This is a genomic window from Acidovorax sp. Q11, from assembly GCF_054950075.1.
Window position 1 is genome coordinate 166996 of record NZ_JBUDZG010000004.1, and the last position, 52820, is coordinate 219815.

At 64.2% G+C, this 52820-nt stretch carries 64 protein-coding genes and 1 tRNA gene (2 of these 65 only partly in view); 41 read left to right on the forward strand and 24 right to left on the reverse strand.

What is annotated here, in order from left to right; genetic code table 11:
• From ACYZGB_RS05590 to phaR, 4 genes are all read left to right on the forward strand, one after another.
• Nucleotides 1-40, forward strand: the end of a protein-coding gene (locus tag ACYZGB_RS05590; RefSeq protein WP_462387236.1) for an alpha/beta fold hydrolase. It extends 929 nt beyond the left edge of the window; 40 of the gene's 969 nt are visible here — the last part of the coding sequence; its start codon lies beyond the left edge, outside the window; the stop codon is at nt 38-40.
• On the forward strand, nt 37-2250 hold the full coding sequence (locus ACYZGB_RS05595; protein WP_462387238.1) for a RelA/SpoT family protein: 2214 nt from the start codon (nt 37-39) through the stop codon (nt 2248-2250). Before ACYZGB_RS05590 ends, ACYZGB_RS05595 begins: the two co-directional genes overlap by 4 nt.
• Nucleotides 2251-2373: 123 nt before the next feature.
• Nucleotides 2374-2450, forward strand: a tRNA-Val gene (locus ACYZGB_RS05600).
• Nucleotides 2451-2996: 546 nt separating this feature from the next.
• On the forward strand, nt 2997-3557 hold the full coding sequence (gene phaR, locus ACYZGB_RS05605) for a polyhydroxyalkanoate synthesis repressor PhaR (RefSeq protein WP_063459464.1): 561 nt from the start codon (nt 2997-2999) through the stop codon (nt 3555-3557).
• Between the two features lie 323 nt (nt 3558-3880).
• Here phaR and ACYZGB_RS05610 read toward each other — a convergent pair whose 3' ends face one another.
• The 12 genes from ACYZGB_RS05610 to ACYZGB_RS05665 form a co-directional block, all read right to left on the reverse strand.
• Complete coding sequence (locus ACYZGB_RS05610; RefSeq protein WP_462387239.1) at nt 3881-4129, reverse strand: hypothetical protein; 249 nt, start codon at nt 4127-4129, stop codon at nt 3881-3883.
• Between the two features lie 2 nt (nt 4130-4131).
• Nucleotides 4132-4641 (reverse strand): hypothetical protein, encoded by a 510-nt coding sequence (locus ACYZGB_RS05615; RefSeq protein WP_462387240.1) that lies wholly within the window; start codon nt 4639-4641, stop codon nt 4132-4134.
• A gap of 238 nt (nt 4642-4879) precedes the next feature.
• On the reverse strand, nt 4880-5272 hold the full coding sequence (locus tag ACYZGB_RS05620) for an ASCH domain-containing protein (protein ID WP_462387242.1): 393 nt from the start codon (nt 5270-5272) through the stop codon (nt 4880-4882).
• On the reverse strand, nt 5269-5550 hold the full coding sequence (locus ACYZGB_RS05625; RefSeq protein WP_462387243.1) for a hypothetical protein: 282 nt from the start codon (nt 5548-5550) through the stop codon (nt 5269-5271). The genes ACYZGB_RS05620 and ACYZGB_RS05625 overlap by 4 nt, the downstream gene beginning before the upstream one ends.
• Nucleotides 5547-8018, reverse strand: coding sequence for a ParB/RepB/Spo0J family partition protein (locus ACYZGB_RS05630; protein ID WP_462387244.1), 2472 nt, complete (start codon nt 8016-8018; stop codon nt 5547-5549). Before ACYZGB_RS05630 ends, ACYZGB_RS05625 begins: the two co-directional genes overlap by 4 nt.
• 9 nt (nt 8019-8027) lie before the next feature.
• Nucleotides 8028-8357 carry a hypothetical protein gene (locus ACYZGB_RS05635; protein ID WP_462387245.1) on the reverse strand — a complete coding sequence of 110 codons (330 nt, stop codon included), beginning with the start codon at nt 8355-8357 and terminating at the stop codon, nt 8028-8030.
• On the reverse strand, nt 8354-8671 hold the full coding sequence (locus ACYZGB_RS05640; protein ID WP_462387246.1) for a hypothetical protein: 318 nt from the start codon (nt 8669-8671) through the stop codon (nt 8354-8356). Before ACYZGB_RS05640 ends, ACYZGB_RS05635 begins: the two co-directional genes overlap by 4 nt.
• Nucleotides 8668-9003, reverse strand: coding sequence for a hypothetical protein (locus tag ACYZGB_RS05645; RefSeq protein WP_462387248.1), 336 nt, complete (start codon nt 9001-9003; stop codon nt 8668-8670). Before ACYZGB_RS05645 ends, ACYZGB_RS05640 begins: the two co-directional genes overlap by 4 nt.
• 3 nt (nt 9004-9006) lie before the next feature.
• A complete protein-coding gene (locus ACYZGB_RS05650; RefSeq protein ID WP_462387250.1) occupies nt 9007-9246 on the reverse strand; it encodes a hypothetical protein in 240 nt (79 codons plus the stop codon).
• Nucleotides 9247-9340: 94 nt separating this feature from the next.
• The gene (locus ACYZGB_RS05655) at nt 9341-10015 is read right to left on the reverse strand and encodes a hypothetical protein (protein WP_462387252.1); all 675 of its coding nucleotides are present in this window, start codon (nt 10013-10015) and stop codon (nt 9341-9343) included.
• Nucleotides 10012-11346: a VapE domain-containing protein gene (locus tag ACYZGB_RS05660; RefSeq protein WP_462387254.1), complete on the reverse strand. Its 1335-nt coding sequence runs from the start codon at nt 11344-11346 to the stop codon at nt 10012-10014. The genes ACYZGB_RS05655 and ACYZGB_RS05660 overlap by 4 nt, the downstream gene beginning before the upstream one ends.
• Nucleotides 11343-11747 (reverse strand): hypothetical protein, encoded by a 405-nt coding sequence (locus ACYZGB_RS05665; RefSeq protein WP_462387255.1) that lies wholly within the window; start codon nt 11745-11747, stop codon nt 11343-11345. The genes ACYZGB_RS05660 and ACYZGB_RS05665 overlap by 4 nt, the downstream gene beginning before the upstream one ends.
• Before the next feature lie 131 nt (nt 11748-11878).
• Here ACYZGB_RS05665 and ACYZGB_RS05670 point away from each other — a divergent pair, with 131 nt between their 5' ends.
• Nucleotides 11879-12403 carry a hypothetical protein gene (locus ACYZGB_RS05670; protein WP_462387257.1) on the forward strand — a complete coding sequence of 175 codons (525 nt, stop codon included), beginning with the start codon at nt 11879-11881 and terminating at the stop codon, nt 12401-12403.
• Between the two features lie 12 nt (nt 12404-12415).
• Here the strand turns inward: ACYZGB_RS05670 and ACYZGB_RS05675 are convergent, their stop codons facing one another.
• The 4 genes from ACYZGB_RS05675 to ACYZGB_RS05690 form a co-directional block, all read right to left on the reverse strand.
• Nucleotides 12416-12871 (reverse strand): DUF6941 family protein, encoded by a 456-nt coding sequence (locus ACYZGB_RS05675; protein ID WP_462387258.1) that lies wholly within the window; start codon nt 12869-12871, stop codon nt 12416-12418.
• Entirely contained in the window at nt 12858-13316 is a 459-nt protein-coding gene (locus ACYZGB_RS05680; protein WP_462387260.1) for a helix-turn-helix domain-containing protein, read from the reverse strand. The genes ACYZGB_RS05675 and ACYZGB_RS05680 overlap by 14 nt, the downstream gene beginning before the upstream one ends.
• A gap of 1 nt (nt 13317) precedes the next feature.
• Nucleotides 13318-13728, reverse strand: a complete 411-nt coding sequence (locus ACYZGB_RS05685; protein WP_462387262.1) for a hypothetical protein — start codon at nt 13726-13728, stop codon at nt 13318-13320.
• A gap of 225 nt (nt 13729-13953) precedes the next feature.
• Nucleotides 13954-14394, reverse strand: a complete 441-nt coding sequence (locus ACYZGB_RS05690) for a hypothetical protein (RefSeq protein WP_462387263.1) — start codon at nt 14392-14394, stop codon at nt 13954-13956.
• Between the two features lie 84 nt (nt 14395-14478).
• Between ACYZGB_RS05690 and ACYZGB_RS05695 the strand changes: the two genes are divergently transcribed.
• Together ACYZGB_RS05695 and ACYZGB_RS05700 are read left to right on the forward strand one after the other, a co-directional pair.
• Nucleotides 14479-14760: a YdaS family helix-turn-helix protein gene (locus tag ACYZGB_RS05695; protein WP_462387264.1), complete on the forward strand. Its 282-nt coding sequence runs from the start codon at nt 14479-14481 to the stop codon at nt 14758-14760.
• A gap of 88 nt (nt 14761-14848) precedes the next feature.
• Nucleotides 14849-15010: a hypothetical protein gene (locus tag ACYZGB_RS05700; RefSeq protein ID WP_462387266.1), complete on the forward strand. Its 162-nt coding sequence runs from the start codon at nt 14849-14851 to the stop codon at nt 15008-15010.
• A 31-nt stretch (nt 15011-15041) separates the two neighbouring features.
• Here ACYZGB_RS05700 and ACYZGB_RS05705 read toward each other — a convergent pair whose 3' ends face one another.
• Nucleotides 15042-15359 (reverse strand): hypothetical protein, encoded by a 318-nt coding sequence (locus ACYZGB_RS05705; RefSeq protein WP_462387267.1) that lies wholly within the window; start codon nt 15357-15359, stop codon nt 15042-15044.
• Between the two features lie 282 nt (nt 15360-15641).
• Here ACYZGB_RS05705 and ACYZGB_RS05710 point away from each other — a divergent pair, with 282 nt between their 5' ends.
• The 29 genes from ACYZGB_RS05710 (at nt 15642) to ACYZGB_RS05850 (ending at nt 40509) form a co-directional block, all read left to right on the forward strand.
• Nucleotides 15642-16133 (forward strand): phage regulatory CII family protein, encoded by a 492-nt coding sequence (locus ACYZGB_RS05710; RefSeq protein WP_462387268.1) that lies wholly within the window; start codon nt 15642-15644, stop codon nt 16131-16133.
• Nucleotides 16130-16432, forward strand: a complete 303-nt coding sequence (locus ACYZGB_RS05715; RefSeq protein ID WP_462387269.1) for a hypothetical protein — start codon at nt 16130-16132, stop codon at nt 16430-16432. Before ACYZGB_RS05710 ends, ACYZGB_RS05715 begins: the two co-directional genes overlap by 4 nt.
• Nucleotides 16433-16509: 77 nt before the next feature.
• Nucleotides 16510-19083: a VapE domain-containing protein gene (locus ACYZGB_RS05720; RefSeq protein ID WP_462387270.1), complete on the forward strand. Its 2574-nt coding sequence runs from the start codon at nt 16510-16512 to the stop codon at nt 19081-19083.
• A 428-nt stretch (nt 19084-19511) separates the two neighbouring features.
• Nucleotides 19512-19838, forward strand: coding sequence for a hypothetical protein (locus tag ACYZGB_RS05725; protein WP_462387271.1), 327 nt, complete (start codon nt 19512-19514; stop codon nt 19836-19838).
• A complete protein-coding gene (locus tag ACYZGB_RS05730) occupies nt 19789-20250 on the forward strand; it encodes a hypothetical protein (RefSeq protein ID WP_462387273.1) in 462 nt (153 codons plus the stop codon). Before ACYZGB_RS05725 ends, ACYZGB_RS05730 begins: the two co-directional genes overlap by 50 nt.
• 129 nt (nt 20251-20379) lie before the next feature.
• Complete coding sequence (locus ACYZGB_RS05735; protein ID WP_462387274.1) at nt 20380-20778, forward strand: HNH endonuclease; 399 nt, start codon at nt 20380-20382, stop codon at nt 20776-20778.
• A 142-nt stretch (nt 20779-20920) separates the two neighbouring features.
• Entirely contained in the window at nt 20921-21406 is a 486-nt protein-coding gene (locus ACYZGB_RS05740; protein ID WP_462387276.1) for a phage terminase small subunit P27 family, read from the forward strand.
• Nucleotides 21375-23159 carry a terminase large subunit gene (locus tag ACYZGB_RS05745; RefSeq protein ID WP_462387277.1) on the forward strand — a complete coding sequence of 595 codons (1785 nt, stop codon included), beginning with the start codon at nt 21375-21377 and terminating at the stop codon, nt 23157-23159. The genes ACYZGB_RS05740 and ACYZGB_RS05745 overlap by 32 nt, the downstream gene beginning before the upstream one ends.
• Entirely contained in the window at nt 23156-23329 is a 174-nt protein-coding gene (locus ACYZGB_RS05750; protein WP_462387278.1) for a hypothetical protein, read from the forward strand. The genes ACYZGB_RS05745 and ACYZGB_RS05750 overlap by 4 nt, the downstream gene beginning before the upstream one ends.
• Nucleotides 23330-23332: 3 nt before the next feature.
• Complete coding sequence (locus ACYZGB_RS05755) at nt 23333-24622, forward strand: phage portal protein (protein WP_462387279.1); 1290 nt, start codon at nt 23333-23335, stop codon at nt 24620-24622.
• A complete protein-coding gene (locus ACYZGB_RS05760; protein ID WP_462387281.1) occupies nt 24619-25560 on the forward strand; it encodes a S49 family peptidase in 942 nt (313 codons plus the stop codon). The genes ACYZGB_RS05755 and ACYZGB_RS05760 overlap by 4 nt, the downstream gene beginning before the upstream one ends.
• A gap of 66 nt (nt 25561-25626) precedes the next feature.
• Nucleotides 25627-26940, forward strand: a complete 1314-nt coding sequence (locus ACYZGB_RS05765) for a phage major capsid protein (protein WP_462387282.1) — start codon at nt 25627-25629, stop codon at nt 26938-26940.
• Between the two features lie 83 nt (nt 26941-27023).
• A complete protein-coding gene (locus ACYZGB_RS05770) occupies nt 27024-27419 on the forward strand; it encodes a hypothetical protein (RefSeq protein ID WP_462387283.1) in 396 nt (131 codons plus the stop codon).
• A gap of 3 nt (nt 27420-27422) precedes the next feature.
• Nucleotides 27423-27974 carry a hypothetical protein gene (locus ACYZGB_RS05775; RefSeq protein WP_462387284.1) on the forward strand — a complete coding sequence of 184 codons (552 nt, stop codon included), beginning with the start codon at nt 27423-27425 and terminating at the stop codon, nt 27972-27974.
• 9 nt (nt 27975-27983) lie between these two features.
• Entirely contained in the window at nt 27984-28328 is a 345-nt protein-coding gene (locus ACYZGB_RS05780; RefSeq protein ID WP_462387286.1) for a phage head closure protein, read from the forward strand.
• Nucleotides 28318-28479, forward strand: a complete 162-nt coding sequence (locus ACYZGB_RS05785) for a hypothetical protein (RefSeq protein ID WP_462387287.1) — start codon at nt 28318-28320, stop codon at nt 28477-28479. Before ACYZGB_RS05780 ends, ACYZGB_RS05785 begins: the two co-directional genes overlap by 11 nt.
• Nucleotides 28479-29033: an HK97-gp10 family putative phage morphogenesis protein gene (locus ACYZGB_RS05790; protein WP_462387288.1), complete on the forward strand. Its 555-nt coding sequence runs from the start codon at nt 28479-28481 to the stop codon at nt 29031-29033. The genes ACYZGB_RS05785 and ACYZGB_RS05790 overlap by 1 nt, the downstream gene beginning before the upstream one ends.
• Before the next feature lie 5 nt (nt 29034-29038).
• Complete coding sequence (gene gp17, locus ACYZGB_RS05795; protein WP_462387289.1) at nt 29039-29443, forward strand: tail completion protein gp17; 405 nt, start codon at nt 29039-29041, stop codon at nt 29441-29443.
• Nucleotides 29444-29542: 99 nt separating this feature from the next.
• On the forward strand, nt 29543-30025 hold the full coding sequence (locus tag ACYZGB_RS05800) for a hypothetical protein (RefSeq protein ID WP_462387291.1): 483 nt from the start codon (nt 29543-29545) through the stop codon (nt 30023-30025).
• A gap of 150 nt (nt 30026-30175) precedes the next feature.
• Nucleotides 30176-30607, forward strand: coding sequence for a hypothetical protein (locus ACYZGB_RS05805; protein WP_462387292.1), 432 nt, complete (start codon nt 30176-30178; stop codon nt 30605-30607).
• Between the two features lie 113 nt (nt 30608-30720).
• Complete coding sequence (locus ACYZGB_RS05810; protein ID WP_462387293.1) at nt 30721-31038, forward strand: hypothetical protein; 318 nt, start codon at nt 30721-30723, stop codon at nt 31036-31038.
• A gap of 2 nt (nt 31039-31040) precedes the next feature.
• The gene (locus ACYZGB_RS05815) at nt 31041-35342 is read left to right on the forward strand and encodes a hypothetical protein (RefSeq protein ID WP_462387295.1); all 4302 of its coding nucleotides are present in this window, start codon (nt 31041-31043) and stop codon (nt 35340-35342) included.
• Nucleotides 35339-36286, forward strand: coding sequence for a hypothetical protein (locus tag ACYZGB_RS05820; protein WP_462387297.1), 948 nt, complete (start codon nt 35339-35341; stop codon nt 36284-36286). Before ACYZGB_RS05815 ends, ACYZGB_RS05820 begins: the two co-directional genes overlap by 4 nt.
• Nucleotides 36286-37011: a hypothetical protein gene (locus tag ACYZGB_RS05825; RefSeq protein ID WP_462387298.1), complete on the forward strand. Its 726-nt coding sequence runs from the start codon at nt 36286-36288 to the stop codon at nt 37009-37011. Before ACYZGB_RS05820 ends, ACYZGB_RS05825 begins: the two co-directional genes overlap by 1 nt.
• A complete protein-coding gene (locus ACYZGB_RS05830; RefSeq protein ID WP_462387299.1) occupies nt 37011-38069 on the forward strand; it encodes a hypothetical protein in 1059 nt (352 codons plus the stop codon). The genes ACYZGB_RS05825 and ACYZGB_RS05830 overlap by 1 nt, the downstream gene beginning before the upstream one ends.
• The gene (locus ACYZGB_RS05835) at nt 38059-38556 is read left to right on the forward strand and encodes a hypothetical protein (RefSeq protein WP_462387300.1); all 498 of its coding nucleotides are present in this window, start codon (nt 38059-38061) and stop codon (nt 38554-38556) included. Before ACYZGB_RS05830 ends, ACYZGB_RS05835 begins: the two co-directional genes overlap by 11 nt.
• A gap of 3 nt (nt 38557-38559) precedes the next feature.
• Nucleotides 38560-39009: a hypothetical protein gene (locus tag ACYZGB_RS05840; protein WP_462387301.1), complete on the forward strand. Its 450-nt coding sequence runs from the start codon at nt 38560-38562 to the stop codon at nt 39007-39009.
• Complete coding sequence (locus ACYZGB_RS05845; protein WP_462387302.1) at nt 38996-39349, forward strand: hypothetical protein; 354 nt, start codon at nt 38996-38998, stop codon at nt 39347-39349. Before ACYZGB_RS05840 ends, ACYZGB_RS05845 begins: the two co-directional genes overlap by 14 nt.
• A complete protein-coding gene (locus ACYZGB_RS05850; RefSeq protein ID WP_462387303.1) occupies nt 39346-40509 on the forward strand; it encodes a glycoside hydrolase family 24 protein in 1164 nt (387 codons plus the stop codon). Before ACYZGB_RS05845 ends, ACYZGB_RS05850 begins: the two co-directional genes overlap by 4 nt.
• A 49-nt stretch (nt 40510-40558) precedes the next feature.
• On the opposite strand, the gene ACYZGB_RS05855 is transcribed toward ACYZGB_RS05850, so the two are convergent.
• The 4 genes from ACYZGB_RS05855 to ACYZGB_RS05870 form a co-directional block, all read right to left on the reverse strand.
• Nucleotides 40559-40867: an STAS-like domain-containing protein gene (locus tag ACYZGB_RS05855; protein WP_462387304.1), complete on the reverse strand. Its 309-nt coding sequence runs from the start codon at nt 40865-40867 to the stop codon at nt 40559-40561.
• Nucleotides 40861-41754 carry a histidine kinase gene (locus ACYZGB_RS05860; RefSeq protein WP_462387305.1) on the reverse strand — a complete coding sequence of 298 codons (894 nt, stop codon included), beginning with the start codon at nt 41752-41754 and terminating at the stop codon, nt 40861-40863. Before ACYZGB_RS05860 ends, ACYZGB_RS05855 begins: the two co-directional genes overlap by 7 nt.
• Nucleotides 41755-42228: 474 nt before the next feature.
• The gene (locus ACYZGB_RS05865; protein ID WP_462387306.1) at nt 42229-42543 is read right to left on the reverse strand and encodes a hypothetical protein; all 315 of its coding nucleotides are present in this window, start codon (nt 42541-42543) and stop codon (nt 42229-42231) included.
• A gap of 50 nt (nt 42544-42593) precedes the next feature.
• Nucleotides 42594-44273, reverse strand: a complete 1680-nt coding sequence (locus ACYZGB_RS05870; RefSeq protein WP_462387308.1) for a recombinase family protein — start codon at nt 44271-44273, stop codon at nt 42594-42596.
• Between ACYZGB_RS05870 and rimO the strand changes: the two genes are divergently transcribed.
• Nucleotides 44272-45666 carry a 30S ribosomal protein S12 methylthiotransferase RimO gene (gene rimO / locus ACYZGB_RS05875; RefSeq protein ID WP_462387309.1) on the forward strand — a complete coding sequence of 465 codons (1395 nt, stop codon included), beginning with the start codon at nt 44272-44274 and terminating at the stop codon, nt 45664-45666. The two genes, ACYZGB_RS05870 and rimO, sit on opposite strands and share 2 nt — an antisense overlap.
• A gap of 144 nt (nt 45667-45810) precedes the next feature.
• Here rimO and efp read toward each other — a convergent pair whose 3' ends face one another.
• The 3 genes from efp to ACYZGB_RS05890 all read right to left on the reverse strand — a co-directional run bounded on the left by efp (nt 45811) and on the right by ACYZGB_RS05890 (nt 48594).
• A complete protein-coding gene (gene efp / locus ACYZGB_RS05880; RefSeq protein WP_056421144.1) occupies nt 45811-46365 on the reverse strand; it encodes an elongation factor P in 555 nt (184 codons plus the stop codon).
• 163 nt (nt 46366-46528) lie between these two features.
• Complete coding sequence (earP, locus tag ACYZGB_RS05885) at nt 46529-47689, reverse strand: elongation factor P maturation arginine rhamnosyltransferase EarP (protein ID WP_462387310.1); 1161 nt, start codon at nt 47687-47689, stop codon at nt 46529-46531.
• Entirely contained in the window at nt 47686-48594 is a 909-nt protein-coding gene (locus ACYZGB_RS05890; RefSeq protein ID WP_462387311.1) for a LysR family transcriptional regulator, read from the reverse strand. The genes earP and ACYZGB_RS05890 overlap by 4 nt, the downstream gene beginning before the upstream one ends.
• Before the next feature lie 130 nt (nt 48595-48724).
• Here ACYZGB_RS05890 and ACYZGB_RS05895 point away from each other — a divergent pair, with 130 nt between their 5' ends.
• The 4 genes from ACYZGB_RS05895 to ACYZGB_RS05910 all read left to right on the forward strand — a co-directional run.
• Nucleotides 48725-49930, forward strand: coding sequence for a CaiB/BaiF CoA transferase family protein (locus ACYZGB_RS05895; protein ID WP_462387312.1), 1206 nt, complete (start codon nt 48725-48727; stop codon nt 49928-49930).
• Nucleotides 49927-50907 (forward strand): hydroxymethylglutaryl-CoA lyase, encoded by a 981-nt coding sequence (locus ACYZGB_RS05900; protein ID WP_462387313.1) that lies wholly within the window; start codon nt 49927-49929, stop codon nt 50905-50907. The genes ACYZGB_RS05895 and ACYZGB_RS05900 overlap by 4 nt, the downstream gene beginning before the upstream one ends.
• A gap of 46 nt (nt 50908-50953) precedes the next feature.
• A complete protein-coding gene (locus tag ACYZGB_RS05905; protein ID WP_462387314.1) occupies nt 50954-51934 on the forward strand; it encodes a Bug family tripartite tricarboxylate transporter substrate binding protein in 981 nt (326 codons plus the stop codon).
• 78 nt (nt 51935-52012) lie between these two features.
• Nucleotides 52013-52820: the 5' portion of a Bug family tripartite tricarboxylate transporter substrate binding protein gene (locus ACYZGB_RS05910; protein WP_462387315.1), read on the forward strand. 176 nt of this gene lie beyond the right edge of the window; 808 of the gene's 984 nt are visible here — the first part of the coding sequence; the start codon lies at nt 52013-52015; its stop codon lies off the right edge, out of view.

Below are 52820 nucleotides of genomic sequence, written 5' to 3' on the forward strand. Positions count from 1 at the left end.
GGAGTTCCTGCTGGCGGCAGAAGGTGTTGTGGCCGGATGAAAACCAACCCTCCCGCACTCGCGTCCCTTCCCCTTCAGACCGACACCGTTCCGCAGCTTATTGCCGCCACCGCGCACACGCTGCCCGAGCAGGTGAACGCGCTGGCGCGCGCGCGCGCTTTTGCCGAGCCATTGATGGCGGGCGAAACCCTGGATTCGGGTGAGAACACGCTGGCCCACGCGGATGCTGTGGCAGCCATTCTCAAGGGCATCGGGGGCTCGGAGGCCATGCAGGCCGCCAGCTATCTCGTCTATGCCTGTGTGCATCTCAACAAGCCGGAAGAGGTCATCGCCAAGGCCTTTGGCGACAACTTTGCTGCGCTGGCGGTAGAAACGACCAAGCTCATGCGCGTGCAGCAGCAGGCACGCACTGCCGAGCACCTGGAAGACCCTGCAGTGCAGACGGAGAACGTGCGCAAGATGCTGCTCGCCTTCTCGCGCGACCTGCGCGTAGTGATGCTGCGCCTGGCCTCGCGCCTGCAGACGCTGCGTTTTCACGCGGCCAGCAAACGCCCCGTGTCCCCCAGCCTGGCGCGCGAGTCGTTGCAGGTGTTTGCGCCGCTGGCCAACCGCCTGGGCATCTGGCAGGTCAAGTGGGAACTGGAAGACCTGTCCTTCCGCTTCCTGGAGCCTGACACCTACAAGGAGGTGGCCCGCCTGCTGGACGAAAAGCGCGGTGAGCGCGAGGTGTACATGGAGCAGCTGCGCGCACGGCTCGAATCCGACCTGCGCGCACGCAGCATCAGCGCCAGCGTTCAGGGGCGTCCCAAGCACATCTACAGCATCGTCAAGAAGATGCGTGGCAAGTCACTCAACTTCGACCAGGTGTTCGACATCCGTGCACTGCGTGTGGTGGTGCCCACGGTGAAGGACTGCTACGCCGCCCTGAGCTGGGTGCACGAGCAGTTCAAGCCCATCGTGGAAGAGTTTGACGACTACATCGCCAAGCCCAAGCCCAACGGCTACCAGTCGCTGCACACCATCGTGCGCGACGACAACGGCAAGCCCATCGAGATCCAGATCCGCACCCAGGCCATGCACGAGCATGCCGAGCACGGCGTGGCGGCGCACTGGGCCTACAAGGAGGCCGGATCCAAGGGCTATGCCGGTGTGTCCGCCACCGGCGAGTACGACGCCAAGATTGCGGTGCTGCGCCAGCTGCTGGCTTGGGAGCGGGATTTAGCAGGCGCTCTGCCCAACCGGGGCCTGTTCGAGGACCGCATCTATGTGCTGACGCCCGATGCTGCCGTGGTCGAGCTGCCGCAGGGAGCCACGCCTGTGGACTTTGCCTATGCCGTGCACACCAGCCTGGGCCACCGGTGCCGGGGCGCCAAGGTCGATGGCGCCATGGTGCCGCTGAACACGCCGCTGCAGAACGGGCAGACGGTGGAAATTTCCACAGTCAAGGAAGGGCGCCCGTCGCGCGACTGGCTCAATGCCGAACTGGGCTACCTCACCAGCCACCGTGCCAAGGCCAAGGTGCGCGCATGGTTCAACGCCCAGGCGACCCACGAAACCGTGGCCCGTGGCCGCGAATCGGTCGAGAAACTCTTGCAGCGCGAAGGCAAGACCGCCATCAAGCTTGATGATCTGGCGGTGCAACTGGGCTTCAAATCGGCCGATGCCTTGTTCGAAGTGGTGGGCAAGGACGAGTTTTCGCTGCGCAACATCGAAACGGTGCTGCGCCCGCCTGAGCCCGTGCTGCAGCCCGATGACTTTCTGTTGCTCAAGAAGACACGCACCAACGACGCAGCTCCCAAAGGTGGTGTGCTGGTGGTGGGCATCGATTCGCTCATGACGCAGCTGGCCAAATGCTGCAAACCCGCGCCCCCCGATGCCATCCGTGGTTTTGTCACGCGCGGCAAAGGGGTGAGCGTGCACCGCGCCGATTGCAGCAACTTTCGTGAGATGGCCGCCCGCAGTGCCGAGCGTGTGATCGATGTGGAGTGGGGTGTGCCCAAGCAGGCAGCCACTGCCGCCGTGTACCCGGTGGACGTGGCTGTGGAAGCCGCCGACCGGCAGGGCCTGCTGCGCGACATCTCGGAGGTCTTTGCCCGAGAGAAAACCAATGTGGTCGGCGTGCAGACCCAGTCGGTGAAAGGCACCGCCTGGATGACGTTCACGGTGGAGGTGGCCGACTCGGGGCGCTTGAACAAGGTGTTGGGGATTGTGGCCAGCGTGCAGGGCGTGCGATCTGCACGCCGGCGTTGAGGTGGGCCGCCTTGAGGCCGGAAGGCCTCAGGTGGCGGCCATGCCGCCGATTCATATGATTTGTTTAGCTGACTTTTCAGGGCGGTCGATTTTTATGGCTATAATCGTAGTCTAAACAACGACAGGCGCGTAGCTCAGCTGGTTAGAGCACCACCTTGACATGGTGGGGGTCGTTGGTTCGAGTCCAATCGCGCCTACCAAGTTTTTCTGAAAGAAACCAGCTTTCAGTGTTTTCGAAAACTTGGGGAGAAACAAAGCCGCCATTCTGGGCGGCTTTTTCGTTTTTCAGCCCGCTTCCTGGCGTTGCAATCGATTTGTCTTGTCCGTGGCGATTGGCCGCAGGCAAGACGGCTCCAGACCCTCCTCTTTTCCCGCTCTTTCTTCCATGGCTGTGTATGCGGCGGCCGCAGGCGTTACGTCTCGATAGACCTGTTGCGTCTCTTCCCCTGTGTGTGTCTTAAGCGGCTCGTAAGATCTCTCTGTCGCGCTCAAAGTGTTGACGACCTCCCTCCCTCTTGCTTCAAGGTGAGAGTTCAGCCCGCCCCATGCGGGCTGCTTTTTTTCTGCCGCAATGGCGTCGGCCGCATAGGGTTCAAGCAGTGGTGGTGTGCTGGCGGTCCATGGTGCGGCCATACCGTGTGAAAGAGGGGTGTCGCGGTCGTGACAAGTGATGCCGGCGCTTCATCAGGGTATTCCTTTGCCGCTGCGGTGGTGCACTCTCCCTAGAATGTGCTGCACTGCAATACATGGGTTTCGAGCCCGAGGAGTTCGTCGTGTCCGAACAGAAAAGTGCCGCGTCCAAGTCGGCCCAGCGCGTCATCAAGAAGTACCCCAACCGCCGTCTGTACGACACAGACACCTCCACCTACATCACCCTGGCCGAAGTGCGCCAACTGGTCATGGACCACCAGCAGGTGGTGGTCCGCGATGCCAAGACGGGCGAAGACCTCACGCGCAGCATCCTGCTGCAGATCATTCTGGAAGAAGAGGCTGGTGGTGCCCCCATGTTCACCGAGGCCGTGCTCGCCAACATCATCCGGTTCTATGGCCACGCCATGCAGGGCTTCATGGGGGCGTACCTGGAAAAGAACGTGCAGGCCTTCACCGACGTGCAGACCAAGCTGGCCGAACAATCACAGAGCGTGACGCCGGAGATGTGGGCGCAGTTCATGAACCTGCAATCGCCCATGCTCAAGGGCATGATGGGTAACTACGTGGAGCAGTCGCAGTCCATGCTCACCCAGATGCAGGAGCAGATGCAAAAGCAGACCGAGCAGATGCTGGGTGCGTTCGGGTTGAAGCGCTAAGCCCGCCACGAGCCGTCGCTCGGGGCACCCTGGGGCTGCACTGGTGGCCTGGCAAAGCTGTATCTGCGGTGGCGTCGGCTTTGCGCCAGGCTGGTTTCCACCGCTGCAAAATACCGCCCCAGGCGCACTGGAGGGGCTCCCTCACCGGCCAGGCGCCGGAACTGGGACAATACGGGGTTATGAGCGAAGCACTCTCCCCCACGAAAACACCCAAAGTCGGATTTGTCAGCCTGGGCTGCCCGAAGGATGGCGAGTGTATACGCTCCATCCGCCCATGAAAAAGGCCCGCAGTTGCGGGCCTTTGCATTGGGGCAGGGGTTGCGCTACGTGGCGGCGATAGGCTTGCCAAGCGTGCGCAGGTAGCCTTTGCCCATCATGGTGTTGCGAAAGTTGTTTAGGGCCACAGCCTCGGCCTCGCGGGCCACGTCGTCGCCAGCGGCCAGCACGTGGCCACCTTCGTCCACGATGGCCAGGCGGGCGGGCTTGCCGTTGACCAGGACCTGCAGCCCCTCGTGGCTGGTCGCGCAGATCACGATGCCAGGCAGGTTGCCGGTGGGTTGAGTGCCGATCATTCTCAAACTCCTGCAAGCGCCAGCTGCTCGCTGGCCGGGGTGGTGTTGATGACGACGGCACCGGCGGCGCGGCGCACGTCTGCGGCCGCGTGGTCTTCGGCGCGCTGGTATTCGCCGCGTGTGAGGTGCTGCAGCTGGTGGTGGTAGATGGCCAGGCCGTCGCCTATCAGGTCGATCTCTTCAAGGTACAGGTCTGTGGGGCGCCACTCGCCCGTGGCCATGGCGCGGCGCATGATGCCGTCGAGGGCGCGCTGTGCGGGCTCGATGTGGCCGCGTGTGCCTCGCACGGGGCTGGTGATGGCCACCGAGTCTGCAATGTTCATGGCGCTGGTGATGTAGGCCCACTCCAGTTCAGTGCCCACGCCTTGCCGCAGGGCTGCAAAGGCCAGGCGCAAGGGGGTCATGATGGATTCGACCTGGTTGCGGTCCAGCAGCGCGGCCTGCCAGGCTGCAAGGCGCACGGGGTTCTGCACACGTGTGCGCGGTTGGCGGGGTTTGCGGCCGTGGGTCATTGGCGGGCCTCCCTTGCACGGCGTTCGCAAGGCGTGGAGCGGCCGTCTTTCAGCCAGGGATCATCCCCGCATGCGTTCAGGCAGTCACAGTCGTCTGGGCCATCGGCCCGGCCAGCGCATGCACTGCCCTTGACACCAAGGGCCAGCGTTTTGCAGCGGCTGGGGGTGGTACAGACCGCGCAGGTGGGGAGCGCTGGTGCGGGCGTGGTGCTCGCAACCTTGATGGTTTTCGCGCCTCTCACAGCACCACCCCTTGGGGCAACTTGAAGTAGCCCAGCGCACCGTTGCAGGGCTGGAACTCCACGGGCTCGGCGCCCTGCAGGACGTGGGCGTATTCGCCGGTGAAGAATGGGGACTCGTGGAAACGTGTGCACGCCACCAGGTTGGCTTTGCCGACGATGCCGCCGCGTGGCAGTTCTTGGGGCGCTGGCAGCGCGTCAACGATGTGGCGCAGGTTGGGGTGGCTGCGCAAGAAGGCCACGCAGTCGTCGTAGTCGTCGCGTGTCATGCCCTGGCTGGCATGGATAGCCACGGGGCCCCGGTAGTAGGTGTGCCAGGTGCGGTTTTCCACGGGCTTGTAACCCATGGTGATGAGCCATGCCCACGGCTGGCGGATGCTGAGGGCTTTCATTGCACAGGCCCCTTTGGTTCGCGCGCATCGGCCTCGGCTGCGGCCACGTTGGCCAGCGTATCGGTCAGCATGGCGGCGCGGTCCACGCCGATCTTGCGCGCGATGATCGCGGCCGTGGCTGACAGCAGGCTGCAGCAGAATGACTCGAACTCATCGGGTTCCAGTTGCTGCGCGGCGAACTCAACAGGCCGGGTCAGCAGGCTGGTCGCGATCTGCATGCCGAGTTCTACCGGCGTACCCGTGATAGTGATGCTGGTGGTTGTGGTGGCGTTGCTCATTCCAGAACCTCCAGCTCTTCGGTGCCGAAGATCATGAACGTGGCCACGCCGCCTTTCACGCCGGGGAACATGATTTCCCAGCCGTCATCTTTGCAGGCCTTGACCGTGCCCTGACGCCAGCGGTATTCGTTGCGCTGCATGGTCATACCGGCATGCAGCACGCGGACCTTGCTGCCGATCAACGGGTCGGCGTTGTAGGGTTCTACTTCAGCGCTGGTGATGTTGGCCAGCACCTCGTGGCTCTTGGGGCCAAAGCGCAACACCAGGTCTTTGCCGCCCGTTTCCACGACTCCCACGCGGCCGCAGGTCTTGCGGCGTTTCCCGTCAGCGCCTCGCGCATCTGCCTTCACGCGCACTAAGGCGCCTTGTTCGATGCGGGGCAGAGGTGCTGCTGGCTCCCCTGCTGGCTGGGGCGTAGCCTGCGCGGTAGCGACTGGCTGCGCTTCGTTGCCCTGCGCCGTAGGCGCCACGTCCTGGGCCTTGGCAGTGGCACCGGCCTTGAGTTTGGGCTGGGCCTTGTCTACCGGCGCCGCACCGGCTGGTGCCGGTGCTTCGTCGCCCTGCAGCGCGGCAGCGCTGCCTGTAGTGGACTCCCCCTCAAGCGCTTGCATCGCGGCCGCGATGTCGGCCGAGGCCTTGGCCTTCGATGTCTTGGGCGCCTCGGCGGCGGCTTTTGCGCCAGCGCGCGCAGCCGATTTTTTCGCGGCGCCTTTGCCGCCTTTGGCCCCCTCCGCACCTTCCCCCGCTTGCGCAGCCAGATCGGTCGCTGCAGCTGGTTTTTCACGCTCGGGCATGTATTTGGCCTTGGCTTCGGCCTGCACCTGGTTGATGACCACGGGCAACTTGTCCTGCAGCGCAACACCGGCCACCAGCATCAGGCCCGCATTCGCAGGGCGGTCGAGGTAGCCACGGTCTTCCGTGCGGGATGTGCGCTCCATGATGATGAGCAGGTGCAGCAGATGCGGGGTGGCCGTGGTGTCGGCATAGTCGATGACAGCGCTGTGCGCGCCTACCTTGCCAAGGTCAAGGCGGGCGGCGATGCGCTCGGCTTGCTCTGTGGACAGGCGCGCGGCCTCCTGCTTGACCAGGTAGCGGTGCACGTCCAGCGTGAAGAACTCAAACCCGCTGGAGCCCACCTCGTTCCATGTACGGGCCAGCAGGGCGTCACGCCAGGCCTGTTCGTACTGCGCATGGGCGCGGGCTTCGGCCGCTGCCTTCTTCTGCTCTGCCAGTTCGCGGGCCTCTTTGCTGACGGTGCTGGCCTTGGCCTGGGGGGCGGTGGCCTGGGCTTCCACGATCTTCAGCAAGCGCAGCACCACCTCGTTGGGCAGGCACGCCAGCATGTCGCCCTTCTTGCGCGGGTTCTCGATCAGCACCGCCTCTATGCCCTCGGCCTGCATCTGCTTGCCGATGATTTTGCGCAGGGGCTGGTCGGTAGGGCTGTCGTCGGCAAAGTCCAGGCGGCGATAGCCTTTGAGCTTGGGCGCTGGGCCGTAGCCGCCCATTACCACCAGCTCGGCCGATTCCTTGCTCTCGATCACCGTCTGGCCTTTGGCGCGGGCTTGCTCGGCCAGCTGGTGTGCGTGGGCCTCTTCCTTCTTGTGATAGCAGGGGGCGTCTGTGCACACGTCTGCACTCTTCACATCGGCGAACAGCTCGGGGTTGGCGCCTGTGCGCTTGGGGCAGTTGGTGCACGCGCCAGCGCCTGGCAGGAGGTCGGCATCCGTGCGCGAGAACGGGGCCTTGTCCAGCGCCAGCATGTAGTGCTCGCGGATATAGGCTGCAGCACGGCGTGCACCAATGCGCAGCTCACCGTCATAGTCGGTCTCGGTCAGATCCTTGATGGCCTTGAGCTGCTGGCTTTCGCTGGGGATGCGGGCCACCTGCAGAGCCTTGGAGAAGTCCAGCTTGCCATCGCGTAGCGCCTGGCGCCCTACCTGGCACAGGTCCAGAATCTTGAGGGCGGCGTACACGTAGCTGCGGCTCTGGCCGATCTTCTCGCCAATGGCGTCGGCCGTCATGCCGAAGTCGTCCAGCAAGCTGCGGAAGCTCTCGGCCTCTTCCAGCTTGTCCACGTCTTCGCGCTGGATGTTCTCGATGTGCTGAATTTCGCGGGCCTCGCGGTCTGTCAGCGCCCGGATCATGGCCGGGATGGTCTTGGCGCCCGCGATGTGCGATGCGCGCAGGCGGCGGGCGCCGGACACAAGCTCATACACCGGCAGCGGTGCGCCCTGGGGGCGGAACCCGAAGGTGTCTGCCATGCGGGTGCCAGGCAGGGGGCGCAGCAGAACGGGCTGCACCACGCCGCGCTGCTTGATGGTCTCTGCCAGCTCGGCCAGCTTTTGCTGGTTGAACGTGCGGCGGGGGTTGGTCAAGCTCTCTTCGATGAGCTGCAGATCCACCATGCGCATGTCCGTGTCGGGCGCGGTGGTGGGGGCTGTTGCGGTGTCTAGTTGATCGGTTGCCATGGAATTACCTCAGAAGGGGTAGCCGGGGGCGTTGTTCTTGAGCATTGCCAGCGCTGTCTGGATGGGGATGGCGTGGCGCATGTGGATGGGGGGCGGGCAGTGGCTGAGCACGATGTGGTCAAACTCGGGCCACTTCTCGCCGGGCCACCATTCGTCCAGCAGATACGGCAGGTCAAAGTGGCGGCACAGGTCTTCGGCGTGCATGCCTTTGCCGCTGCCCTGTGGGCCATAGATCAGGATGGACTTGCGGCCCTTGCCGGGCGTGGGCGTGTGCGGCTTGCGGTTGCCGGTGCCGCCGTGGAACTTGGGCCGGGCGCGGGCGAGGTGTTGCAGGTTCATGCTGGCACCTCGCCTGGTTGGTTGGGGTTGTGCGTGCCCAGCAGGCGGGTGGCGGCGCGGTGCACCTCGGGGCCCACGGCGTAGCCGTATTGGTCGGGGTCCACCAGGTCGCGCACCAGCTCCATGGCCTTGTCTTTGCCGTGCCAGTAGCGCACATCGCTCGCACGGTGGGTGCACGTGTTGAGCAGGTCGGTGGCCAGCGCTTGGCCTGGCGTGAGGCGCTGGCCTGGCAGGGGCGATCCTGCGGTGGTGTACACCATGATCCCGCCGCCGGGCTGGTCGATGATGTGGATGGTGGTGGTCTTGGAGGTCATGCAAGGTCTGCGCGCGGGGCGCCGGTGGGGGTTGGGTTGATCAGGTCGGCCTCGCACTCCATGCGCTTGGCCTTGAACTTGGGGTTGATGGCCTGCAGGTCGGCGTGCTGGCCCTGCATGCGATTGGCCAGGGAGCGCGCTGCCACGCAGCTGGCGGTGCCCTTGTCGGGGTAGCGGTGGCTGATGAGGACCAGCTGGCCGGTGTGGCGGTCTTCAATCTCCAGCTCCACCACGGGCACGCCGCCCCGCGTGTAGCGGCAGGTGCTGCGGGTGACCTTGCCGCTGATGTGCAGCGTGAAGGCCCCCGGTGTGGGGTGTGCACACGTGTGCACAGTTCAACCCCACCGCGTGAAGTGATGGAACGCCACGCAGAAGGTGGCGAAACCCACGAACACGCAGAAGCAAAGGAACAGGGCTTTGACCACCACGCGCGCAGCGCGCACGGCCCAGTGGGGGCGCTTGCGGCGGGTGGTGGACGGCATCAACGGCACCGGCACGAAGGGCCGTGCAGGGCGTGCAGCGGCCTTGCTGCCACTGGCCGATGTGGGCCGGTAGGGCGGTACTTGGTAGGTCATTGGCGGGCCTCCCGCGCGGCCAGGGCGCGCGCAATGCGGTAGGAGGTGCAGGGGCCCAGCACACGGCGCAGGGCGGTGTAGATGCGGTGGGCGGTCATGACTGCAGCCCCCTTGCTGGTGCTATGAAGCCTCTGCGGCGATGGCCTGTTGTTTCGCGTCGGGGGGTGAAGCCCGCGCGCATCAGTGCGTCAAACAGGGTCTCTGCGTTGGTGTACGTGGCGGGCATGTCGAGCCGAGCCATGATTTCAGGCAGGGTGAGGAACTCGCCTGGCGTGAATGGGCAGGCCTTGATGGCTTCGTCCATCCAGTGGTGCAGGCGCGTAGGGACGGCGTACGGATAGGCCTTGCTGTTGAACGTCGCAGCGGCTGTGCCGTCCTCGCTTGCCAGCATGGCCAGGGCGCGGCGGGCCGTCTGCTTGTGGGCATCGATGGCTTTATCGAGCCGTGCGCGAATCAACTTGCTATCCCCGAGGTGTTCGCACTTTGCGCGGTATGCAGCGTTGTCAGCAGCTTCGGCAATCCGCTGCTTGGCTGCGGCGCACATGGCGTCCAGATCCAGCGCGGGGGCGGGCTCTGGCATGGGTGGCCGTGGCACCAGGTCGAACGCCAGGACCTCGTGGAGCATGGTGCGGGGGTCTGCGACACAGTCCAGCATGAGGCGAGGGGGCTGGCCGGGGCGCAGGCTCAGGTCTACGGCCACTACGCGCCGCTGGGTGATGCCCAAGGCCCGCAGGATCTGCATGTTGGGGTCTTGGTCGCGGGCGGTCATGCTGCACCGCCTTCGCTACCATCGCCACTCAGATCAACTTCCCAAACGGAGAACCCCATGGCGGTGAACGACTTGACCGACGCTTTCGATACGCGGCTGCTGGCCATGCAGAATGCGGGCGCGCCTGCGGCCGAGGTGTCGGCCGCCATCAACACGTACGAACGGTTGCGCACGGCGCGGGCCATTGCGGCAAGCATCCTTACGGCCCCCACCAGTTCGGATGTAGTTGCCGTGTTTGCGGAACTGGCAGCGGAGAGCAGATCCACCAGAGCGCCGTCCGAAGTCTGATCCAAGCGAGTGGGTTCCAGACTGGGCCGGGCCGCATAGGGCGGGCGGGTCAGTGCGAAAAGTGTCACAGCTCCCGCTTCCGGCATCCACTGAGTGGCGTGGTGCGCTTCTGGAGCTTCTGCCGTTGTTTGGGCTGTGGGCCGTTGGGGCGCCAAGTAGCCTCTGCGGCGGTTACCACCGGCCTCGCGGGCTGGGGTAAAGCCATGACGATCAAATGCTAGGCGCAGTCTTGTTTCCGCAGCGGCACTGCCCAGGTGAAACGAGTCGCGCAAGTGGGCGGCAAGGCCCGCAATCGTCACGAACTCGCCCGGCTGCACCTTGATGAGCAGTTCATCTTCCTCGCTGCTTTGGAGCTTGTGCAGAAGGTCCGCACGCCCGGCTTTGATGGCGTCGGCCTCTTCGTTTGTGATGAAGTAATCTGGCCTTGGTCCCCAAGTGAACTGGTTCAGAGCCTCCGCAAATATCTGCACGCGGTTCTCCAGTAGCCACGCGGTTTCCACTTGGTGCGGCACTTCGATGGGCCAGAGGCGGTGTTCTAGTGCGATCCTTCGCAGCAATGGCGGTGAGCCGTTGCATGTGAGCCACGCGATGAACCCGCGCGGTGCCAACACTACGCCGCCCGTGGCGGTGCGGTAAGTGTCGTCCTGGCGGGTGATGAACTCCACCAACTGCGCACGAAGGGCATGGTTCAGCGCTTCCAGCTCAGCCGCTTCGTAGGCCCAGAGGTTTTGATAACCCTCTGGCCCGGGTTTGCTGAACGGGTCTATATGCGAATCGTTGTGGTTCTCTGCCCCTACCAGGGTGCGGATGAGCAGTGACTTCCCTGTGCCTTGCGGCCCGTACAGCACGGGTGCAAACGGAAAGTGAACACCTGGGCGCAACGCGCGCGCGACATGTGCGCGCACAAGGGCTTGCCCCGCCATGGCGAGGTAGGTGGTGGGCTGCACGCCCAAAGCTCGGGACAGCCATTCCTGCAGGCGGGGGTGGCCGTCCCATGTGCCATCCAAGGTGTGCAGCCATTCGCTGATTGCGGCGCGGTTCATGCTGCCACCTCGCGGGCCGCACCCGCTGCAATGAGCGCGGCGGCGGGGTTGGCCTCGATGTCGTGCGCAGCGTCGATCAGGCGGGCAGCGAGGTCGCGCAGCTCAGCGGGCTGCATCTGCACAGCGATGCTGGCGCAGGTGTACAGGCCTAGGGTGATGGACACCTCGGCGGTGTCGCGGCTGGCGTCGCGCCAGACCCGTGCTCCTGCGCGCATCTCACGCGCTTCTTCGGTGCTGCACCGAAGGTGGTTCAGACCGCCGTGCTGGGACTCGGGCGCGAAGTAGCGTTGCCAAGCGTGCTCTGGAGTCCCAGTGTTACGCGGGGGGCGCGGGGTATGGGTGAAGGTGCCCGCTGTGGGCGGTGTGCACACGTGTGCACTGGGGGTGGGGTGGGATTGCATTTCGGCCCTCCGTTAAGTAGGTGACTGAATTTAGCGAAACGCAAAATTTTAGTCAATAGCGAAACGCGAAATATCAATCTATACTTAGGCCACCTCCCGTATAGACCGGGCGCAAACGAAAGGACTCAACGATGGATGCCCTGGACTACATGGAGCGCGAAGGCCAAGCCAACATGGCGCAGCACCTGGCGCAGTACGAGGTACTGATGAAGCGCGCGCAGGCGCTGGCCCTGTTGTTGCTCGGTGGTGGTGGTGCCTTGGGCGGGCTGGCCCTGCAGCAATGGGGGCAAGCCCGTGCCTTGGCGCGCCCGCTGGCCGACCCCGTGTTCGTGGCTGCCGGTGCGGGGGCTGCCTGGTGGTTTGCGCTGGCTGGGCTGCTGGCGGTGTTTGTGATGCGCTCACGCAAAGTGCCGGCTGCCCACAACGAGCCGGGCCACCTGTGGGAGGCGTTTGAGCAGATTCGCTATGCTGCAGGGCAGGGCGACGATGCGGCCCTGGCGCAGTTGCGTGTGCGCGAGTTGCAGGGCCTGCAGGGGCGGGTGCAGCGCATGCGTGCCGCCAGCGATGGGGTGGCGGTGCGACTGAACCGCGTTACCCTGGCGGCAGCGGCCACGCCGCTGGCGGTAGGGCTGATAGCGTGGCTGGCGCGTGGCTGAGGTGGACAGGCGTCAGCCCTGACGCGGCTCGCCTGCATCCGGGTTTTTTGCGAACTCCAAGCCGGGGGCTTCGTATACCTCTGCGCCGTCCACAATAGCCGCCAAGCGCAGCACCCCTTCGCGGGGCACGACCATGTTGCCGAACTCCATGATGAGTTGGGCTGTAAAGCCCTTGAGCCGGGGACGCGCGGCCTCTTTGTCGTTTAGGGCGTCGGGCGGTAAATCCACACGGTGCAGCACTTCGTCGTCCAGCCGCAGTTCGCATGCCAGGGTTTTCAGTGGCTGGTCTAGCGGCGTGCGAATGTAGCCCATTACGCAGAACTTGTTAAGCACTGCTACCCCCTGCGCCGGGAATTGCACAGGGGCCCCCTGGGGGTACATGCCCACCACCGTGATCTTGCCGCCCATCTCCTGACGGATGTCGTCGCAATAGATGGCGCTGACGCTGCGGGTGTTAATGATCTGCATGGTCTGCTTGCTTGTGCGCCAACACCTGGGCCCGTGCCTTGCCCGCCGTTTTCATGGCGTTGTGGATTTCTTGCTCACTGACCTGCAGGGCTTGGGCGAGGCGCTGGATGTTGCGGGCCGTCATTTGTTCGGGGTCTTTTTCCCACCGGGCGATGTTGGGCTGGCTGGTTTGCAGCGCGGCTGCCAACTGCGTCTGCGACATGCCTTTTCGTTGGCGCAGCGTGGCCAAGCCGCACGCGGCATGGCCTGCTGCCAGGCGCTGGCGCATCGCAGCCATGGCGGCAGCCATGGCTGGGTTGCGCTCTTGCCGAGCCAGATACTGGCTCAGCTCCATACCGCCGCGTGCCACCACGGGGTCGGCCTGCGAGTCTTCTACCACCAGCGCTTGGCCATGGCGCAGCAGCGTGGTGCGAAATGTTACCGCGCCGGTGGCTATGCCACCCATGTCAACGGTAGATTGGAATATCGCACTGTTCGTATCGATGGAGTAGGTGCCTGAAGGCGTCGTCACCCGGACGATAGGCGATGCTGCGGTTGGTGACTGCGAGCGCATAGTAAGTGCTCCTTTGTGCGTTGAAACCAATGAATATGCGGTAGCTTGGCAGGTTGCCATCCTCGTCCAAGAACTTGAGGATGTAGATGTTGTAGCCGCGCTTGTGTGCCTCGCCGAACCTTTTGACCTCGAAGGGCGGGCAGTGCAGGTAGTGGTTGTCAGGTACGCATAAGTCTTCCAGCAGGTCGGGGTCGTCTTGCAAAGACTCCAGCAGAAGCAGAGCGGCTGCTGCTGCCTCCAAATCTATGGCTTGAAGGCGCTCTATCTCGTCCATGATTTCCGGGGTCAGGATGAGACTTGGCATTATATCTAATTTGATATTTTTATGTTGTTCGTGCTCTGCGTGTTGGTCTGGTGCACAAGATCAATTCATTGGCATAGGCCAGGGGCGGCCATTGGCGTCGCCCGGCTCGCGTGGGGCGGGGCCGCTTGGGGAAGGCAGGGGTGCTGATGGCTCGCGGTTGGCGTGGACTGTGTTCATGGGGGTGTGATTCGCGTGGGGAAAGGGATGATCTGCGCCGTGCGGGCGCTATGCCTGGGCACGTGCACTTTTACGTGAGCGCAGGTCGCCTTCGCGCACTTCAACCACCGTCCTGATGGTGTTGTTCAGCATGTCCCAATCTCTGGGCTCCAGCACCTGGAGGCGCTCCTGGGCTACGTCGAACGGCCATTGTGTCCGTGGCGTCGCGTTGAGTTGTTCCGGTACGTTTACTGGCATTGACACGGTTTGATTCAATGCATGCTCGGCGTCAAGCCAGCCAATAGGCTTTCCCGCGCTAGTCTCAATTCTTCTGGCGGTTTCCTTGCGCATGCCGCGAGGCTTTCCTGTTTTCGAGTCCTTTGCGCCTTCACGTAGGTTCGTGAATTGGGCCTGCGACATTCCAATGCGACGGGCGATCTCAGCGGGGCCTCCTGCCTCACGTTCCAGTAATTGCAAGTTCTCGCGCCTGATGGCGTCAATGTCTTTCATCTTGCCGATTCCATAGCAATACGCGAAAGTCGTCTATGCGCGTTTCGCTATTGATTGATTTCGCGTTTCGCGAAATAATGGGGCATGGACTTGATAGCCTATTTCGCGCAACACCACGGGGCTCAAGCAGCTCTGGCGCGTGCTCTTGGTGTGCCTCAGTCTCTTCCCAGCGCGTGGGCAGCTGTCGATAGTCGAAAGCGTCGCCCGGTTCCCATCGAAAGGTGTTGTGCGATTGAGGTGGCCACGTGCGGTGCAGTCACCCGCCGCGAGCTGCGCCCGGATGACTGGCACCTGATCTGGCCGGAGCTGGCCAATGCTGGAGGCAGACCGCCCCCAGCGTCTGCGCAGGAGCCCGCCCATGCGTAGCACTACAAACCGCAGGTTGGACCTGTGTCGCCGCGTGGCCGGGCGGGGAGAAGTTATGCCTCTATCTGGGCGTGCTGCATGCCAAAACGTGAGCACGCCCTCTCTGCTTGAGGCGCCTGCGCCGGGCTCTGATCTCGCCTCTATCGACCTGCGCCTGGCTGCCATTGAGGCGTGCATGGCTGACCTTCTGGCCTTGTGCTTGAAGGTCACGGAGGGCGGTGTGGCGCTGCGGGTGGTCGGTCGTCCATGAAGTGCAACGAGCGCGCCGACGCTGCCAGCTTTTACGTGGACGGTTGCTTGATGGCAGTGGCCACGGCAGTTATCAGTGACAGCGCTTCTGGAGCGAAGTTGGCGACAGGGTTGGTTGCTAGCCAGTCCTTCTCGAAAGCTCCTCTTGCCAGGTTGTGCTCTTCCACTTTTTGGCGGGCGGCATCTTTGGTAATGCCGGATTTGCTTCCGAACTCGTATCCGAAGTCGGCCTCGCCCTTGTACTTCATGTCGGCAGCAACCTCTGCTGCATCGAACGCTTTGAGTCGCAGCGCCACGGCTAGCTCGCGAACGTGTGCTGCAAGTATCAGTTCTTCCGTGCTGAACGTCATGTCTGTCCCTTTTGGTGATGGTGGTGTCGGAATTGCCATCGTAAGCCGGAAGAGGACAGGCGCCCATTTCCACACCCACCACGCCCACGGCCATGCCGCCGGGTTTCGGCTCCTTTCCCACATGGTGTGCCGCGCGCAGGCAAGTGCGCGGTGCTTCGCATGGCTGCGTGGTGGGTGCTTTCTCTTCTCGTTTCTTTTCCATCTGGCGCCCCTCTCTCTCATGGCTGCAGTGTCGTGCGGGCGGGGCGCTTTTGTCAGTAACAACACATCGGGGGCGCTGTGATGAATGTGCTTGATGCCGCGTACAACGTGGTGAGTGACTATGAGGGCGGGGCGGCCAGCCTGGGCCCGCGCGTTGGCAAAGCTGGTGGCACGCTGAGCCATGAGGTGACCAGCACGGGCACGGCAAAGCTGGGCCTGGAGACTGCCGTAAAGATCTCGGTGATGTCGAAGGATTACCGCATCCTGGAGGCGTTTGCGGCCCAATGCGGGCGCATGACGTTGCCGCTGCCCGAGCTGCTGCGCGAGAGTGGCGACAACATACTGCAGCGCCAGGGGGAGTTTCTGCAGGAGGTGAGCGATGTGGTGCGCGAGCTGGGGGCCACGCTGTCTGATGGATCTGTTACGCGCAATGAGCGGGATCGGTTCCGCCGTGAGGTGGGCGAGCTGATTGCCAGTGCACAGGGCGTGCTGCATGAGGTGGAGCGCCGGTTTGAAGAGGGTGAGCGGCGCCGCAATGGCCTGCCCGACATCGATGCGGGGGGCGCAGCATGAGGCCCGCCGGTGAGATCCGCAGGGCATTGCTGGACGCTTGCGCAGCCCTGGCCAGTGGGGTGCAGGACCCCGAGCACGGGCCCAGCCTGCGCGAGATTGCGCACCGCGCCTGCGTGGGCCTGGATGCCGCACAGGACACCATGAAAAACATGGTGCGGGCTGGCGTGGTGCACCGCGTGAACACGCGCAGGGTGGACTACCGAAACAAGCCTGTGGCTGAGTACCGGCCCGGCGCGATGACGCTGGCCGCTAACGATGCTGTTGCTGCCCTTGCTGGCGCCGTGCGGGCCTGGGGGTAAGCGGATGCAATTGAACCAAGCCGCTGGCGGGAGGGACGCCGGTTTGTACCTGGCTATGTGTGCGGGAGGGCCTGCACATGGGTGAGCCGACTTCGGCAACTGCAACCACACCACCCGCACCGCCGCACGTTGAGCCGCCTGTATGGGACACCATACCGGCCCGCCTCGCGCAGGCGCAGCAGTGGGTGCTGTGGAAGTTTGAATGGGATGCCAAGCGCAGCGCCTGGTTGAAGGTGCCGTATTACGTGCAGGGCGGGCGCCGTACGGGCGGGCAGGGTGATGACCGTGACCGCATGCGCCTGGCTACCTTGTCGGTGGTACGCCGCGCGTTTGAGCGGGCTGCGGGCACTGAGAAGGCCTGGACGGGGATTGGCTTTGGCTTTCTGCCAGGCGATGGCCTGATAGGCATTGACCTGGACAAGTGCTTTGACCCGGCCACCGGCCAGCTGGGTGATCGCGCTGCCAAGATCGTGCAGGCGTTTCATTCGTTCACCGAGTTCTCGCCATCGGGCAAGGGCCTGCACATTTACGTGGAGGGCCATACGGCCACGGCCAAGTCGAACGACATTGGCGTGGAGATGTTTTGCGAGAAGCAATACTTCACCGTGACCGGCAGGCACATGGAGGGCACGCCCCGGGAGGTGTTGCCCGCCGAGGATGGCGCGATCAAGCGCATGCACGCCACGATTGCCGAGGCCAAGCAGAAGTACCAGGGGGCAGCGCCTGCGAAGGCTGCACCGCGCAGCGCCCATGTTCCGGGTGCGCGCGAGGGGCGGGATGATTTCGGCTATGTGAACGGCGAGGCCATGAAGGCTTTGCATGCCTGGGTGCCTACGCTGTTCGCGGGCAAGGAGTCGGCCAGCGGCCAGGGCTACCGGGTGACCAGCAAGGCGCTGGGGCGGGACCTGCAGGAGGATCTGTCCATAAAGCCCGAGGGCATCGTGGATTTCGGCGTGGCCGACATGGGCGACCACCGCCAGGGTAAGCGCACGCCCATTGACCTGGTGATTGAGTGGGGGCCGGGCACGTCGAAGGCCGCCGAGGCCTTGAAGTGGCTTGCGCAGGTGATGGGCATCCAGCTGAGCCCAGCGCCAGCAACCCGCGCGAAAAATTCGGCTCCCGCTGGGGGGGCAGATGACGCGGGCGCAGCGCCTGCTGCTGCACCTGCGGCCGATGGTGGTGGGGGTGGCAAGCCGCCGCGCCAGCGCCGGGGCGGCGGGGATGATGACCGCGATGATGATGCGGACGGCGACCTGGTGGAGCTGTACAACAAGCTGGTGATGCATCGCGGGCGGCCCATGGATTGCCGCGAGAACGTGATGTATGCGCTGCTGCTGGACCCTGAGCTAAAGGGCTTGGCCAAGCTGAATGACTTCACCCGCTTGATTGAGCGCAGCCGCACCACGCCCTGGGGGCACGCTGCGGGCGAGTGGGACGAAGAGGATGACCTGATGCTGGGTGAGTACCTGCTGCGGTCTCATCGCCTGGGCGTGAAGGCCAAGGGCACCCTGCGCGATGGTGTGTTGATGGCGGCGCGCTCGCATCGCTTTAACCCGGTGGTGGACCTGATCAAGGCTGAGACCTGGGACCGTGTGGACCGCCTGGATACCTGGTTGTCGCAGGTGTATGGGTTCCCTGAGCGCAAGGACCCTGCGGAGCGTGAGCGGCTGCAGGAGTATGCGCGTCTGATCGGTCGGTGCTTCTTCATGGGCCTGGTCAAACGGGCTATCCAGCCAGGGTGCAAGTTCGATTACATGCTGATCATCAAGGGGGAGCAGGGCCTTACGAAGTCCACTGCTTTCCGGGCGATTGCGGCGCCGTTCTTCACCGACAACGGCACGAAGGTGGGGGAGAAGGATTCCCTCATGGCGCAGCAGCTGGCGTGGATTGTGGAGTCGGCCGAGCTGGAGTCGTTGAACAAGGCCGACAGCACGGCCATCAAGCAGTATCTGAGCGTGCAGGAGGATCTGTACCGGCCACCGTATGGCGCGCAAATGATCAAGGCGCCCCGGCACTTTGTGAACGTGGGGACGACCAATGCGGACACCTTCTTGAAGGATGCCACGGGCGACCGGCGGTTTTGGCCGCTGGAGGTGCTGTCGGTGAATGTGGAGCTGTTGCGCGAGTTGCGCGGGCAACTGCTGGCCGAGGCGCTGCACCGCGTGCTGGCCGGGGAACAGTATTGGCCCAGCCGCGAGGATGAGAAGCGGCTGATCTTCCCTGAGCAAGAGCAGTTCAAGCGGGGCGACTCGTGGGAAGACCTGCTGCACGACATCGTGAATGAGCCCATCTCGCACAAGGTGGGTGAGCCTGCAGGCGTCACAGTCGATTTCTGGGCCACGACCAAGCTGTATGCGGCGATGGGCATCAAGCCTGACCGCATCGATGGCCAGGGGAACATGGATGAGCGCATGGCCCGTGCCATGAAGGCCCTGGGCTTTGACCGGCACCGGGAGACTAGCGGGCAGCGCAGGCGCGGCTTCTTGCGCCGCAAGCCTGATAAACCCAAGGATGGAGCACCAGGGGCGCCGGGCGGCGCACCCCCAACCAATCCACCACCCCCGGCGGCTGTAGCGCAGCACAGCCCTTCGCGCGGCGTGGTGCCCGATCCCTTTGATGTGAGAGGCGACGACGATGCGTTGCCCTTCTGATTTCACCCTCTCTTACCGAGTGGCGCGTGGGCGCCTTGCGGTTTGGTCACGCCCCGGCCGGGTGTGCGCACGTGTGCGCGCCCTGGTGGTCCTGTCGCCGCCGCCGTCCACCCCGTCCACCCTACGTCCACCGAGGGGTGGACGGCGTAAGCGGTTGATTTCATTAGGGAAACGGGCGACACGTCCACCCGTCCACCCCATATGACCATCCGCACACACACAAGCGCGTGTGCAGACACGGGGGCGCGTGTCTGCGCGCCCGCGCGGGCGCAGCTTACCTACCTACCTATGGACAGGGTGGTCCTATGGACGGATCAAGGATTGGCGCGGGTTTGCGCCGTCCACCCCTCGGCCACCCTCGGCCATCTGGTGGTCCTGTTCTCCCTCATCTCACCTTGTGCACACGTGTGCACAGCAAGGATTTCGCTATGACAACACCAGCCAAGCCAGCCAGCATGCGGGTGGCGATGCCAGAGACCGCTGACTTTGTGGACCGCAAGCGCGTGGAGTGGGGCCGGGCCCACGTGGATGACTGCCTCAAGCGTGCATTGGCTGGTGAGCCCGGCTACTTCTACGCCATCGAGGGCGGGTACGTGCTGGGCACACCGTGGGGCATCCCCCCCGGCGGCATGGGCGGCGCCATGTGCGTTGCCAGGCTGCAGGCCATGGCTCTGATGATGGGCACCACGTTCGCGGGGTTCATGCGTGAGCCGACTGCAGCAGCTGCAGCTGGGGGTGGTGATGGCAAGGCTTGAGCACATCCGGCAGCGGCTGGAAAACTGGGCGCTGTGGAAGGCGCGCCAGAAGGATGGCGGCTTGGGGTATCACACGCGCAGTGTGCTGGCGGTGGATGTGTGGGATGCGGGCAGCTACAACAACAACCACATCCCGCATCTTGAGCTGGAGGCAGAGCGGACCAATGAAGCGGTTGAGGCGCTGCGCTTGGGCAAGGGCCATCTGTATGTGACCCTTGTCCACTACTACGTGGACGGCCTCGGCATCAAGGAAACGGCGCGGGTGATGTGCCGGGCAGAGTCCACCATCCGTGCCCAGCTGGAACAGGCCGACCATGCAGTGGCTGCTCTGTTGTCCGCGCAGGCTGATGAACGTGATCGCAAGCGTGTAGCAGCCAAGCAATCGGAGCGCGAAAAGAGTTTTACACCTTAGCGCTACTTGGTACATTTCAGGCACCTTGTGTTTATTGCGCCCCTCCCTGTGATGGATGCGAGGTGGGAACCCCGGCAGGCTTGGCTTGTCGGGGTTTTCTTTTTCCTGTTCCTGTTGTGATTGACCGATATGAAGCCTTCAGCCAGTGATAGCGATAGGCGGCGAGGCACAGCCCACCAGCGTGGCTACACATCGGCATGGAAGAAGGCGCGGGATGGACACCTGCGATCCAACCCGCTTTGCGAGGATCACAAGAAGCGCGGGGACCTGGTGCCCGCCACGGTGGTGGACCACATCGAGCCGCCCAAGATCATGGACGCAGTGGAATCGGGAGACCCTGAGCGCATCGCCGCAGCGCGGGCGCTGTTCTGGAATCGAAAGAACTGGCAGAGCCTGTGCAAGCTGTGCCACGACTCCATGAAGCAACGCTTTGAGAAAACCGGCCGCGTTCCTGGTTGCTCGGTCGATGGCTTGCCGCTGGACCCGCGCCACCCGTGGAACCAAAAACAAGGGGGTAGGGGGGGGTAAAAACTCCCACCCCCGTTCACTAAAGACCGACCTCTGCCCTTCGCTCGCAACGCCGGGGAATATGGGGAGGGGGGGGTATCGATTGAAGGGGGTAAGTATGGCAGGAAACGCTAATTCTGGTCGGCGTCCTGATCCGGCTTTCATGCACCATCTGCGCGGCGATCCCAGCAAGCTGGGTAAAGACGCCCTGGCCAAGAAGGCCGAAGAGCAGCAGATCGCGGCCAGTGAGCCGCCGAAGCCCGCCTGGTTGAGTGAGCGCGCGTCGAAGGAATGGGACCGCGTGGTGCCCGACCTGCTGCTGCTCGGCTGGGTGCACCGCCTGGACCGTGTGGCGCTGGCCACCTACTGCGAGGCCGTGGCCGACTACGAGAAATTCCGCGAGCGCATTGCAGCGGAGAACAAGCGCCAGGACGACGCTGGCGATGTGCAGACCTTCGCCACCGGTGCCAAGCAGATCAGCATCTGGCGCCAGCTGGCCAACGATGCAGAAAAACGCGCGAATGCCGCTGGCGCGGGCTTCGGCTTCACACCGCTTGCGCGCCGCACGATGAAGACGGTGGCGACTGCGCCGCAGGGAACGCTGTTCCCCAACGAACATGAAAAGGCCGCAGCACGCTATTTCAACTGACCGCGTTTCCGATTTTTGCCACCAGGTGCTTAGCGGCGCCATCGTTGCGGGTCCGGCAGTTCGGGACGCGGCGCGGCGCCAGCTGCAAGACCGTGCGAACGGGCACGAGCGCGGCCTGGTGTGGATGCAGGACAAGGCCGACCACGCTATCGGCTTCTTTGAGGATGTGCTGAAGCTCAACGGCGGGGAGTACGAAGAGAAGCCGTTTCTGCTTGCCCCGTGGCAGGCCTTCGTGGTGGGCTGCATCTTCGGCTGGTACACGGTCGAGGGATTCCGCCGGTTCAATACCGCGTACATCGAGACCGCCAAGGGTTCCGGCAAGTCTCCATTGGCCGCAGGCATTGGGCTGTATGGGCTGGTGTCAGATGGTGAGCAGCGCGCCGAGATCTACGCCGCCGCCACAAAGCGCGACCAGGCACAGATCCTGTTTCGCGATGCGGTGGCCATGGTGGACCTGTCGCCGCTGCTGAGCGCGCGCCTGGTGCGCTCGGGGCGCGATGAAAAGGTGTGGAACCTGTTCTACAGCAACACCAACAGTTTCTTTCGCACCATCAGTGCGGATGAGGGCCAGTCGGGGCCGCGCCCGCACATCGGCCTGGTGGACGAAGTGCACGAGCACAAGACGCCCACGGTGGTGAACATGATGCGGGCCGGGCGCAAGTCGCGGCGGCGCGCGCTGCTGTTGATGATCACCAACAGCGGCAGCGACAAGAAAACGATCTGCGGCACGTACCACGACCTGGGCGTGCGCGTGTGCCGGGGGGAGTTCCCTGACGACACGCTGTTTGCGTTCATCTGCAACCTGGACGAAGGCGAAGACCCGTTTGAAGACGAAGCCTGCTGGCCCAAGGTCAACCCCAGTCTGGACTACCGTGCGCACGGCCAGCTGGACGGCATCCCCGGCCGCCGCTACCTGCGCGAGCAGATCAACCAGGCACGCGGGGCGCCCGCGCAGGAGGCCCTGGTAAGGCGCCTGAACTTCTGCGAATGGACGCAGGCTGAAGCGCCCTGGATCAGCTGGCAGGTGTGGAGCCAGGGGCAGGAGCGCGTGCCGATGTCGCTGCTGCGCAATCGGCCTGCAGTGGGTGGCCTGGACCTGTCCAGCACCACCGACCTGACGGCGTTCGTGCTGATGTTCTTCCCCACGGTGGAAGACCCGCACTGGCGCGTGATGCCGTATTTCTGGATTCCGGATCACGACCTGGACAAGCGCGAGGAAACCGACCGCGTGCCCTATCGGTTGTGGATCAAGGAAAAGTGGCTGGAGACCACGCCGGGCCGGGCCATCAGCAAGCTGCATGTGCTGCGCCGCCTGGTCAAGATCTGCAGTTTCTTCGACGTGCGCAAGATCGCGTTTGACCGCTGGCGCATTGAAGACCTGCAGATGCTGATGGTGGAACACGGCATATCGCTGCCGCCGCTGGAGCGCTTCGGCCAGGGCTACCAGGACATGGGCCCGGCCGTTGACGAATTCGAGCGCCGCCTGCTCGGCGTGGCGCCACTTGCAGAAGATGGCCAGCCCCTGGACGTGGAGGTGGAAACGCTGCGGCACGACGGCAACCCGGTGATGACCTGGTGCGCAGGCAACGCCGTGGTGGTCAGTGACCCAGCCAACAACCGCAAGGTGGACAAGTCCAAGTCCATTGGCCGCATCGACGGCATCGTGGCGGGCGTCATGGCCGCCGGTATCAGCAGCGGCGGGCGCCCCGGCAGCGGGAAGTCCGTCTATGAAAAGGAAGGGGTAGGTTTATGAAGCTGGTGCTTCTGTCGTTCGTGCTGGGCCTGCTGGGCTTTGCACTCGTGGTGGCAGGGGTGGCCATGGTCCATATCCCTGCCGCGTTGATCATCGCTGGCGTGGCCCTGGTGGCGTACGCCTTCCTGCTTGATCGTGCTGCAGCTGCAGCCGCTCGGGCGAAGGGCTGACCCATGTTCTTTTCCCAACTGCTTGCCAGCGGTGAAGCGGGCAGCGTGTCCGACAGCGGGGGCGGCTTCTGGCGCACCTTCCTGGGCGGGGGCGGCAGCAGCACAGGCGTGCGCGTCACGCCGGAATCTGCGCTCGCGCAGCCCATCCTGCAGAACTGCGTCACGCTGCTGGCTGAAACCTTGGCCCAGCTGCCGTGCGAGATCTACCAGCGCAGCGGTGAGGCCACCGGTGCCCAGCGCACACCGGCCATCAACTACCCGGCCTATGACGTGTTGCGCTACCAGCCCAACCCGTTCCAGACGCCCTACGAGCGTACCGAGCTGCTGCAGATGGCCGCAGGCCTGCGCGGCAACGGGTATGAGTTCATAGAGCGTGGCGAGGATGGCCACGTCAAGGCCTTGTGGCCGCTGGGCACCGACAAGGTGCAGGTGCTCAAGGGTCCCGACCTGCTGCCGTACTACCGCATTTCCGGTGTTGCGGACCCGCTGCCGATGCGCCTGGTGCATCACGTGCGGTGGGTCAGCCATGGCGGCTATGTGGGCCTGTCGCCCATTGAGCTGCACGCCGAGGCGGTGGGCCTGTCGCAGGCCGTTCGGCAGTACACCGGCAAGTCGTTCGCCAATGGCGCCACGGTGTCGGGTGTGATTGAGCGGCCCAAGGAATCGTCCCCGATCAAAGACCAGGGGACTATCGACAAGATCATCGACCAGTGGGGCCAGAAGTACGGCGGCATCGACAACGCCAAGAAAATTGCGCTGCTGCAGGAGGGCATGACGTTCAAGCCCATTTCGATGTCCAACGTGGACGCCGAGGTAGTCAACATCCTGAAGCTCTCGGGCGCTGACATCGCACGGATCTACAAGATCCCGCTGCCCATGGTCAACGACCTGGACGGAGCGAACTACAACACGGTCGAGCAGCTGCTGATCATGTTCGTGGTGTTCGGCCTGCTGCCCTGGGTCAAGCGTCACGAGCAATCGATGATGCGCGACTTCCTGCTGGCAGAAGACCGCAAGGGCTACTACATCGAGTTCAACCTGTCGGGCCTGCTGCGCGGCGACCAGAAGACCCGGTATGAGGCCTACGCCATCGGGCGCCAGTGGGGCTGGCTGTCGGTCAACGACATCCGCCGCCTGGAGAACATGCCGCCCGTGCAAGGCGGTGACACCTACCTGCAGCCGCTCAACATGGTGGATGCAACCAAAGGCGTCTTCGCAGACGCCACCAACCCCCGCACGCGGGCCCAGCTGCAACAGACCAAGCTGGAGATTGAAAGGATGCTGGAGCAATGAAAAGCCATATCCGCACATCGGCACTGCTGTTCAACCAGCCGCTGCTTGCCACGCCCGACCTGTTGGAACTGGGCGTACGCTGGGCCAATCAGGTGATGGGCCTGAACATCATCAACATCCACGCGGGCCCAGCCATGCGCATGGACGACAACGAGGGCGGCGGGCGCATGGAAGTGGAGGGCGGGCGCCACGGCAGCTCGGCCGCCACGGGTGTGGCAGTGATCCCAGTGCATGGCGTGCTGGTGCCCCGCGCAGCCCATATCAACGCCTGTGAGACCATGACCAGCTATGAGGGGCTGGTGGCCATGGCCCGACAGGCCACCAACGACCCGTTGGTGGAGCGCACAGTGCTGGACATCGACAGCAATGGCGGCTCTGTTGCAGGCGCTTTCGAGGCGGCTGCAGAGATCCGCAAGCTGGCCGCCATCAAGCCCATCACAGCGGTGGTGAACTTTTCGGCCTACAGCGGCGGATACCTGCTGGCGGCGGCCTGCACCGATGTGGTGGTAAGCCGCACCAGCGGGGTCGGCTCCATCGGCGTCATCGCCTCCCACCTGGACCGGTCGGCCCTCAACGAAAAGCAGGGCGTCAAAGTCACCACCGTGTACGCGGGCGCCCACAAAAACGACCTTACCCCGCACGAGCCGCTGTCGGAACAGTCGCTCAAGGTGCTCACCGAGCTGGTGAACGACGGCTATGAAATGTTCGTGTCAGCCATCGCTGACTACCGGGGCATGTCCGCCGCTGCAGTGCGCGCCACCGAGGCGGGCCTGTACCGGGGCGAGGCGGCTATCCGCGCAGGCCTGGCAGACCGCCTGCAGGCCCCGCAGGACGCCGTAGACGACATCGCCCGCGCCGTTGCCGACAGCCGCGCCCAGCGCCGTGGCGCCCGTGTATCCGTTCGCGCCAGGGCCGCCCTGGTGCAGTCCCAGATCTGACCGCGTTCGCGGCAGTCAACCCCGCCCGCGTCAAGCGGGCTTTTTTTTGCCCCAAGGAGGCATGCAATGTCCCAAGTGTTGAAACTTCGCAGCGAACGCGCCAAGCTGAATGAAGAGCTGCAGGCGCTTGCCAAGAAAGAGGCCGACGGCGGTAGCCTGAGTGCCGAAGAGCTGACCCGCTTCGGCCAGATCGAAACCGAGATTGCCGACCTGTCGGCCAAGCTCACCCGCGCCGAGGCCGCAGAGCGCATGCAAGCGGCCGCAGCGGTGCCCGTCAACGAATCCGCACAGGGCATCGCCAGCCCGCCTGCGCACATCACCGTGACGGACAACGCCCCGCGCGGCGCCAAGATGGCACAGATGGTGCGCCTGTTGGCCATGTCGCAAGGCAACCAGCAGCAAGCCGCCAGCCTGGCCGCATCGAGCGGCTACGGCCAGGACGTGGCCATGGCCCTGTCCACCGTCACCGCTGGCGCCGGGGGCGTCCTGGTCCCCACCAACTTTGCCAGCGAGCTGATCGAGGCCCTGCGCCCCGCATCGGTGGTGCGCCGCATGGGGGCCATCAGTGTTCCGCTGAACAACGGCAACATGACCATCCCGCGCATCCTGGGCAATACATCGGTCACGTACCTCGGAACGGAAACCGACATTGCAGTGTCGGACATGGCGTTTGGTGACCTCAAGCTGTCGGCCAAGAAGGCTGCGGCCATCGTGCCTATCAGCAACGACTTGCTGGCCAATGCAGGTATCAGCCCGCGCGTGGACCAGGTGGTAGCAAATGACCTGACCGTGAGCATGGGCCTGTCGGAGGACCTGCACTTTATCCGCGCTGACGGCTCGGGTTACCTGCCCAAGGGTTTCCGCCACTGGGTGCTGCCCGGCAACCTGATCAACGCCCCGGCAGCGCCCACGCTGCAGCAGGTGGAGACCTTCCTCTCGGGCATGATCCTGCGGCTGGAAAACGCCAATGTGCAGCTCGGCGGCAGCGGTTGGCTCATGGCGCCCCGCACCATCCGCTGGCTGGGCTCCCTGCGCGACGGCAACGGCAACAAGGCCTATCCAGAAATCGAGCAAGGCATGCTCAAGGGCTACCGGTTTGCGCTCACCACGCAGATCCCGATCAACCTGGGCGTAGGCGCCAACGAATCGGAAATCTACTTTGTGAACTTTGCCGACATCTACATCGGTGAAGACCAGCAGCTGGTGATCGCTTACAGCAACGAGGCCTCCTACAAGGACGGCGCGGGCAACACGGTCAGCGCCTTCCAGCGCGACCAGACGCTGGTGCGCGTGATCGCCAAGCACGACATTGGCCCGCGCCACGTCGAGTCCATCGTGGTGGCCAAGCAGGTCACCTGGGGCGACACCATGCTCGCCTGAGCGTGGCCACCCTGAACGGTTGATTCATTCCCCGCTGTGCACACGTGTGCACAGCTCCCAAACTCATTTTCATAGGGGGTGCCATGAGCACTACAGAAAAGCGCGCAGTGAAGTTCGTGCTCGCCTGGCGCGGCTACAGCGCAGGCGAGATTGCAGGCTTCGACGAAAAGGTGGCCGAGCAGCTGGTCAAGTCCAAGGTGGCCGAGGAATACGCGGCCCAGGGCGACAATGCCTCGGCCACACAAACCCCGGCCAAGCAGCCCGCACAGCGGCAACCGGCCAGCACCAAGCGCGGCAAGACCGATGCAACAGCGCCCGCACCTGGGCCTGCTGAAGGCGGCACACCGGGCGGCTCGGCAGACCCCGGTGCGGGTAATGCAGACACCAGCAACCCCGCTGGCGTTGACGGTAGCCAGACGGATGCCACTGCGGCCGCAGCTGGCACAGGTGGCAGCGCCGACAACGACGACCGCCCCTAAGCCATGGCACAGCGCATCGCGTACACAGGCGCCCCTGTGCTGACCCCGCAGGACATTGCCACCTGGCGGCGCAACGACGCGGTGCTGCTGGAAAGCGACCTGCTGGAGAACATCGTGATCCCCGGCGTGGTTGCCCAGTGCGAATCCCGCACCGGCGCGGCCATTCGAGAGGCCCGCTATGTCGAGCACTGGCCGGTGCACCGCCTATCGGGCGATGCGCTGGATACAGGGCAGGCCTTTGAGGTGGAGTCGGTCGAGGTGCTTGCGCCCGATGGCACAGCCACCCCGATCACCGCGCCTGTGGTGCTTCGCAGGGAACAGCGCGAGTCGTTCGTGTCGTTCCCCGAGGGGCGCCCCGCAGGCCTGCTGCGCATCACCTACAAGGCCGGGGCCGACCTCAATGCGTATCCCGGCGTGCGCAACTGGCTGCTGATGCACATCGGCACCGTGTATGCGCAGCGTGAATCGCTTGTCACCGGGACCATCGTGGCAGAGCTGCCCAGTTCGTTCCTGGACCACATGCTGGCCGAGATCACCGTGCCCCCTCGCTTCTAGGAGTCCATCGTGTTGCAGGCAGGAAAGTTTGATAAGCGCGTGCGGTTCGAGCAGCCCTCGGATGCGAAGGCAGCGTTTGGCCACCGCCAGCCCGGCTGGACTCTGGTGAAGGACGCCTGGGTGCGCATCCGCCCCGCAGGCAGCAACGAGCGCGTGGCTGCATTCCAGATGCAAAGCGGTCAGACCCATGTGGTCGAAACCGGCTACCACCGTGCGCTGGCTGTGGCCACCGGTAAGTGGCGCATTGTGTTCGGCGCCCGCACTTTCAACATCGTTGGCCTGCCACGCAACCGTGACGAAGCCAACGAGCTGCTGATTTTTGATTGCTCGGAAGGGGGCGCAGATGGCCACTAAAACTGTAGTTATCCAAGTCCGCACCGCCTGGTGGGTGCGGCCGTACATTGCGGCCTGTGTGGTGTTCGCAATGCTGCACGGTTTGCAGCCCAACGCAGACAAGATCGCGCGCTTCGTGGCCCGCCACGGCATGCGCATCAAGGTGCTGTGATGGCTTCCGAATTCAGCATTGGAGGGCTGTCCGAGTTGCACAAGACCCTGCAGGAGCTGCCCGGCAAGATTGAAGGCAACGTGATGCGCGGCGCCCTGCGCGCTGGTCAGAAAGTGTTGCTTGAAGCCGCACGCGCAAACGTGCCGGTTGCACAAGGTGACCTGCGCGACAGCATCCGCATCAGCTTCAAAAGCCGCAGCCAGAAATATGGCTGGGTGCGCATGCACCTGGTGGCGGGCAACGCCAAGGCGTTCTACGCCCACATGGTCGAGTTCGGTACGGCGCAGCACTTGATTGCCGTCACGGAGAAGGTGCAGCGCAAGACGCGCCGGGGCACGCGGGACGTTTCGATCAAGAAGATGAACCAGATGCTTAAGAGCGGCGCGCTGCGCATCGGTGATCGGTATGTGGGCCCCAGCGTGTTGCACCCTGGCGCTGCATCCAAGCCCTTCATGCGCCCCGCGTTCGACTCAGCAAACACGCAGGCCCTCACGGTTGTGCGGGACTACATCGCAAACCGGCTACCCAAAGAAATAGCCAAACAGGGGAGATAGCGGCAATGACCGATGTGGATGCCGATGTATTGATTGCCGAGGCCCTGCTGCAGGCCCCCGGCATTGCCGCCCTGGTCGGGGACCGGTGCGCGCTCAGGCAGCTGCCGCAGGGCACCGATTTTCCTGCGCTGGTGTACCAGGTGATCACATCCACCGACTCCCCGTATTTGGACGATGAGTCCGGTGTGTCGGTGTTCCGCCTGCAGATCAACCCGCTGGCGATGGACATGCCCACCGTCAACCAGATCCACAAGGCCGTGGCAGACGCGGTGCTGCCCGTGCGGGGCCAGGTGATGGCGGGCAAGCGCGTCATCCGCGTGCAGTCCGAAGGCCGCGCAGGCGTTGACCAGGACCAGCTCACCGGCGCGTGGACGCGCCCGGCTGACTACCTGGTGACATTCGACACATAGGCCCCTCGCAGGGCCCCACAAGGCGTGCCGCCTGGAGTGATCCCGGCGGCTTTTTCATGCCCGCGCATTGCGGGTTTTTTTTATAGGAAGGCAACCGCAATGGCAACCGCACCCAAAACGCACAGCTCTGCTGGCACCACCATCGGCATCGCATCTGGCGCACCGGCCACCTGGGATCAGGCGGGCTTTGTCGCCCAGCTCTTTGGCAAGATCGGCAAGATCAAGAACGCGGGCGAGTTCGGCAAGAAGTTCCAGCTCATCGCAAACCAGTACCTCTCGCAGCGTGGCGAAGAAAAGCGCAAGGGCACATTCAACGCGGGCACGCTCTCCATCCAAGTGGACATCCTGAAGGGCAGTGCTGGCCAGGACCGCTGCGAGGAAGCGCTGGACAGCGATGACGACTACTCGTTTGAAATCACCTTGCAGAACGGCCGCACCTTCTGGGTGCGTGGCCAGGTCACGTCGTTCCCCATCAACATCGGCGGCGCCAATGACATGACCAGTTCCACCATCACCGTGGAACTCAACCCCATCTTTCTGGCGAGCGGCGACGAAGTGGCCGCGCTGGAAAAGACCCCCTGACCTTCGCCTAGAAGGCACCCCCGCACCGACTCCGGCCCGTTTCACCCTTCGCAGGGGTGGGCGGGCTGGGGCACGGGCACATCCCGGCCGCTGCAGTGCACACGTGTGCACAGCGCGGCTTTTTTGTTTCATCCCTGCGAAAGACGAACCATGACCAAGACCACCACCACTGCAGCAGCTGCATCCGACTTTTCCGCGTTCCTGCTGGACACCACCAGCCGCCTGGAACTGGAGCTGCCCAACGGCGCCCCCATGCTGTGGGACGGCAAGCCCGTGGCCGTGCTGCTCTTTGGCCCCGCCACCGACGAATACGCCAAGGCCCGCGCAGCCATGGAAAAGGAAAGCGCCGCCCGCGTGTTCCGCGCCATGGGTGCCAACAAAAACAAGAAGAAGAACGGCGAAGACGACGCCGAGGCCGACGCCAAGTTTCTGACCGCCATCACGGCCGAGTTCGAAAACTTCCCTTACCCCGGCGGGCCAGCTGCCATCTACCGTGAGCCGCGCCTGAACTACATCGGCAACCAGGTGCGGTCCCACGTGAACGACTTGGGAAACTTCTTCAAGGAATCTGCGAAGAGCTGACCCTCGCCGCAGAGCAGCTGGGCTGGGCGGCCCGCCGTGTCCCTGACGCCGAAGGCAAGCCCAGCGACAAGACCCGCGCGGAGCAAGTAGAGGAAAACGGCGGCTGCATCGAATTGCCCGAGCAGACCGCTCCCTACCTGCTGGACTACCTGCAGCGCATGGGCGTCTATGGCCACGGTGCCATGGGGCCTGTTCCGCTGTCAGCGCTGGAGATCCGTGCCTGGTGCGAGGGCAGCGGCATTGGGCTGCAGCCCTGGGAGTTCGAAGCCCTGCGCGCCGCATCCCGCGCTTACGTCGTCAGCCTCACGGGCACCGACGACACCTTGCCGTATGGCGACCCTGAAGAGCTGGCAGACCCCGACGTGGTGGACGCCCGGCTTGAAGCCCTGTTTAGCCGACTGACGCGGCCAATCCACCGTAGAAGAGACTGACCATGAACATCGCGACCCTCACGATTGAGATGGCCGCCAATGTGGCACGCCTGCGCCAGGACATGGACAACGCGGCCAGCGTGGTGCAGGGCGCCACTGCCAAGATGCAGAAGGCTGCAGAACTGGCGGGCAAGGCCCTCGGTCTTCTCGGGGTGGGCCTGTCCATGACAGCCATCACGGGCTTCATTCGCAACGCCATCGATGCGGCCGATGCGTTGGATGAAATGTCTGGCCGGGTGGGTGTTGGCGCAAGGGAGCTGTCGGCGTTGCAGCTGGCGTACAAGCAGGCAGGCATGGGCAACGATGCTATGGCATCCAGCCTGGCCAAGCTCTCGCGCCAGATGTCCGAAGGAAACGCCGGGCTGCGCGCGCTGGGTGTCAATGCGCGCAACGCGGATGGCAGCTTGCGTGGCACAACTGAGGTACTGCTGGACGTAGCCGACAAATTCACCAGTCTGGAAGACGGGGCTGCAAAAACCGCGCTGGCTATCGAAATCTTCGGCAAGTCGGGCGTCGAGATGGTGCCCCTCTTGAATAGCGGGTCCGATGGCATCGCCAAGTTGATGGATCAGGCCGTCAAGCTCGGCCTGGTCATCGAAGACAGTACCGCCGCGCAGGCCGGGCAGTTCAACGACACGTTGGAACTGCTGGGCCTGGGCGTGCAGGGCGTGGGCACGCGCATTGCCGCGCAGCTGCTGCCCACGCTCACCAACCTGACGGCCTCGTTTCTGGAGTCCATGACCTCGGGCGACCGGCTCAAGGGCGTGGCCGACTTCCTGGCCGCCAGCCTCAAGATTCTGTACACCGTGGGCCTGGGCATCGTTGAGGTGTTCTCCACGGTGGGCAAAACCCTCGGCGCTGCCATGGGCCAGGTCATGGCCATCCTGCGCGGCGACTTCGCGCAGGCCTCAGCCATTGGCAAGGAGTGGCAGAAGGATGTCACGGCCGGGTGGTCTGCCACCAGTGCGGCGGTGCAGGCGGCATGGTCTGCTGAGAGCAATGCGGCAGTGGTGTCTGCCGCTACCACCATGAAGGTCAGCAAAGACCTTCTGGCCGAAGAAAAGGCCCGCGAAGAAGCCGCCAAGAAAGCCAAAGCTGCTGCCGACAAGGCGGCTGACGAGGCGAAGAAGAAAGCCGAAGACGGCGCCAAGCTCGCGGCCAGCCTGCTTGCCCAAGACTCCGGCCTGGGTGGGGACTTCGCGGAGAAGTGGGAGAAGCTCAGCGCTGCATATGCCGCCAATGGCATCAGCCTCGAAGTCCTCACGGCCGCGCAGCGGGAGTTGCTGGAGCAGCAGCCCCTGATGAAAAAGGCCTTCGACGATGCCGTGAAGGCCTCGCAGGCCGCAGCCGATGCGCGCAAGAAAGAGACCGATGGTATTGATGCCTTCATTCGCGCGCAGGAAGAGGCGGCAGCTGCGACGCTCAAAGCAATCCGCGACCGCATCACTGGCCTGCAGGACGAAGAGCAGGCTGCTGAAATGGCGCGCTCTCTCAACATCGGCTTGGCCGAGGCGGTGGAGCGCGTTGCCATCGCGCGCAAGCTGGAAGAGCAGGCGCGCTACAGCAAAGGAAGCGATGGCTGGGAGCGTGTTCGTCGCGAGATCGAGGAGCGCGAAAAGCTCCTGGCTTTGATCGCCAAGAAAGACGTGCGCGAGCGCGAAGAGCGCGGCTGGACGGATATGTGGTCCAGCGTGGACCGCACCGCGCACGACGTGTTTGTGAACGTCTTCGAGGGCGGCTCCAACGTCTTCAAGAAGCTGGGCCAAACCCTCAAAGCCAGCGTGCTGGATGTGCTGTATCAGATGACTGTGCGGCGCTGGATGATCAACATCGGCACCAGCATCTTCGGTGGCGGCTTTGGCGCAGCAGCTCAGGCCGCAACGGGTGGGGGCGGCTTGCTCTCTGGGATCGGCAGCATTGGCAGCGGCTACAGCCTGCTGTCGGGTCTGGGTGGTGCGTTTGGTGGTGGCATGGCGGGCGGCTTTGGCGGCCTGCTGGGCAGCCTGGGCCTGTCGGGCGCGGGCACCACGCTGGGGGGCGCAATGTCTGCAGGCTCCATTGCACTGCAGTCGGGCAACATCCTGGGCGGCCTGGGCACCTTTGCAGGCGCGTTGGGCCCAATTGCATTGGGCATTGGTGCCCTGGTCAGCCTGCTTGGCAAGGACACCTCCGGCACGTTTCACACCGGTGCATTGTCTGATTACAGCGCTGCGACGGGCGCTGCCAACAGCACCACACATGGTGCTTTCGGTATGGGCTTCGGGGGCGTGGACTTCAGCGCGCAATCGCAGCAGTTCACCGCAGGCCTGGCAAAAAGCATCACGCAGCTGCTGGATGGCACGGCGGCCACCTTCGGCAAGGAGGGTGGCTACCGCGTGGCCACGGCTTTTGCCGATGACACCAGTGAAGACGGTGCCTGGGGTGGCCTGCTCATCCGCAGGATGGAAGAAACCATTCTGAACTGGGACGACACGCGCACCAGCCGCTGGGCACCCAAGGAGTTCGCCAATGGTGAGCAGGGCCAAAAAGAATACTTGGCCGCCTTGGGCAGCAGTGTGCGTGAGGCCCTGGACAGCATCGGTCTGCCAGGCTGGGCCACCACCATGCTGGACGCATTGGGGGAGGGCGCCAGCATTGAGCAGATGGCGGGCGTGGTCGCGCAGATCAACAACGTCAAGGCAGTGTTTGCGGACTTCGGGCGGTACATGCCCACGTTCGCCAGTCTGGCAGACGCCGCGATCTCCAAGCTCGCGCAGGCATCTGGTGGGGTGGAGGCTCTTACGGCCAACATGTCCACCTTTGTGGCCAACTTCTTCTCTGAGGAAGAGCGTCTTGCGGTAGCCACCGCAAACGTCGCGGCAGAGCTTGCCAAGCTGGGCTTTCAGATGCCGCGCACGCGCGACGAATACAAAGCCATGGTGCAAGCCCAGCTAGCGCTGGGTGATGGCGGTGCGGCCACGGCTGCTCGCTTGCTGGCTTTGTCGGGCGCTTTTGCCGGGGTGGTGGCTGGCGCCGACAGTGCGGCTGAATCAACCCGGGCGCTGGCTGAGCAGCTGGAGCAGCAACACAAAGCGGCGGTGGATTCGATCTACAGCTCTTTCAAGCGCGCTCTGGCCCAAGACCGCGCAGCGCTCAACGATGAGGCTGCGAAGGTGCGGGACACCATCAGCGGCATCTCTGATGTTGTCTCGATGCTGCGCAGCAACGCGCGCGATCTGGCCCTGTCGGTGGACAGCACCGCGCAGATGATGGCCGCGCAGGGCATGGTCTATGTCGAACAGGCGTTGGCAGGCGTTCGCGCCGGAGCGTCTGTCACCGACTATGCAAGCCTGTCCGACGCGATCAGCGCGGCGCGTAGCGGCATCGACAAGGGTGCTTACGTGTCGCAGTTCGAACGCGACCGCGATGCACTGGTGTTGCGGGGCCAGCTGGAAGAAATGGCAGACCGTGGAGTGCTTGAGCTGAGCGTCGAGGAACGGCAGCTCAAGGGCATCAACGATCAGCTGGAATATCTGGACAGCCTGGACCGCAGGGCAGACGCGCTGGTGAATGGCACCGTTGAGCTGACCGATACGGTGTCGGGCTACTTCATGCAGTTGCTGGCCTTGCTGGCGCCCGAGAAGCCTGAAGCCGGTGGCGGCTCTGGTAGTTCCAGTGGTAGCCCGTTCGTGATCGGCGGGGGAGGTGGTGGTGGCGGGGGCGGATTCGACCAGGCTGAACTCAAAGCCCAGAGCATCCGCGACTACGTTGGCATGGTCTACAAAGACTCCACCAACTTCGCCGACCCGCACGCGCTGGCGCAGATCAGCGCCAATGCCTACTTGGGCGACTGGTCGCTGGCTGAAATGGCAAGCGCGCTCAAGGTGCCAGCCGAAGACATCGTGGCTCTGATGGAGGGGGCCGGTTTCACGCACTGGCGCGACCAGCTCCCTGCGTTTGCCACCGGCGGTGCATTCACCAACGGCATTGTCAGCAGACCCTCGTTTTTCAACATCGGCCAGATGGGGGAGGGCGGGCAGTCTGAAGGCATCTTGCCGCTGGCCAACGTGGGCGGCCGCCTGGGCGTCTATTCGATGGGTGGCGGCAACGCCGAGGTGGTGGCAGAGCTGCAGGCGTTGCGCATGCAGTTCGGCCAGGTGCAAGTGCGCCTGGCTGCGATTGATGCCAACACCGAAGGCCTGCCGCAGATGGTGGACCACACCGACCAGGTGACAGAGGGCGGCATTGGCACGCGCACTGAGATCGTCAACGTTGCGCCGCTGGCCAGCGCCATTGCGAAAGAAATAGCGAAGGAAATTGCATGAAGCCGCTTACTGCTGCTCGCGTGCTCGTGCCCGTGAAGATCACCCCCGCGATGATCGGCGCGGGCACCAGCGTGCCTGAGCCCAACACAGCCAACGGAGAAGTGGCGTGGGTCCCCAGCGCCGCCTACGTGGCCGATGACCTGCGCACCTACAACGGCTCGGTGTGGTCCTGCGTGCGGGACCACACCGGAAGGGCAACGCCGCCAGAAACAGAGGCGCCCGGCTACTGGCTGCGCAAAGGGCCTACCGACCGCATGGCGCCGTTTGATGACTACGTGTCCACCAAGGCACGCGGCACGGGCACGCTCACCTTTGTGGTAACGCCCGGTTTTGCCAATGGAGTAAAGGTCTATGGCCCAGAAGGCGCTGCGTATTCCATGGTGGCCCGTGATGGGCCGGGTGGTGCCGTTCTGAAGTCCGTGTCAGGTGACCTGTACGCGCAGGCTGCGGGGTTCTACGAATTGCTGTACCAGCCTCTTCGGGCGCTGGATCAGTTTGGCATGGACGACATACCGCTGGCCCTGAACACGGAGATCACCATCACGATCACCTCGCCTGGCGGGGGGGCTGTTGCGGTGGGCGTTATCAAGGTGGGCGACTGGCGCCAGCTCATCGGAGATTCGAAGTGGGGCGGTGTGGTTCCCGGTGCTGAATCGACGCGAAAGACCTACACCTACCGCGACTACAAGCCCGATGGAACCTACACGCAGACGGTGCGCCCCGCGCGCTCGCGGGACGTGACCTGCCGTGTCGTTCTCGATGCCCAGCAGGCCCTATATGCCGATGCAGTGCTCGACGAAATCGCAGACGTGGCTGTGCCCTTCGAGGCCACCGGCCTGCCTCATCTCGGTTACTTGAACACGCTGTGTTTTCTCTCTGGCTCCATCCGCGCCGACGACTACGGCGGCGCTTCTCTGAGCCTCAACGCTAAAGGCAATATCTGATGGACATTCAACCAGCCGCTACGGTGTCGGTCATACCGCCGTTCCCGATGCCTGCAGACCGTGCGACCTTCACGTACAACAGCAAGGCTTTGACCTTTGGGTTGCACATGGGGTCGCCTGGCCCCTTCGTTGGCGAGATGAACGCTCTGACCGCGAACGTCGCCTACAACGCGGGGGCCGCCCGGTGGTTTGCAGAGCGATCCGACGAATCCCGCGCCAGCGCTGCGTCGCTTGCTGCGGCCGCTGAGGTCAGTGCGCAGAATGCGGCCGTGCTCTCTGGTGCTGATCGGTGGGTGGCGGGCAACTACACCCAGGGCGACCCGGTGTGGTCCCCCATCTCGATGCTCACATACCGCCGCATCCCTGCAGGCGTAACCGCCAGCGCCGTAGACCCCGCCAACGACCCCGCTGGCTGGCGCCTGACGGGCTCGCCGCATTCAATGCCGCAAAAGGACATCACCACGCCGCTGGACATTGACACCGGCTTGCCGCACCTGTTGTCGGTGGGCGTGCACTACATCGTGCTGCACCCGCTCGCTGTGTGCTCCATGCCCGCCGGTGCCGTGGCCCAGGAAATGGTGCGCGTAACCAACCGCAGTGGGGCCACCACGCCCACGCTGCTGCGCAACGGCTCACTGTTTGACAACGATGCTGGCGACATGCAGCTCGACTCGCTGACGGCCGACAAGACTTACACAAAAACAGCATCAAGGGGGTGGCTGTAATGCTCTCGTTCAATCGAAAATTTGGCCTGGGCGCAGCCCTGCGCCAGCGCTCCATCTGGTCCGGCAGTGCCCGCTCCGTCAATGGTTTGGTGACCGCGCAGCTGAACCCCTTCAAGCCACGCGGCCTGACCAGCCCTGCGAATCTGTTTCTGGAGGGAGTGTCAAACAACGGCACGGTGTATACGGGCATGGCTGGAGCCAACGTCTACACCTCGCCCGACCTTGTGACCTTTACGCAGCGCACGGTTCCGGGTAACACCAACGCTGGAGTGGCGGCGGTCGGCACGCGCATCGCTGCGCACTCCTTCAGCAGTGGCGTCAACAGCCACTTCCTCTACGTGAGTTCTGACAACGGCGCAACGTGGAGCGGGGGCACGAGCACCGGGATATCCGGCGGAGGCAACGGGTCGCTCCGTGCAGCGGGCGGTATTGCCTTTGCCTTCGGGAACATCCCGACTACAACCGTTTATGGGTGTGATTCGACAGGCGCCATTGGCGCGCGCACCATGCCCGAGTCGAAATTGTGGGTCTCAGTGGCGAGCACTGGCGCTGCATGGGCGATGGTGTCTAGCACCGGTACAGCGGCATACAGTGCCAACACAACGGCCTGGACCGCATCTGCGAGCTACGCCACCGAGGCGGCCAAGTTGCCTGCGGCCCCAAGCCAGGTGTATGCAGTGGGGGCGCGCCTTGTGGCCGTGGCGATCTCTGGCACAGCCTTGGCCACCATCTATTCAGATGATGGCGGCGCCACCTGGCAGCAGGGTGCCGCCTATGGCGTCTTCTTGGAGGGACGTTCCTTCACCGGGCTCTCTCCGTTCCACGCAGTGCTAGACGGGCACCTCTACATCAGTGCCGTTGCTGGGGGGCGGGCTCAGATTTTGAGCACGCACAACGGCATTGCCTGGCGCTCCCACATCGACATCAACACAGACGGCACCCTGCCTGGCCTGTGCAAGCGCCCGGGCGTGGATTCGTTCATCTTCAACGGCAGCACGACGGCGGGGCCAGCGCTGGAGACCAACACGGCTGCACAGGAGCTTTACTATGAACTTTGAGTTTGATCTGTGGGGCTGGTACATCGGCCAGGTCGAAGAGCCGGGCCTGCGCACCACGCCGGTAGCCCCCGCCAACACGTCCCTCACCGAGGTGGAGGGCGAGCCTCGTGCCAACTGGACGGGCGTGGAGTGGGTGGAGCTGCCCTACCTGGCGCCGCCCGCCCCGGTAGAGCCCGAGGCAGACCCCCGCCTGTGGTGGGTTGACGTGGGCCCGTTCTACGACCGCTTTGGCACGGACGCCCTGGCCATTGCCGCCAGCGACCACGGCGCATGCAAGGCCGTGCAGACCCTCACCGGCGTGCGCAAGTACATCGACCTGCGAGACCCGCGTGTGGCCGCAATGATCGACATGCTGATCGCCACAGCCCAGCCTGCCGCACAGCCCTGGGCGCCAGGCTCCGGCCCCATGACCGCCGCGAAGAAGTTGGCCATCCTGACCACTCCGACCGTCGAACACGAACGCCACATCAAGGGCCTGGAGGGCTGATCCATGCAAGTCGCTTTCTACAAAGGCCGCAAGCGCCTGTTCAACCGGCTCACCGCCTGGTGGCTGCGTGGCCCCTACAGCCATTGCGAGCTGATCCTGGGTGCCGATGCCCAAGGCCGTTCCATTTGCGCCAGCAGCTCGTTCATGGACCGGGGCGTGCGCGTCAAGCACATGGCCCTGAACCCTGCCCACTGGGACGTGATCGAGGTGGGCGGCAGTGTTGCCGATGCGCGCGACTGGCTGCAGGCGCACAACGGGCAGGGCTACGACCTGCTCGGCTTGGCTGGCTTCATCGCCCGCGTGCTGGGCCACGACAAGGCCCGGTGGGTGTGCAGCGAGGCTGTGGCCGCAATGCTGGGCCTGCCGGATGCCTGGCGGTTCGACCCGTGCAGCTTGTGGGCTGCGCTGAGCCGGACCCCCGTCGGGACAGGGGGCGTGCATGCCGCCACCTGATGAGTACACGGGGCCCGAGCGCCGCGCCGCCACACCTTCTGAGGTGCGGCTGACCGAGGAGACCGGCGCCTGGCTGGAGTCGAAGATGGCTGCAGCTGTGCGCGAGGGCATCAAGGGAGCGATGACCGAGGAGACTGCCGCCGCGTTCTGGGCTGCGGGGCTGACGGTGTTGCAGAAGCAAGCCACGCAGCACGCAGGTCGGTTTGTGCTGGGCGGACTGTGGGGGTTGTTTCGCAAGGCCAGCCTGTTCATGGCGCTGGGGGGCATCGTGTATGCCATCGGCGGGTGGGCGGCGCTGGCGACCCTGTTCAAAGCACTTTTTACGAGCGGATCACCATGAGCACCAAAGACCCGATTGCGCTGATTGCAGCGCTGCAGGACGCCAACGTGCAGGCCTTCTTGCGCATGCTGCGGCATGGCGAGGGCACTGCGGGCGATGACGGCTACCGCGTGATGTTTGGCGGTGGCCACCTGGTGGGGCTGGATGGCCAGCCGGGCACGGCCGACGACTTTGCCGACCACCCGCGCCGGGCCATCACCCGCAAGCTGGGGGGCACGCCCATCACCAGCACGGCGGCGGGGGCGTACCAGTTCCTGTCGAAGACCTGGGACGGGCTGGTGAAGCAGTATGGCTTCGCCGACTTCTCGCCCATGAACCAGGACCTGGGCGCCGTGGCGCTGATCCTGGGCCGCAAAGCTCTGGACGATGTGATCGCCGGGCGCTTTGAGGACGCCGTGCGCAAGTGCAACCGCGAGTGGGCCAGCCTGCCAGGTAGCCCCTACGGCCAGCCGGTGGTGACCATGGCCCGGGCGCGGCAGGAGTACGAGGCCCACGGCGGGACGTATGCACCGGCTGCGCCCGAGGTGGCGCCCACGCTGGACGATTTCATCAACCCGGTGGCGCTGGCCGCCGACACCATCACCCCTCAACCCTCCAAGGAGCAACCCATGGCCCCGTTTGTCGCTGCAGTGCTGCCATCCCTGATTGACCTGGTGCCCAAGCTGGGCCGCTTGTTCTCGTCTGGCTCTGAGACTTCGGAGCGCAACATCAAGGCCGCCGAGATCGTGGTGGCGGCGGCCAAGGAAGCCATTGGCGCGCGCAATGAGCAGGAGCTGCTGGAGACCATCGGCAGCGACCCGGCTGCGGCCGCTGCCGTGCGCGGGGCCATCGAAGCTCAATGGTTCAAGTTGGAAGAGGTGGGCGGCGGCATTGTGGCCGCGCGCGAGGCCAACGCGGCGTACCTGCAGCCAGGCACACAGGGGTTTTGGCACAACCCGGCGTTCTGGATCTCGCTGTTGCTGCTGCTGCCGCTGTATGGGCTGATCGTGGATGTGCTGTTTGTTCACCCAGACAACTACAGCAGCGAACTGCGCGTGCAGTTTGTGACGGCGCTCCTTGGGGTGATTGCCCTAATTGGTGCGTACTGGCTGGGGACCAGCTTCAGCAGCCAGCGTAAGACGGAGTTGCAGGCGGGTGGGGGGAAGTTGCCGGGGGGCTAACAGCCGTGCACACGCGTGCACGGCCTAAGAGGCCCGGCGACTTGATCTATCAATGAGCGTAGGTCGTATCGCCTGCAGAGCGTTCAACAAATTCCAGGCGAGTACGGATCAGATTATTGATGGCCCTAGTGGAATCGGCGATTCGAAGCTGTTGCCGAACCTGCGTCAACGGCACGTGCTCCACCAACTGGACGATTGCCGCATTGATGAAGGCGGATGGGACAGCAAGAATCCCGTTAAAGGAGAGAGTTACCTCTTCTCCTTGCGCCAACCGAGGCTTGAGCAAGTCAAAAATTGCTTGCCCATCCGCGTAGGTAGAAGCTTGGGGCGCGTGCTCCTGGATGCGTATGACTACCATGTGAACACCTCCTCTTCGGTATCGTTTCGGAGTTCCTGCAGTGTATCGGTTTCGAGGACAACGCGCACCAGTGTGCCGGGGTAGGCCCAGTCTGTCTTCCACGCCCTGATCTTAGGTTCTTCGGGCCCTCGCTCCGCTTTGGCGTATCCCTGGCCAGATCGGATGGTTACATGACCACCATTTTTTTGTGCTGTGAAATTTGCAAGTTGCCAGAGGCCCCATCCCCTGTTCGAAACCACCGAGCCAGTGGTAAAGCCCTTTTCAAACGCTTGCTCCAAGGCGTTGCTATCGGAGATGTTCGGAATTTTTGTGCGCACCCTGTGCGGAATTCCCTTACCGTGATCGGATATTATCACCTCAAGAGTTTTTCTTTTAGGGTAGTGTTGGGCAAAAACACAGCCCTCATTGACTCCTGAGTGATAAGCGACGTTGTGATAAGCCTCTTCAAGAGTTGCCCTGAGCACATCTAAAGATTGTGGCGTTATGCCTAAAGAGGTTGCAATCCATGGCATTAGTTCGCCTGTTAGATGGCCATAGTAATTATTGATGCCAAAAATATGGATTGGCACCGTTGTTGGCCTTCTGGTCCTGCCCTGGAAAACTCGAGTTCCGATCATCGTGGAATAAAATCCACTGTCATCTAGATAGTTGTTGACATCGGTGGTCATGTCGTGGTTGGTGAATATAATTTCCTTTTGATAGTGCTCAAGTATTTTTATTGAATTGTAAAGAGCGGCTAGCCCTGATGGATCAATAAAAGTTATGCCTGAAAAATCAAAAACAACTCCACGTGCATTCTGGAGAATAACTTTATTAATCACTTCTTCATGAATGAAATGATTGCATTCCTGATGGGTCAGGCGATAAGGTATTTTTACTGCGCGCATTGATTTCTTTTGTAGGCCGATGTCTCGATCAGGAAGTTTAAACTCTCTCGCTGCTTCGGGTCATTGGCGTTGGCGTCCAGCAGGTGGCGCACTAGCATATGGGTAGCAACGCTTTGGCTTGCGCTGCTGTACCGCTGGCTTGAAAGAGTAGGCATCCAAGGGCTAGACCACCACCGGCACCGCCCACCAGGCCTGCTTCAGGTATCTGTGGTCCGCATCAAAGTCCTGGCCAGTCAGGCGCATTCCCCCGTGAAGCATCCGCAGATGCGCGTGGTTGAGTGGTGGCAGCAGAGCAGAATGGTCTGGCGCCCCCTCCTTGGGTAATAGCAGGGCGTGGTGAAGTGGCTCGCCTGTACCTGGGCGTTTAAGTCGGTACACCAGCCATCCGCGTTGCCCGTTGGCCCTGGCCACCTCATTCTGCAGGCGTTTTCCCTGGCCGTCGTAGAGCCGATAAACGTTGCAGTACATGCGCCTTCAGAACGGGATGCGCTCTACCTCAAAGCGGCATGTGGCCACGTCCCCAAACTCTTGCAGGGCCACCTGGCGGGCCTGCGCATTGGCCTTGCCCCAATGCTGCACTAGCGCCAGGTCGCCAGGCGAAAGTGGGCCGGGCGGCATAGCCTCCAGCGCCTGCATCGAATCGAGTGCTGCAGCCACGTTGTCTGCTGTGCCGTAGGTTCGCTCAAGTTCTTGCGCGTACTGCGTTTCAATCCTCATGCGGTCGGCCGCGTGCAGATCTTCGGGGTAGTCGCGCAAGGCGACTGAATAGACGATGTCAAGGGTGTGCATGGTGGTTCCAAAAATACACTGTGAAAATATACAGTATTTTGTTGTTGCACTCAATCGCGCGGCATTTCGTTCATACCCTCCGGCGCGTCGTACCCTCCCACCAGGTTGCCCTCTCGGTCGATGCGCAGCGCGCGCGAGTTGCCCCCCCTGCCAACCAGGATCAGGTCTATCTGGTAGTCGTGCCCCGTGGCCGCAGGATCTGGCCGCATGCCCCTGGCATAGACCACGATGCGCTCGAAAGTGTCGGCCACCAGTTGGCGGGCGCGCAGCCTGGCGTCTATGTCCTGGGCCTCCACACCGGCCGCAAGGGCGCGCCAAGCTTCGTCGGCGCCTTTGGTGTCTTTGCGCGCCAGGTTGGCCAGCTCGTGCTCTGCCGCCTGCAGGGCTCTTTGCGCGTCTTGCAGCTCGGTTTCCAGCTGGCGGGCCCGGCGGGCAAAGACCATGGGCGTTCCCTCACCCGCGCTAGCCAGCATGGCGTCTGTGATCTTCTCCAGCTGCGCCTCGATGTCCCTCACGCGGCCGCGCGCTGTGGCTACGTGCGCGCGCTGCCCCTCGGTGCGGTCAGTGCCAAACAGGCCCTGCAGGTTCACGATGTCGCTGCAGTAGGTCATGATGGCCCGCTCCACCGGCGCCACGCTGGTGCTGGCCTGCACCGCGCAGCCGCCACCATAGGCCGCGTTTGATGCGCAAAGCAGGCGCCGGTAACCGTCGCGGATTCGCCCATCTGGCAGGCGTGGCTTCGTGGCCAGGTTCTGCCCGGCCATGGGGCGGCCGCAATACCCGCACACGGTGATGCCTAGCCCTGTGATGACATGCGGCAGATCCCCCTTCACCCTGCGGCGCCCCGTCTGCGCGGCCACCCGCTGCAGCTCGTCGTACTCGGCCTGGCTAAGAATGGCGGGGTAGTAGCCCTCAAGCAGGTACTGCTCGCCGTCCACGCTCACGGGCTTGGCGCCCATCAGCTGCGGCATCTTGATCATCCGATAGATCTGCTGCGTGTGGTTCGCATCGCTTGTGCCGTACAGCTGCAGGCCCTCGGCATTCAGCGCCTGCACGATGCGCTTTCCCCCCTGGCCGTCCACGTACAGCGCTATGGCCCGGCGCACAGCCTCCACCCGCTCGGGCACCAGCTCCCATCCCCCATTCGGCCCGCCTGGCGCCTCGTGCAGCCAGTCGGGGTCGTGCCCCTGGCGCACCCGGCCGCGATAGGTGCCCGCCTTCCATCCCTCGCACAGCCGCCGAATGCTGGCCTTCACCCGCTTGCTCTTGGTGTCACTTTCCTCATGGGCCCGGATCATCACCAGCAGGCTGTACACCAGGTCCATCGGGTTCTCTTTCAGGCGCTCCCGGCTGTAGGCCTTTCCGTCGCTGGCAGTGACCACTGTGATGCCCGCATTTACAATCTGGGCCAGTTGCGCCTGGGCCTGGATCGGCTCGGCGCGTGAGAGCCGGTCTAGCCCCTCTACGACAAGCACCGATCCAGACGCGATCCGCCCGGCCTCAACCCCCGCCAGGAACGCCCCCAGCGCCCCCGATTTGACGTGCCGCTGGTGGTAGGCCGACAGGCCTTCGTCCAGCATCGTGAGCTTGTCGTCCAGCTGCAGCCCGTGCTCTGCTGCCCATTTCGCGGCGTATGCCTCCTGGCGTTCGCGGCTGTGGCCAGCGGCCTGGCGCGGATCAGAGAACCGCATGTAGCTGTAGACAAGACCTTTCACAATCACCCCCACCATGACTGAAACGATAGAAAAACCAGCACGCTCGCCGCGTATAGGTATGGTATCCCTCGGATGCCCCAAGGCGCTGACCGATTCCGAACTCATCCTCACGCAACTGAGCGCAGAGGGCTACGAAACCTCCAAGACCTTCCATGGCGCGGATCTGGTCATTGTCAACACCTGTGGCTTCATCGATGACGCCGTCAAGGAAAGCCTGGACACCATTGGCGAGGCGCTGGCCGAAAACGGCAAGGTGATCGTCACCGGCTGCCTGGGCGCACGTGCGGGCGAAGGCGGCGGCAACATGGTGCGCGAGATGCACCCCAGTGTGCTGGCCGTGACCGGGCCACACGCCACGCAGGAGGTGATGGACGCCGTCCACCTGAACCTGCCCAAGCCCCATGATCCCTTCATCGACCTGGTGCCCGGCGGTTTCGGCATCGCGGGCATCAAGCTCACCCCGAAGCACTACGCTTACCTCAAGATCAGCGAGGGCTGCAACCACCGCTGCACCTTCTGCATCATCCCTTCGATGCGTGGCGACCTGGTGTCGCGGCCCATTGGCGACGTGCTGAGCGAGGCCAAGGCCCTGTTCGAAGGTGGTGTGAAGGAGCTGCTGGTCATCAGCCAGGACACCTCGGCCTATGGCGTGGATGTGAAGTACCGCACCGGCTTCTGGGACGGCAAGCCCGTCAAGACGCGCATGCTGGAGCTGGTGCAGACCCTGGGCGAAATCGCCGAGCCCTATGGCGCCTGGGTGCGCCTGCATTACGTGTACCCGTACCCCAGCGTGGATGAGGTCATCCCGCTCATGGCCACGGGCAAGGTACTGCCGTACCTGGACGTGCCCTTCCAGCACAGCCATCCCGACGTGCTCAAGCGCATGAAGCGCCCCGCCAGTGGCGAACGCAACCTGGAGCGCATCCAGCGCTGGCGCGAGGCCTGCCCTGAGCTGGTGATCCGCAGCACCTTCATTGCGGGCTTTCCGGGCGAGACCGAAGAGGAGTTCCAGCACCTGCTCGACTTTGTGCGCGAGGCGCAGATCGACCGTGCGGGCTGCTTTGCCTACAGCGATGTGAACGGTGCCGCCGCCAACGAGCTGCCCGGCATGCTGCCGATGGAAGTGCGCGAAGAGCGCCGTGCCCGCTTCATGGCCGTGGCCGAAGAGGTCTCCATCGCCAAGCTGCAGCGCCGCGTGGGTGCCACCATGCAGGTGCTGGTGGACCACGCCCCCGCGCTGGGCAAGAAGGGCGGCCGGGGCCGCAGCTATGCCGATGCGCCCGAAATCGACGGCGTGGTGCACCTGCTGCCGCCCGAGAAGATCAGCAAGCAGCTCAAGGTGGGCGAGTTCACCCGCGCGCGCATCGTGGGCACGCAGGGGCATGACCTGGTGGCCGTGCCGGTGTGAAAATCGCCCGGGCTGTCAAATTTGCTATGGTTTGAATAGCTGTCAGCGCTTGCCCATCAGGCGCTGAGCCTCAACAACACCAATAAAAAAGGCTTCCCGAGGGAAGCCTTTTTGGTGGGCCGAGGCAGAAGCCTCAGACAAGCCTTACACGCGCTTGCGGTATTCGCCGGTGCGGGTGTCGATTTCGATCTTGTCGCCTTGCGACACGAACAGGGGCACAGGCACTTCGAAGCCGGTAGCGATCTTGGCGGGCTTGAGCACCTTGCCGGACGTGTCGCCCTTGACGGCGGGTTCCGTCCAGGTGATTTCGCGCTCGACGCTGGTGGGCAGTTCGACCGAGATGGCCTTGCCGTCATAGAACACCACTTCGAGGGACATGCCGTCTTCTAGGTAGTTCAGTGCGTCGCCCATGTTCTCGGCTTCGACTTCGTACTGGTTGTATTCGGTGTCCATGCACACATACATGGGATCGGCGAAGTAGGAGTAGGTGCACTCCTTCTTGTCCAGGATCACGTTGTCGATCTTGTCGTCGGCCTTGAACACGTTTTCGGTGCCGAAGTTGCCGATCAGGCTCTTGAGCTTCATGCGCACGGTGGCTGCACCACGGCCGCCACGGGCGTATTCGGTCTTCAGGACAACCATGGGGTCCTTGCCGTGCATGATCACGTTGCCGGCGCGGATTTCTTGAGCGATTTTCATAGCGAGTTGCTTGGGTTGGGGCCGCTCAACGCGCGGGCCGGTGGCTTTCTGTTGTCTCGCAGGGGAGGCAGAAGGCGCGCCGTGCCGATGCATGTTCCGCGGCGGGAATGCGCGAGGGCTGGGCACCGGTGTGCCGCACCTGATTTGCGCAAAGCCTCGGATTTTACCGTTTTTCGGCGACAAAGCCCAAAAGTTGCGCCACAAGGTTGTCCTGCGTCAGCAGGCGCGTGCGTGCGGCCGCAATGCAGGCGGTCCATTCGGCCAGGGTGTCGTCGCCGGGCCACTGCAGGGGCGCGGTGTTGAGCCCGTTCCAGGTGGCGTGGAACTGCCGCAGCGATGCCGGGGCCTGCAGCCAGTCCAGAAACGCCCAGAGCTTGTCGTGGTGGGCGTTGTCGTGCTGGGGGTAGATCTGCCAGACCAGGGCCTGCCTAGCCCACAGCGCCCGCACCAGCGAATCTTCGCCGCGCACAAAGTTCAGGTCGCAGGCCCACAGCATGTCGTCAAACGCCGTCTGGGTGCGTGCAGGCAGGTATGAAATGTATAGCTGCCCAAGCTTGTCGGGCGCGCCCATGCGGGCATTTTGGCCCTGGTTTTGGGCGGCGCCAAGTGCGGCCTGCACCGCCACCGTGGGGCGGCCCGGCGTGACCAGCAACTGCGTGGGCTGGGCCTGGCTGTATTGCAGCAGCTCGGGCAGGGCGGCGGGCTCGTAGCAGAACAGCGACACCCAGCGCCGCCCTGGGCCGTCGTCGTTGTCAAGACCAAACGCGTCGGCGTGCGCCTGGCGCCAGGCGGTGCGGTCAAACGCCTGCCGCCGGACCATCAGGTCGTCTTCGCGCAGCAGCCCGCCAGTGGCTGGCGTGAAGCCGGGGTAGAAGAACCACCGTGTCCAGCCCGCAGCAGGGCCTGACAGGAGGGGCGATGGCAGCCGGTGGGTGCGCTCCACATAACGCTCGGCCGACAGGTATTCCAGGTTGATCCAGACAGGTTTTTGGCCGTTTGCGCGCGACTGGTGTACGCCATAAGCTATGAATTCAGGAGCAATCTCGCAGCCGAACGCCTCAACCATCACATCGGGTGCTGGTTCGTGGGGGCCGGGCGGGGGCGCGCCCCAGGCGCGCAGTTCCACACCCGGGCAGCCTGCGGGCGCCATCCACGCGAGGGCCGAGGCGTCGTCCACCCACAGGCGCACGCGGTGGCCCAGGCTGGCCAGTTGCGCCACCAGCCGCCAGCACACGCCGATGTCGCCAAAGTTGTCGATCACGCGGCAGAACACATCCCATTGCAATGCGGGGAGCGCGGGGGGGGCGGGCGCTTTGGCCGTCATGCCATGTTTCCTTGTTGCGGTGCACCAGCGCGCAGATGGTCCACCAGCAGCCGTGCCACGCTGGACAGGGACTCCTCGGACCGCACGCACAGCACCAGCTGCCGGTGCGCCCAGGGCTCGCTCAGCGTGACCACGCGGATGGGTTGCGAGCCCTTGTACAGCGCGGCGCTGCCCCGCGGCATCACGCCCACGCCCAGGCCGGCAGCCACCATCAGGCACAGCGCGTCGTAGCTGGTGACCTGCATGCGCAGCCGCAGCGGCAGGCCTGCTTCGGATGCGGCGCGGGTCAGCTGGTTGTTGATGGCGCTGCCCGGGTGCGCGCCCACAAAGTCGTAGGGCAGGGCGTCGGCCAAGCGGGCGGACTTGCGCCGCGCCAGCGCATGGCCGGTGGGCACCACCAGCACCAGCTCGTCACGGCGGTAGGGCAGCTGCACCACGCGGTCACCGTAGTGGCCCTGGTTGAGGATGCCCACATCGGCCGCGTTTTCGGCCACCGACTGGGCGATGGCCGTGCTGATCTGCTCCTGCAGCCGCACATCCACCTGCGGGTGCAGCGCCATGAAGCTCTGCAACTGCGCCGGCAGGAACTGCGTGATGGCCGAGATGTTGGCCACCACGCGCACATGGCCACGCACGCCGGCACCGTACTCGCGCATCTGGCTGGCAATGCCGTCCAGATCGTTGAGCACGCCACGCGCCAGGTTTAGCAGTGCATAGGCGGCGGCGGTGGGCTCGGTGCCCTTGTTGCTGCGGGTAAAAAGCTCCACACGCAGCGTGCCCTCCAAGTCCGCCAGGCGCCGGCTCACAGCGGAGGCCGCAAGATGCTCGCGTGCGGCAGCCGCAGCAATGGTGCTTTCTTCCATCACGGCAACAAACAGGCGCAGGGACACGGGATCGAGTTTCATGGGGCACCGATGGTAGCAAGCTGCCATGCCGGTTTGCGATGGTGGCTTGTTGCTTGAGCGTTTTGCAGGCGGGCGGCGGGTGCGCATCATTGCGGCCCAGCATCACCGCCTGCACGAGACAAACCGTTCTATGGATTCCATTGCTTCCCCCGCCGCCTTGCAAGGCGTGCGCGTCATCGAAATGGGCCAGCTCATTGCCGGGCCGTTCTGCGGCAAGACGCTGGGCGAGTTTGGCGCCGACGTGATCAAGATCGAGGCGCCCGAGTCCGGTGACCCATTGCGCAATTGGCGCCTGATCAAGGAAGGCACCTCCGTCTGGTGGCAGGTGCAGTCGCGCAATAAGCGCTCGGTGGCGCTGGACCTGCGCCAGAAGGAAGGCCAGGACATCGCCCGCCAGCTGATTGCTGAAGCCGATGTGCTGGTCGAAAACTTCCGCCCCGGCACGCTGGAAGGCTGGGGCATGTCGCCCGATGAGCTGCACGCGCTCAACCCTGGCCTCGTGATCCTGCGCATCTCGGGTTACGGTCAGACGGGGCCCTACCGAGACCTGCCGGGTTTTGGCGTGATCGGCGAAGCCATGGGCGGCCTGCGCCACCTGACGGCGGAGCCGGGCCGTGTGCCGGTGCGTGTGGGCGTTTCCATCGGCGACACGCTGGCGGCACTGCACGGCACCATCGGCGTGCTCACGGCGCTGTACCACCGCAAGGCCAATGGGGGCCATGGCCAGGTGATTGATGTGGCCTTGCACGAGGCGGTGTTCAACGTGATGGAAAGCCTGATCCCCGAGTACAGCGCTTTTGGTGCCGTGCGGGAGGCGGCCGGCAGCGCGCTGCCGGGCATTGCACCCAGCAATGCCTACCCCTGCCAGGACGGCTGGGTGCTGGTGGCGGGCAATGGCGACAGCATCTTCAAGCGGCTGATGACGGCGATTGGCCGCCAGGACCTGGCCGACGCCCCAGACCTGAGCAGCAACACCGGCCGCGTGGCGCGGGTGGGCGAAATCGACGCCGCCATTGGTGCCTGGACGTCCGCGCGCTCGGTGTTGCAGGTGATGGAGACCCTGGGCGCCGCCCGCGTGCCTGCGGGCAAGGTCTACACCGCCAAGGATATTGCCGAAGATCCGCACTACCGTGCCCGCGACATGCTGCTGACGCAGCAGACGCGCGACGGCTACAGCGTGGAGGTGCCTGGCATCGTGCCCAAGCTCTCGGGCACGCCGGGCAGCATCCGCAGCAGTGCGCCGCACCTGGGCGACGACACGGATGCGGTGCTGGCCGAGGCAGGCCTCACGGCCGAACAGATCGCGCTGCTGCGCAGCAAGGGAGTGATTCAATGAGTGCATCCAACACCGTATGGCAGGGCGCAGGCCGCCGCATCCATATGCAGGAAGTCGGCCTGCGCGACGGCCTGCAGATGGAAAAGGCCTTTGTGCCCACGGCCGACAAGATCGCGCTGTGCAATGCGCTGTCGGCGGCGGGTCTGTCCAAGATCGAAGTGACTTCGTTCACTTCGCCCACCGCCATTCCTGCGCTGAAAGATGCCGAGGTCGTGATGCGCGAGATCACACGGCGCCCTGGCACGGTCTACACCGCGCTGGTGCCCAACCTGCGCGGTGCCGAGCGCGCCATCGAGTCGCGCACGGACGAGTTGAACCTGGTGATGTCGGTCAGCGCCACGCACAACCTGGCCAACCTGCGCATGACGCAGGAACAGTCGTTTGCGGCGTTGGCGCAAGTGGTGGCCCTGGCGCAGGGCGCCAACGTGGCGGTGAATGTGTCGCTGTCCTGCGTGTTCGGCTGCCCCATGGAAGGCGATTTGGCCCAGGCCGACGTGTTCGACTGGGTGCAGCGCTTTGTGGACTTGGGCGTGCGTGGCATCACGCTGTGCGACACCACGGGCATGGCTTACCCCACGCAGGTGCATCAGCTCACGGCGGCGGCCCGCGCGCTTTGGCCGGGGGTGGAGTTCACCCTGCATTTCCACAACACGCGTGGCATGGGGCTGGCCAATGTGCTGGCGGCCATTGACGCAGGCGCAGACCGGTTCGATGCCTCGCTGGGTGGCCTGGGCGGCTGCCCCTATGCGCCGGGCGCCAGCGGCAATGTGTGCAGCGAAGAGATCGTGCATGCACTGGCGCTGATGGGCTATGACACCGGGGTGGATCTGGCACAACTGGTGGCGGCGGCGCAGCAACTGCCTGCGTTGATCGGCCACGATATTCCCAGCCAGATCGCCAAGGCGGGACCGCGCCTGGCGCTGCACCCGGTGTCTACCGATTTCGAGGCGATCCGCGAAAGAGCACTTGCCCGCTGAGCGCGGGCGAGCCTGCATTCATACATAACACCAGGAGACAAAAGCCATGACCTTCCCCACCCCACTGTCCCGCCGCATCTTCAGCGCCGCCGTGCTGTGCTCCGCTGCCTTCGCAGCGGGCGCGCAGGACAAATACCCCTCCAAGCCCATCACCGTGGTCGTGCCCCAGGCTGCCGGTGGCGCCAACGACGCCATTGCGCGCGTGGTGGTGCAAAAACTCAGCGAGCAGCTGGGCCAGAGCGTGATCGTGGACAACCGCCCTGGCGCGGGCGGCACGCTGGCCACCGGCACTACAGCCCGGGCGCGCAACGACGGCTACACGCTGCTGCTGACGGCAGACAGCGCCCATGTGATTGGCCCTGCGCTGTACAAGAACCCGGGGTTCGATCCGGTCAAGGACTTTGCACCCGTGGCGCCCGTGGCTACGGCGGGCTATGTGCTGGTGGCGCATCCATCCTTCCCGGCCAACACCGTGGCCGAAATGGTGGCTTTGGCCAAGGCCAGCCCTGGCAAATATGCGATTGCCTCGGCGGGCAACGGCACGCTGAACCACCTGATTGGCGAGATGCTGCAAAAGGCGGGGGGCATCCAGCTGCAGCACATTCCGTACAAGGGTTCTGCGGCAGCCGCCACCGACGTGGTGGGCGGGCAAGTGCCGCTGTCGGTGCAAAGCCTGCCATCGGCCATTGCGTTCATCAAGGCGGGCAAGCTCAAGGTGCTGGGCGTGGTCAATGAAAAGCGCGTGGCCGCGCTGCCCGACGCGCCCACGATTGGCGAGACGATCAAGGGCTTTGGCCAGGCGCCCTGGTATGCGCTGTTTGCCCCGGCCGGCACGCCCGCGCCCATCGTGGCGCAGTTGCAGGCCGAGGTGGTCCGTGCGCTGGAGCACAAAGACGTGGTGGACAAGCTGGCCACCGTGGGCTGCGAGCCCTTCAAGGGTACGGCGGCGCAGCTGGCGGCGCTGGTGCAGTCCGACCTGCCCAAGTGGAGCCGTGTGGTCAAGGAGACGGGTGCGACGGTGGATTGAGCGGTGCACGACTGTCGAACCCTGCTGCCTTTTGATACTCAGACCTTTCACAACAACGACAACGGAGACATCCCTTTCATGAAAACCACCCGCAAACAGTTCACCACCCTGGCCCTTGCCGCAATGGCCACCATCAGCTTCATCGGCCACGCAGCGGCGCAGGGCGCCTACCCGTCCAAGAATGTGACCCTTGTGGTGCCCACAGCAGCCGGTGGCACCACCGACCTGTCGGCCCGCATGCTGGCGCAGGCGCTTGCGCCGGTGCTGGGCCAGTCGGTCATCGCAGACAACAAGGGCGGGGGCAACGGCAACATCGCGGCCAGCGCCGTCAAGCGGGCCGAGGCCGATGGCTACACGCTGCTGATGCAGTACTCGGGCTACCACGTCATCTCGCCCCACATCACCAAACAAAAGCAGTGGGAGCAGAGCGACTTCCAGCCCGTGGCCAATGTGATCTCGGCTCCGCAGATCATCGTGGTGCGGGCCGACCTTCCGGTGAAAACGCTGCCCGAGCTGATCGCCCACGCCAAGGCCAACCCCGGCAAGCTCAACTACGCCTCGTCGGGCAATGGCTCCCTCCAGCACGTGACCGGTGCCATGCTGGAGCAGCAAGGCGCCATCAAGATGGTCCACGTGCCCTACAAGGGCACAGGCCCCGCGCTGCAGGACCTGCTGGGCGGCCAGGTGGACCTGACCTTTGGCACTGCACCCCCGTTCATGCCCCACATTGCCAGCGGCAAGCTGCGCGTGCTGGCCGTGACGGGCAAGCAGCGCCTGCCCAGCCTGCCCGATGTGCCCACCACCGCCGAGGCGGGCTACCCCAAGGTCGATGCCACCTCGTGGTTTGCGGTGTTTGCCCCCGCCGCCGTACCCAAGGCCGTGGTGG

What these genes read in the sequence shown, in the direction of transcription:
- ACYZGB_RS05825 (WP_462387298.1), top strand. Translation starts at nt 36,286, where the DNA reads ATGGACATTCAACCAGCCGCTACGGTGTCGGTCATACCGCCGTTCCCG.
- ACYZGB_RS05620 (WP_462387242.1), bottom strand. Translation starts at nt 5,272, where the DNA reads ATGAAAGCCCTCAGCATCCGCCAGCCGTGGGCATGGCTCATCACCATG.
- ACYZGB_RS05690 (WP_462387263.1), bottom strand. Translation starts at nt 14,394, where the DNA reads ATGAAAGACATTGACGCCATCAGGCGCGAGAACTTGCAATTACTGGAA.
- ACYZGB_RS05830 (WP_462387299.1), top strand. Translation starts at nt 37,011, where the DNA reads ATGCTCTCGTTCAATCGAAAATTTGGCCTGGGCGCAGCCCTGCGCCAG.
- ACYZGB_RS05775 (WP_462387284.1), top strand. Translation starts at nt 27,423, where the DNA reads ATGGCACAGCGCATCGCGTACACAGGCGCCCCTGTGCTGACCCCGCAG.
- ACYZGB_RS05740 (WP_462387276.1), top strand. Translation starts at nt 20,921, where the DNA reads ATGCACCATCTGCGCGGCGATCCCAGCAAGCTGGGTAAAGACGCCCTG.
- ACYZGB_RS05835 (WP_462387300.1), top strand. Translation starts at nt 38,059, where the DNA reads ATGAACTTTGAGTTTGATCTGTGGGGCTGGTACATCGGCCAGGTCGAA.
- ACYZGB_RS05660 (WP_462387254.1), bottom strand. Translation starts at nt 11,346, where the DNA reads ATGAACCGCGCCGCAATCAGCGAATGGCTGCACACCTTGGATGGCACA.
- ACYZGB_RS05705 (WP_462387267.1), bottom strand. Translation starts at nt 15,359, where the DNA reads ATGACGTTCAGCACGGAAGAACTGATACTTGCAGCACACGTTCGCGAG.
- gp17 (WP_462387289.1), top strand. Translation starts at nt 29,039, where the DNA reads ATGACCGATGTGGATGCCGATGTATTGATTGCCGAGGCCCTGCTGCAG.
- ACYZGB_RS05745 (WP_462387277.1), top strand. Translation starts at nt 21,375, where the DNA reads ATGAAAAGGCCGCAGCACGCTATTTCAACTGACCGCGTTTCCGATTTT.
- ACYZGB_RS05640 (WP_462387246.1), bottom strand. Translation starts at nt 8,671, where the DNA reads ATGACCTCCAAGACCACCACCATCCACATCATCGACCAGCCCGGCGGC.
- ACYZGB_RS05735 (WP_462387274.1), top strand. Translation starts at nt 20,380, where the DNA reads ATGAAGCCTTCAGCCAGTGATAGCGATAGGCGGCGAGGCACAGCCCAC.
- ACYZGB_RS05840 (WP_462387301.1), top strand. Translation starts at nt 38,560, where the DNA reads ATGCAAGTCGCTTTCTACAAAGGCCGCAAGCGCCTGTTCAACCGGCTC.
- ACYZGB_RS05770 (WP_462387283.1), top strand. Translation starts at nt 27,024, where the DNA reads ATGAGCACTACAGAAAAGCGCGCAGTGAAGTTCGTGCTCGCCTGGCGC.
- phaR (WP_063459464.1), top strand. Translation starts at nt 2,997, where the DNA reads ATGGGTTTCGAGCCCGAGGAGTTCGTCGTGTCCGAACAGAAAAGTGCC.
- ACYZGB_RS05865 (WP_462387306.1), bottom strand. Translation starts at nt 42,543, where the DNA reads ATGCACACCCTTGACATCGTCTATTCAGTCGCCTTGCGCGACTACCCC.
- ACYZGB_RS05905 (WP_462387314.1), top strand. Translation starts at nt 50,954, where the DNA reads ATGACCTTCCCCACCCCACTGTCCCGCCGCATCTTCAGCGCCGCCGTG.
- ACYZGB_RS05715 (WP_462387269.1), top strand. Translation starts at nt 16,130, where the DNA reads ATGAGGCCCGCCGGTGAGATCCGCAGGGCATTGCTGGACGCTTGCGCA.
- ACYZGB_RS05850 (WP_462387303.1), top strand. Translation starts at nt 39,346, where the DNA reads ATGAGCACCAAAGACCCGATTGCGCTGATTGCAGCGCTGCAGGACGCC.
- earP (WP_462387310.1), bottom strand. Translation starts at nt 47,689, where the DNA reads ATGACGGCCAAAGCGCCCGCCCCCCCCGCGCTCCCCGCATTGCAATGG.
- ACYZGB_RS05800 (WP_462387291.1), top strand. Translation starts at nt 29,543, where the DNA reads ATGGCAACCGCACCCAAAACGCACAGCTCTGCTGGCACCACCATCGGC.
- ACYZGB_RS05615 (WP_462387240.1), bottom strand. Translation starts at nt 4,641, where the DNA reads ATGACCCACGGCCGCAAACCCCGCCAACCGCGCACACGTGTGCAGAAC.
- ACYZGB_RS05625 (WP_462387243.1), bottom strand. Translation starts at nt 5,550, where the DNA reads ATGAGCAACGCCACCACAACCACCAGCATCACTATCACGGGTACGCCG.
- ACYZGB_RS05855 (WP_462387304.1), bottom strand. Translation starts at nt 40,867, where the DNA reads ATGGTAGTCATACGCATCCAGGAGCACGCGCCCCAAGCTTCTACCTAC.
- ACYZGB_RS05630 (WP_462387244.1), bottom strand. Translation starts at nt 8,018, where the DNA reads ATGGCAACCGATCAACTAGACACCGCAACAGCCCCCACCACCGCGCCC.
- ACYZGB_RS05665 (WP_462387255.1), bottom strand. Translation starts at nt 11,747, where the DNA reads ATGCAATCCCACCCCACCCCCAGTGCACACGTGTGCACACCGCCCACA.
- ACYZGB_RS05750 (WP_462387278.1), top strand. Translation starts at nt 23,156, where the DNA reads ATGAAGCTGGTGCTTCTGTCGTTCGTGCTGGGCCTGCTGGGCTTTGCA.
- ACYZGB_RS05860 (WP_462387305.1), bottom strand. Translation starts at nt 41,754, where the DNA reads ATGCGCGCAGTAAAAATACCTTATCGCCTGACCCATCAGGAATGCAAT.
- ACYZGB_RS05635 (WP_462387245.1), bottom strand. Translation starts at nt 8,357, where the DNA reads ATGAACCTGCAACACCTCGCCCGCGCCCGGCCCAAGTTCCACGGCGGC.
- ACYZGB_RS05870 (WP_462387308.1), bottom strand. Translation starts at nt 44,273, where the DNA reads ATGGTGGGGGTGATTGTGAAAGGTCTTGTCTACAGCTACATGCGGTTC.
- ACYZGB_RS05820 (WP_462387297.1), top strand. Translation starts at nt 35,339, where the DNA reads ATGAAGCCGCTTACTGCTGCTCGCGTGCTCGTGCCCGTGAAGATCACC.
- ACYZGB_RS05890 (WP_462387311.1), bottom strand. Translation starts at nt 48,594, where the DNA reads ATGAAACTCGATCCCGTGTCCCTGCGCCTGTTTGTTGCCGTGATGGAA.
- ACYZGB_RS05845 (WP_462387302.1), top strand. Translation starts at nt 38,996, where the DNA reads ATGCCGCCACCTGATGAGTACACGGGGCCCGAGCGCCGCGCCGCCACA.
- ACYZGB_RS05900 (WP_462387313.1), top strand. Translation starts at nt 49,927, where the DNA reads ATGAGTGCATCCAACACCGTATGGCAGGGCGCAGGCCGCCGCATCCAT.
- rimO (WP_462387309.1), top strand. Translation starts at nt 44,272, where the DNA reads ATGACTGAAACGATAGAAAAACCAGCACGCTCGCCGCGTATAGGTATG.
- ACYZGB_RS05680 (WP_462387260.1), bottom strand. Translation starts at nt 13,316, where the DNA reads ATGGGTGGCATAGCCACCGGCGCGGTAACATTTCGCACCACGCTGCTG.
- ACYZGB_RS05595 (WP_462387238.1), top strand. Translation starts at nt 37, where the DNA reads ATGAAAACCAACCCTCCCGCACTCGCGTCCCTTCCCCTTCAGACCGAC.
- ACYZGB_RS05760 (WP_462387281.1), top strand. Translation starts at nt 24,619, where the DNA reads ATGAAAAGCCATATCCGCACATCGGCACTGCTGTTCAACCAGCCGCTG.
- ACYZGB_RS05785 (WP_462387287.1), top strand. Translation starts at nt 28,318, where the DNA reads ATGGCCACTAAAACTGTAGTTATCCAAGTCCGCACCGCCTGGTGGGTG.
- ACYZGB_RS05655 (WP_462387252.1), bottom strand. Translation starts at nt 10,015, where the DNA reads ATGACCGCCCGCGACCAAGACCCCAACATGCAGATCCTGCGGGCCTTG.
- ACYZGB_RS05755 (WP_462387279.1), top strand. Translation starts at nt 23,333, where the DNA reads ATGTTCTTTTCCCAACTGCTTGCCAGCGGTGAAGCGGGCAGCGTGTCC.
- ACYZGB_RS05650 (WP_462387250.1), bottom strand. Translation starts at nt 9,246, where the DNA reads ATGACCTACCAAGTACCGCCCTACCGGCCCACATCGGCCAGTGGCAGC.
- efp (WP_056421144.1), bottom strand. Translation starts at nt 46,365, where the DNA reads ATGAAAATCGCTCAAGAAATCCGCGCCGGCAACGTGATCATGCACGGC.
- ACYZGB_RS05765 (WP_462387282.1), top strand. Translation starts at nt 25,627, where the DNA reads ATGTCCCAAGTGTTGAAACTTCGCAGCGAACGCGCCAAGCTGAATGAA.
- ACYZGB_RS05685 (WP_462387262.1), bottom strand. Translation starts at nt 13,728, where the DNA reads ATGCCAAGTCTCATCCTGACCCCGGAAATCATGGACGAGATAGAGCGC.
- ACYZGB_RS05670 (WP_462387257.1), top strand. Translation starts at nt 11,879, where the DNA reads ATGGATGCCCTGGACTACATGGAGCGCGAAGGCCAAGCCAACATGGCG.
- ACYZGB_RS05895 (WP_462387312.1), top strand. Translation starts at nt 48,725, where the DNA reads ATGGATTCCATTGCTTCCCCCGCCGCCTTGCAAGGCGTGCGCGTCATC.
- ACYZGB_RS05725 (WP_462387271.1), top strand. Translation starts at nt 19,512, where the DNA reads ATGACAACACCAGCCAAGCCAGCCAGCATGCGGGTGGCGATGCCAGAG.
- ACYZGB_RS05720 (WP_462387270.1), top strand. Translation starts at nt 16,510, where the DNA reads ATGGGTGAGCCGACTTCGGCAACTGCAACCACACCACCCGCACCGCCG.
- ACYZGB_RS05710 (WP_462387268.1), top strand. Translation starts at nt 15,642, where the DNA reads ATGAATGTGCTTGATGCCGCGTACAACGTGGTGAGTGACTATGAGGGC.
- ACYZGB_RS05675 (WP_462387258.1), bottom strand. Translation starts at nt 12,871, where the DNA reads ATGCAGATCATTAACACCCGCAGCGTCAGCGCCATCTATTGCGACGAC.
- ACYZGB_RS05610 (WP_462387239.1), bottom strand. Translation starts at nt 4,129, where the DNA reads ATGATCGGCACTCAACCCACCGGCAACCTGCCTGGCATCGTGATCTGC.
- ACYZGB_RS05815 (WP_462387295.1), top strand. Translation starts at nt 31,041, where the DNA reads ATGAACATCGCGACCCTCACGATTGAGATGGCCGCCAATGTGGCACGC.
- ACYZGB_RS05790 (WP_462387288.1), top strand. Translation starts at nt 28,479, where the DNA reads ATGGCTTCCGAATTCAGCATTGGAGGGCTGTCCGAGTTGCACAAGACC.
- ACYZGB_RS05695 (WP_462387264.1), top strand. Translation starts at nt 14,479, where the DNA reads ATGGACTTGATAGCCTATTTCGCGCAACACCACGGGGCTCAAGCAGCT.
- ACYZGB_RS05805 (WP_462387292.1), top strand. Translation starts at nt 30,176, where the DNA reads ATGACCAAGACCACCACCACTGCAGCAGCTGCATCCGACTTTTCCGCG.